The organism is Qaidamihabitans albus (assembly GCF_016464705.1).
GTDB classification, from domain to species: Bacteria; Actinomycetota; Actinomycetes; order Mycobacteriales; family Pseudonocardiaceae; genus Qaidamihabitans; species Qaidamihabitans albus.
The window spans coordinates 166,936-222,619 of sequence record NZ_JAEHOB010000011.1 but is presented as its reverse complement, the minus strand read 5'-3'; the positions used below and the strand labels follow the sequence as shown (position 1 = coordinate 222,619).

At 71.4% G+C, this 55,684-nt stretch carries 50 protein-coding genes (1 of these 50 cut by a window edge); 27 read left to right on the top strand and 23 right to left on the bottom strand.

The features are described 5' to 3' along the window. Nucleotides 1-86 precede the first annotated feature (86 nt). The 4 genes from JAP66_RS21535 to miaB all read right to left on the bottom strand — a co-directional run bounded on the left by JAP66_RS21535 (nt 87) and on the right by miaB (nt 4,410). Nucleotides 87-467: a hypothetical protein gene (locus tag JAP66_RS21535; RefSeq protein ID WP_199433611.1), complete on the bottom strand. Its 381-nt coding sequence runs from the start codon at nt 465-467 to the stop codon at nt 87-89. Between the two features lie 492 nt (nt 468-959). Further along, nucleotides 960-2,330: an MFS transporter gene (locus JAP66_RS21530; protein WP_199433610.1), complete on the bottom strand. Its 1,371-nt coding sequence runs from the start codon at nt 2,328-2,330 to the stop codon at nt 960-962. Nucleotides 2,331-2,434: 104 nt separating this feature from the next. Further along, nucleotides 2,435-2,917: an Rv2732c family membrane protein gene (locus tag JAP66_RS21525; protein WP_199433609.1), complete on the bottom strand. Its 483-nt coding sequence runs from the start codon at nt 2,915-2,917 to the stop codon at nt 2,435-2,437. Further along, complete coding sequence (gene miaB, locus JAP66_RS21520; RefSeq protein WP_199433608.1) at nt 2,914-4,410, bottom strand: tRNA (N6-isopentenyl adenosine(37)-C2)-methylthiotransferase MiaB; 1,497 nt, start codon at nt 4,408-4,410, stop codon at nt 2,914-2,916. The genes JAP66_RS21525 and miaB overlap by 4 nt, the downstream gene beginning before the upstream one ends. A 290-nt stretch (nt 4,411-4,700) precedes the next feature. Between miaB and JAP66_RS21515 the strand changes: the two genes are divergently transcribed. The 4 genes from JAP66_RS21515 to JAP66_RS21500 all read left to right on the top strand — a co-directional run bounded on the left by JAP66_RS21515 (nt 4,701) and on the right by JAP66_RS21500 (nt 7,967). Continuing rightward, a complete protein-coding gene (locus tag JAP66_RS21515) occupies nt 4,701-5,456 on the top strand; it encodes an amino acid ABC transporter ATP-binding protein (RefSeq protein WP_372448997.1) in 756 nt (251 codons plus the stop codon). A gap of 25 nt (nt 5,457-5,481) precedes the next feature. After that, nucleotides 5,482-6,375, top strand: coding sequence for a glutamate ABC transporter substrate-binding protein (locus tag JAP66_RS21510; protein ID WP_199433607.1), 894 nt, complete (start codon nt 5,482-5,484; stop codon nt 6,373-6,375). A gap of 66 nt (nt 6,376-6,441) precedes the next feature. Then, complete coding sequence (locus JAP66_RS21505) at nt 6,442-7,092, top strand: amino acid ABC transporter permease (RefSeq protein WP_199433606.1); 651 nt, start codon at nt 6,442-6,444, stop codon at nt 7,090-7,092. Next, nucleotides 7,089-7,967, top strand: coding sequence for an amino acid ABC transporter permease (locus JAP66_RS21500; RefSeq protein ID WP_199433605.1), 879 nt, complete (start codon nt 7,089-7,091; stop codon nt 7,965-7,967). The genes JAP66_RS21505 and JAP66_RS21500 overlap by 4 nt, the downstream gene beginning before the upstream one ends. Before the next feature lie 75 nt (nt 7,968-8,042). Here JAP66_RS21500 and JAP66_RS21495 read toward each other — a convergent pair whose 3' ends face one another. From JAP66_RS21495 to JAP66_RS21480, 4 genes are read right to left on the bottom strand one after another with little or no spacing between them, the layout of a single operon-like run. Continuing rightward, nucleotides 8,043-8,798 (bottom strand): succinate dehydrogenase/fumarate reductase iron-sulfur subunit, encoded by a 756-nt coding sequence (locus JAP66_RS21495; protein WP_199433604.1) that lies wholly within the window; start codon nt 8,796-8,798, stop codon nt 8,043-8,045. Between the two features lies 1 nt (nt 8,799). Then, complete coding sequence (locus JAP66_RS21490) at nt 8,800-10,725, bottom strand: fumarate reductase/succinate dehydrogenase flavoprotein subunit (RefSeq protein ID WP_199433603.1); 1,926 nt, start codon at nt 10,723-10,725, stop codon at nt 8,800-8,802. A gap of 37 nt (nt 10,726-10,762) precedes the next feature. After that, entirely contained in the window at nt 10,763-11,572 is an 810-nt protein-coding gene (sdhC, locus tag JAP66_RS21485) for a succinate dehydrogenase subunit SdhC (protein ID WP_307849662.1), read from the bottom strand. 17 nt (nt 11,573-11,589) lie between these two features. Then, nucleotides 11,590-11,883, bottom strand: a complete 294-nt coding sequence (locus tag JAP66_RS21480) for an Rv0250c family protein (protein WP_199433601.1) — start codon at nt 11,881-11,883, stop codon at nt 11,590-11,592. A 271-nt stretch (nt 11,884-12,154) separates the two neighbouring features. On the opposite strand from JAP66_RS21480, the gene edd reads away from it, so the two are divergent. From edd to JAP66_RS21465, 3 genes are read left to right on the top strand one after another with little or no spacing between them, the layout of a single operon-like run. Beyond that, nucleotides 12,155-14,041 carry a phosphogluconate dehydratase gene (gene edd, locus JAP66_RS21475; protein ID WP_199433600.1) on the top strand — a complete coding sequence of 629 codons (1,887 nt, stop codon included), beginning with the start codon at nt 12,155-12,157 and terminating at the stop codon, nt 14,039-14,041. Next, the gene (eda, locus tag JAP66_RS21470) at nt 14,038-14,673 is read left to right on the top strand and encodes a bifunctional 4-hydroxy-2-oxoglutarate aldolase/2-dehydro-3-deoxy-phosphogluconate aldolase (RefSeq protein ID WP_199433599.1); all 636 of its coding nucleotides are present in this window, start codon (nt 14,038-14,040) and stop codon (nt 14,671-14,673) included. The genes edd and eda overlap by 4 nt, the downstream gene beginning before the upstream one ends. A gap of 60 nt (nt 14,674-14,733) precedes the next feature. Continuing rightward, nucleotides 14,734-16,182, top strand: coding sequence for a lipase maturation factor family protein (locus JAP66_RS21465; RefSeq protein ID WP_199433598.1), 1,449 nt, complete (start codon nt 14,734-14,736; stop codon nt 16,180-16,182). Between the two features lie 77 nt (nt 16,183-16,259). On the opposite strand, the gene JAP66_RS21460 is transcribed toward JAP66_RS21465, so the two are convergent. Continuing rightward, the gene (locus JAP66_RS21460; RefSeq protein ID WP_235999206.1) at nt 16,260-17,249 is read right to left on the bottom strand and encodes an AraC-like ligand-binding domain-containing protein; all 990 of its coding nucleotides are present in this window, start codon (nt 17,247-17,249) and stop codon (nt 16,260-16,262) included. A gap of 194 nt (nt 17,250-17,443) precedes the next feature. Here JAP66_RS21460 and JAP66_RS21455 point away from each other — a divergent pair, with 194 nt between their 5' ends. From JAP66_RS21455 to JAP66_RS21435, 5 genes are read left to right on the top strand one after another with little or no spacing between them, the layout of a single operon-like run. Beyond that, nucleotides 17,444-18,400 carry a VOC family protein gene (locus JAP66_RS21455; RefSeq protein ID WP_199433597.1) on the top strand — a complete coding sequence of 319 codons (957 nt, stop codon included), beginning with the start codon at nt 17,444-17,446 and terminating at the stop codon, nt 18,398-18,400. 6 nt (nt 18,401-18,406) lie between these two features. Further along, nucleotides 18,407-19,414 (top strand): alpha/beta fold hydrolase, encoded by a 1,008-nt coding sequence (locus JAP66_RS21450; protein ID WP_199433596.1) that lies wholly within the window; start codon nt 18,407-18,409, stop codon nt 19,412-19,414. A 13-nt stretch (nt 19,415-19,427) separates the two neighbouring features. After that, nucleotides 19,428-20,645, top strand: coding sequence for an acyl-CoA dehydrogenase family protein (locus tag JAP66_RS21445; RefSeq protein WP_307849661.1), 1,218 nt, complete (start codon nt 19,428-19,430; stop codon nt 20,643-20,645). Nucleotides 20,646-20,652: 7 nt separating this feature from the next. After that, nucleotides 20,653-21,162 (top strand): flavin reductase family protein, encoded by a 510-nt coding sequence (locus tag JAP66_RS21440; RefSeq protein WP_199433595.1) that lies wholly within the window; start codon nt 20,653-20,655, stop codon nt 21,160-21,162. Further along, complete coding sequence (locus JAP66_RS21435; RefSeq protein ID WP_235999205.1) at nt 21,159-21,797, top strand: alpha/beta hydrolase; 639 nt, start codon at nt 21,159-21,161, stop codon at nt 21,795-21,797. Before JAP66_RS21440 ends, JAP66_RS21435 begins: the two co-directional genes overlap by 4 nt. Nucleotides 21,798-21,851: 54 nt before the next feature. On the opposite strand, the gene JAP66_RS21430 is transcribed toward JAP66_RS21435, so the two are convergent. From JAP66_RS21430 to JAP66_RS21415, 4 genes are all read right to left on the bottom strand, one after another. Then, a complete protein-coding gene (locus JAP66_RS21430; RefSeq protein WP_199433594.1) occupies nt 21,852-22,403 on the bottom strand; it encodes a regulatory protein RecX in 552 nt (183 codons plus the stop codon). A gap of 73 nt (nt 22,404-22,476) precedes the next feature. Beyond that, entirely contained in the window at nt 22,477-23,517 is a 1,041-nt protein-coding gene (recA, locus tag JAP66_RS21425; RefSeq protein WP_199433593.1) for a recombinase RecA, read from the bottom strand. 183 nt (nt 23,518-23,700) lie between these two features. Then, nucleotides 23,701-23,895, bottom strand: coding sequence for a DUF3046 domain-containing protein (locus JAP66_RS21420; RefSeq protein WP_199433592.1), 195 nt, complete (start codon nt 23,893-23,895; stop codon nt 23,701-23,703). 162 nt (nt 23,896-24,057) lie between these two features. Then, complete coding sequence (locus tag JAP66_RS21415; protein WP_199433591.1) at nt 24,058-25,968, bottom strand: Hsp70 family protein; 1,911 nt, start codon at nt 25,966-25,968, stop codon at nt 24,058-24,060. A gap of 130 nt (nt 25,969-26,098) precedes the next feature. Here JAP66_RS21415 and JAP66_RS21410 point away from each other — a divergent pair, with 130 nt between their 5' ends. Then, nucleotides 26,099-30,697 (top strand): ATP-dependent helicase, encoded by a 4,599-nt coding sequence (locus JAP66_RS21410; RefSeq protein WP_235999226.1) that lies wholly within the window; start codon nt 26,099-26,101, stop codon nt 30,695-30,697. A 59-nt stretch (nt 30,698-30,756) separates the two neighbouring features. Here JAP66_RS21410 and JAP66_RS21405 read toward each other — a convergent pair whose 3' ends face one another. Then, the gene (locus JAP66_RS21405) at nt 30,757-31,128 is read right to left on the bottom strand and encodes a hypothetical protein (protein WP_199433590.1); all 372 of its coding nucleotides are present in this window, start codon (nt 31,126-31,128) and stop codon (nt 30,757-30,759) included. A gap of 168 nt (nt 31,129-31,296) precedes the next feature. Between JAP66_RS21405 and def the strand changes: the two genes are divergently transcribed. Then, nucleotides 31,297-31,800 (top strand): peptide deformylase, encoded by a 504-nt coding sequence (gene def, locus JAP66_RS21400; protein ID WP_199433589.1) that lies wholly within the window; start codon nt 31,297-31,299, stop codon nt 31,798-31,800. A 325-nt stretch (nt 31,801-32,125) separates the two neighbouring features. Further along, entirely contained in the window at nt 32,126-32,776 is a 651-nt protein-coding gene (locus JAP66_RS21395; RefSeq protein WP_235999204.1) for a VldE C-terminal domain-containing protein, read from the top strand. Nucleotides 32,777-32,794: 18 nt separating this feature from the next. Here JAP66_RS21395 and JAP66_RS21390 read toward each other — a convergent pair whose 3' ends face one another. Continuing rightward, nucleotides 32,795-33,868: a GNAT family N-acetyltransferase gene (locus JAP66_RS21390; RefSeq protein ID WP_199433587.1), complete on the bottom strand. Its 1,074-nt coding sequence runs from the start codon at nt 33,866-33,868 to the stop codon at nt 32,795-32,797. A 149-nt stretch (nt 33,869-34,017) separates the two neighbouring features. Here JAP66_RS21390 and rraA point away from each other — a divergent pair, with 149 nt between their 5' ends. Further along, a complete protein-coding gene (rraA, locus tag JAP66_RS21385) occupies nt 34,018-34,500 on the top strand; it encodes a ribonuclease E activity regulator RraA (RefSeq protein ID WP_199433586.1) in 483 nt (160 codons plus the stop codon). Nucleotides 34,501-34,776: 276 nt separating this feature from the next. Here rraA and JAP66_RS21380 read toward each other — a convergent pair whose 3' ends face one another. Both JAP66_RS21380 and JAP66_RS21375 read right to left on the bottom strand, forming a co-directional pair. Beyond that, on the bottom strand, nt 34,777-35,541 hold the full coding sequence (locus JAP66_RS21380; protein ID WP_199433585.1) for a maleylpyruvate isomerase family mycothiol-dependent enzyme: 765 nt from the start codon (nt 35,539-35,541) through the stop codon (nt 34,777-34,779). Beyond that, nucleotides 35,541-36,038 carry an SAV_6107 family HEPN domain-containing protein gene (locus JAP66_RS21375; RefSeq protein WP_199433584.1) on the bottom strand — a complete coding sequence of 166 codons (498 nt, stop codon included), beginning with the start codon at nt 36,036-36,038 and terminating at the stop codon, nt 35,541-35,543. The genes JAP66_RS21380 and JAP66_RS21375 overlap by 1 nt, the downstream gene beginning before the upstream one ends. Nucleotides 36,039-36,261: 223 nt before the next feature. Here JAP66_RS21375 and JAP66_RS21370 point away from each other — a divergent pair, with 223 nt between their 5' ends. Genes JAP66_RS21370 through JAP66_RS21360 form a run of 3 tightly spaced genes read left to right on the top strand, consistent with a single transcriptional unit; the run spans nt 36,262 to nt 38,017 of the window. Further along, nucleotides 36,262-36,789 (top strand): YbaK/EbsC family protein, encoded by a 528-nt coding sequence (locus tag JAP66_RS21370; protein ID WP_199433583.1) that lies wholly within the window; start codon nt 36,262-36,264, stop codon nt 36,787-36,789. Continuing rightward, nucleotides 36,786-37,352, top strand: coding sequence for a GNAT family N-acetyltransferase (locus tag JAP66_RS21365; RefSeq protein ID WP_199433582.1), 567 nt, complete (start codon nt 36,786-36,788; stop codon nt 37,350-37,352). The genes JAP66_RS21370 and JAP66_RS21365 overlap by 4 nt, the downstream gene beginning before the upstream one ends. Before the next feature lie 41 nt (nt 37,353-37,393). Further along, nucleotides 37,394-38,017 (top strand): P-loop nucleotide/nucleoside kinase family protein, encoded by a 624-nt coding sequence (locus JAP66_RS21360; protein WP_199433581.1) that lies wholly within the window; start codon nt 37,394-37,396, stop codon nt 38,015-38,017. Here the strand turns inward: JAP66_RS21360 and JAP66_RS21355 are convergent. The 3 genes from JAP66_RS21355 to JAP66_RS21345 all read right to left on the bottom strand — a co-directional run bounded on the left by JAP66_RS21355 (nt 37,996) and on the right by JAP66_RS21345 (nt 41,812). Continuing rightward, entirely contained in the window at nt 37,996-38,898 is a 903-nt protein-coding gene (locus JAP66_RS21355) for a DMT family transporter (RefSeq protein WP_199433580.1), read from the bottom strand. The genes JAP66_RS21360 and JAP66_RS21355 overlap by 22 nt on opposite strands. 316 nt (nt 38,899-39,214) lie before the next feature. Then, a complete protein-coding gene (locus tag JAP66_RS21350) occupies nt 39,215-40,906 on the bottom strand; it encodes a DUF885 domain-containing protein (protein WP_199433579.1) in 1,692 nt (563 codons plus the stop codon). Nucleotides 40,907-40,927: 21 nt separating this feature from the next. Then, nucleotides 40,928-41,812, bottom strand: a complete 885-nt coding sequence (locus JAP66_RS21345; protein ID WP_199433578.1) for a methylenetetrahydrofolate reductase — start codon at nt 41,810-41,812, stop codon at nt 40,928-40,930. 184 nt (nt 41,813-41,996) lie between these two features. Between JAP66_RS21345 and JAP66_RS21340 the strand changes: the two genes are divergently transcribed. From JAP66_RS21340 to bdeA, 4 genes are all read left to right on the top strand, one after another. Continuing rightward, nucleotides 41,997-43,142, top strand: a complete 1,146-nt coding sequence (locus JAP66_RS21340; RefSeq protein ID WP_199433577.1) for a polyprenyl synthetase family protein — start codon at nt 41,997-41,999, stop codon at nt 43,140-43,142. 106 nt (nt 43,143-43,248) lie between these two features. Further along, a complete protein-coding gene (locus JAP66_RS21335) occupies nt 43,249-44,034 on the top strand; it encodes an LLM class F420-dependent oxidoreductase (protein WP_199433576.1) in 786 nt (261 codons plus the stop codon). 82 nt (nt 44,035-44,116) lie between these two features. Beyond that, nucleotides 44,117-46,891, top strand: a complete 2,775-nt coding sequence (locus JAP66_RS21330; RefSeq protein WP_199433575.1) for a helix-turn-helix transcriptional regulator — start codon at nt 44,117-44,119, stop codon at nt 46,889-46,891. A 132-nt stretch (nt 46,892-47,023) separates the two neighbouring features. Further along, a complete protein-coding gene (gene bdeA / locus JAP66_RS21325; protein WP_199433574.1) occupies nt 47,024-47,929 on the top strand; it encodes a bis(hydroxyethyl) terephthalate hydrolase in 906 nt (301 codons plus the stop codon). Nucleotides 47,930-47,983: 54 nt separating this feature from the next. Here bdeA and JAP66_RS21320 read toward each other — a convergent pair whose 3' ends face one another. Then, nucleotides 47,984-48,538, bottom strand: a complete 555-nt coding sequence (locus JAP66_RS21320) for a CGNR zinc finger domain-containing protein (RefSeq protein ID WP_199433573.1) — start codon at nt 48,536-48,538, stop codon at nt 47,984-47,986. 23 nt (nt 48,539-48,561) lie between these two features. On the opposite strand from JAP66_RS21320, the gene JAP66_RS21315 reads away from it, so the two are divergent. After that, nucleotides 48,562-49,734: an MFS transporter gene (locus JAP66_RS21315; protein ID WP_199433572.1), complete on the top strand. Its 1,173-nt coding sequence runs from the start codon at nt 48,562-48,564 to the stop codon at nt 49,732-49,734. On the opposite strand, the gene JAP66_RS32260 is transcribed toward JAP66_RS21315, so the two are convergent. Beyond that, a complete protein-coding gene (locus JAP66_RS32260; protein WP_199433571.1) occupies nt 49,703-50,071 on the bottom strand; it encodes an Rv2175c family DNA-binding protein in 369 nt (122 codons plus the stop codon). The genes JAP66_RS21315 and JAP66_RS32260 overlap by 32 nt on opposite strands. Before the next feature lie 133 nt (nt 50,072-50,204). Here JAP66_RS32260 and JAP66_RS21305 point away from each other — a divergent pair, with 133 nt between their 5' ends. From JAP66_RS21305 to JAP66_RS21295, 3 genes are all read left to right on the top strand, one after another. Next, entirely contained in the window at nt 50,205-52,256 is a 2,052-nt protein-coding gene (locus tag JAP66_RS21305; RefSeq protein WP_199433570.1) for a Stk1 family PASTA domain-containing Ser/Thr kinase, read from the top strand. Then, nucleotides 52,253-52,762: an O-acetyl-ADP-ribose deacetylase gene (locus JAP66_RS21300; RefSeq protein ID WP_199433569.1), complete on the top strand. Its 510-nt coding sequence runs from the start codon at nt 52,253-52,255 to the stop codon at nt 52,760-52,762. The genes JAP66_RS21305 and JAP66_RS21300 overlap by 4 nt, the downstream gene beginning before the upstream one ends. A gap of 166 nt (nt 52,763-52,928) precedes the next feature. Continuing rightward, nucleotides 52,929-54,257, top strand: coding sequence for a wax ester/triacylglycerol synthase family O-acyltransferase (locus tag JAP66_RS21295; protein ID WP_199433568.1), 1,329 nt, complete (start codon nt 52,929-52,931; stop codon nt 54,255-54,257). Nucleotides 54,258-54,328: 71 nt separating this feature from the next. On the opposite strand, the gene JAP66_RS21290 is transcribed toward JAP66_RS21295, so the two are convergent. After that, nucleotides 54,329-55,684 carry the 3' portion of a class II 3-deoxy-7-phosphoheptulonate synthase gene (locus JAP66_RS21290; protein WP_199433567.1) on the bottom strand. Its footprint extends 48 nt past the window's final position, so only the last 1,356 of its 1,404 coding nucleotides appear in the window; its start codon lies beyond the right edge, outside the window; the stop codon is at nt 54,329-54,331.

Below are 55,684 nucleotides of genomic sequence, written 5' to 3'. Positions count from 1 at the left end.
CGGCGTCAAAGTCGGCAAAACACCCACCGAAACCGCCGAACTGGCCCGCAAGGAGATGCCGACCGGGTGAGTGTCCGGCCGCGCCCTCAGCGTCCCGATGCGGCATCGTGTGCGTCCGATGCCGCATCGGGAAACCATTCGCCGATTCTGCGGCGCATCCACTCCGGCCGTGGCGTCCGGTCCTCCACGGGCAGGACGAACGTCGAAGGCACTGCGGGCACCACAGCTCCCGACGGCTCGGCGTAAGCGGCCTTCCGGTGGAACAGCCGCACCGTCGACAGCGCCCAGCGCACCGTCGCCAGATCGCAGTCGTGGAACAGGAAGTACGCCGCGGTCACCGGGTCTTCGGTCGGTGCCTCGCTGAGCGTCGTCCATTCCGGATTGAACATCTCCGCCCGCCGTATGCCGGCCTCGTCGACAGAACTCGCGCCGCCCGCGAAGTCGGGCACGACGGCGGCCAGCCACACCAGGAGGGTTCTGCAGAGGTCCGCGTACGTACCCGGGGCAAGGACTGAACGCGCCCGGCCGAAAGCCGTCGGATGCGCGGCTGCGGGGCCGACGACCGCCGATGGGTGAACATACGCCCGCACAAGTCGCGGGCCCGTAGACGTTCATCGACAGCGCGTTGAACAAGACAAACAGATGCCTCGCACGCACGGCCTCCGCGACGGCCGGCAGGAGCAGCGCTGCGCCCGAATGTGCGACGACAACCCGCTCCACCGCGCCGGGCACCTGCTCCGCGGACGACCGGGCATAGTCGGCGGCGAGCCGGCCCGGCCGGGCCATCCGTGAGGTCAAACCGCCCACGCGCGGTGCCCGCGCCTGCCGAGCGCCTCCCGCAGACGATCCCAGCCTGCCGGTGCCTGCGTGGTGCCGTGCACGAGTACGTAGTCCAAGCGAACAATGCTTCCCCCACGCGAGCAAGGAGGGGGAAGCATCGTTCGTTCCGGGCCGGACCGTCAGCGGCTCAGCGCGGGTTCGGCCACGCCGGGCAGCGTCAGCCGCGGCCTGCCGGGCTGCCGCAACAGCCGGACGAGCCCGGCACCGGTGAGGCTCAGCGCCGCGGCGACGACGAACGCCAGCGCGTAACCCTCGCTGCCGACGACGTGCCCGGCGAGCGCGACGCCGAGCAGGCCACCGACGGCCTTGGCTCCGTAGAACACGCCGAAGTTCGGCAGTCCGGGACGCTCGCCGAAGTGTCCCTCCACGAGGCCGGGCAACAGTCCGTAGCAGGCGCCCGCGCCCGCACCGGCCAGCCCGGCTCCCACGAGCAGCAGTGGCGCGAGGCCGTGCTCCCCCGCCAGCAGCAGGATCACCTGCGCCAGTCCTCCGCCGTAGAGCGCGACCCGGACGACGCGGCGGCGGCCGAACCGGTCCCCCGCCCATCCCTCGGCGGTCCTCGTCACGCCGCTGGCCGCGGCGAGCACCGCCAGCGCCGCCGCACCGAAGCCGGGGCCCCAGCCGTTGCCGGTGACGAAAACCGCCAGGTACGCGATGTCGAACAGGATCACGGCCGCCGCGCACGTCACCGCCAGGTACAGCAGTCCCGACGCGGGGCAGCGGAGCATCTCGGCGGCCGAGTAGCGGCGAATGGCCGGCCGGTTGCCGCGCAGTCCCGGGTTCACCGACTTGTCGAGCGCCCACGCTCGCGGGTCGACGTGAGCCGGCCACCAGAACTCCGGCGGGTCACGCAGCACCAGCGCCGCGGCGCCGACCAGCACGACGACCGCGGCACCGGCCGCCCCGAGGAACAGCTCGAGCGATCCCGGGCCCGCGAAGCGCCCCGCGAGCACCACGAACGGGATCGCGCCGTAGGCGAACGCGCCGCTGACGAACGCGGTACGCGCGGGACGCTCCGGATACCACTTCGCGACGACGCCGAGGCACGTGCCGTAGATCAGCCCGGCGCCGATGCCGCCGAGCACGCCGTGGTTGAGCAGCACCACCATGAAGCCGCTGGATCCGCCGAGCGTGACCAGCCCGGTGGCACAGAGGGCGGCCCCGGCGAGCATCGTAGCTGCGGGGGCGAGCCCGAACCTGCTGCGCAGGCGGGCCGCCGGATAGACGGTGCCGCTCTGGCAGAGAATCCAGACGGCCAGCACCCAGCCGCTCTGGGCGAGCGTCCAGCCGTGCGAGGCGCCGAGCACCGGCATCAGCGCGCCGTAACCGTACTGCCCGACGCTGGCGACGAGCATCGCCGACCAGGCCGCCCAGAGCATCCACGCGCGTGAGCGGCCGAGCAGCTCACGGTCGGTCTCGCCGACGCGGTAGCGCCGGCCGTAGAAATCGCGGATCTCCCTGACCGGGGGAGCAACAGAGGGTCCTGACATACACCCACCCCATTTTGCATACAGTATGGTGTAGCCAGTATGACAGCTTTTCCCTGTGATGTCGAACACAGCAATCGTCCCCAGCCGGGACGGCGCGGGCGGGGTCAGTTCCGCGACCAGGCCACGCGCATCCACTGCACGGCGAGCACCGCCATACCGGCGACGGCGATCACCATGCCCAGGCCGGGACCGCTGCCCGCCGCGCCCGTGGCGGACGACGACTGCTGCGACCAGATGGCCAGCAGGCCGTCGACGAAGGCGAACCAGCCGCCGACCGCGCACACCCATGTCAGCCACCAGCGCCGGGTTGCCAGGGCCAGCACCGAGGCCAGGACCCCGAATCCGGTGGACGTGGCGGCGAACAGTTGCGGGATGGCGTCATCCGCCTGTCCGGCCAGCACCTGCCAGCCCACGTGGCCGTCGACCCAGGGCAGCAGCAGGCTCACCACGAGCACGAACACCACGACCGCGAGCACGAAGCCACGCCTGCCGAGCTCGACCGTCTTGACCGCCTTGGTGACGGCGGCGTCGACGTCGGCCGCGAGCTCGTCGATGTTCGAGCGGTCCCCGTCCTGCGCGTCGCTCACAGCGAACAACCTCCGATCCCGGAAACCGCCGGGGCGGGTGCCGGAGCGCCGAAGGCAGGCAGGCCCAGGCTCACTCCGCTCGTCCTCGGCCGCAGGCCCGCCTCGGCGTTGTCACCAGCTCGCGTCCGCCGGTGCGAGAGCACCTCGCCGTCGGCGACGAGGTGGTGCGGCGCCGCATAGGTCACCACTGCCTCGACGATGTCGCCCGGACGCACCTCCCCGTCCACCGCCCGTCCGCGCGGTGCGAAGTGCACGAGCCTTCCGTCCCGTGCCCGGCCGCTCATCCGGTGCGTCTCGGCGTCCTTGCGGCCCTCGCCGGTGGCGACGAGCAGTTCGACCGTCTTCCCGACCAGCTTCTTGTTCTCCTGCCAGGCGACCTCCTCCTGGACCGCAACCAGGCGTTCGTATCGCTGCTGGACGAGCTCCTTGGGCACCTGGCCGTCCATCTCGGCGGCCGGGGTGCCCGGGCGCTTGGAGTACTGGAAGGTGAACGCGCCGGAGAAGCGAGCCTGGCGCACGACGTCCAGCGTCGCCTCGAAGTCCTCCTCGGTCTCCCCGGGGAAGCCCACGATGATGTCGGTTGTGATCGACGCGTCCGGCATCGCCGTCCGCACCTTGTCCAGGATGGACAGGAACCGGGATGCCCGGTACGAGCGGCGCATCCGCTTCAGAACACGGTCCGAACCGGACTGCAGCGGCATGTGCAGCTGGTGGCACACGTTCGGTGTCTCCGCCATCGCGTCGATCACGTCGTCGGTGAAGGCGGCTGGATGCGGCGAGGTGAACCGCACCCGCTCCAGCCCTTCGACCGAGCCGCAGGAGCGCAGCAGCTTGCCAAAGGCCAGCCGGTCGCCGAACTCCACCCCGTAGGAGTTGACGTTCTGCCCGAGCAGGGTCACCTCCAGCACGCCCTCGGCGACGAGGGCCTCGACCTCGGCGAGCACCTCGCCCGGCCGCCGGTCGCGCTCCTTGCCGCGCAGCGAGGGCACGATGCAGAACGTGCACGTGTTGTTGCAGCCGACCGAGATCGACACCCAGCCCGAGTAGGCGGAGTCACGGCGCGCGGGCAGGGCCGAGGGGAAGGTCTCCAGCGACTCGAGAATCTCGACCTGGGCCTCGGCGTTGTGCCGGGCGCGCTCGAGCAGTACCGGGAGCGAACCGATGTTGTGCGTGCCGAACACGACGTCGACCCACGGCGCGCGTTTGACGATCTCGCCGCGGTCCTTCTGCGCGAGGCAGCCGCCGACGGCGATCTGCATACCCGGGTTGGCCGCCTTGGCCGGGCGGAGGTGCCCGAGGTTGCCGTACAGCTTGTTGTCGGCGTTCTCGCGCACGGCGCACGTGTTGAACACGACGACGTCCGGCGTGTCGTCACCGGCGGGCACGTAGCCCGCGTCCTCCAGCTGCCCGGCGAGACGCTCGGAGTCGTGCACGTTCATCTGGCAGCCGAAGGTGCGGATCTGGAACGTTTTAGGAACGCCTGTACTGCTCATCGCGTACCAGGGTAGCGCCGCGGACACGCGCGCCGGCAGCGCCGTACCTGGTCAAGCCTCGTGAGTGCGCGCACGAGTTGGAACGCCTCTGGGCGCTCACGAGGGGCCAACCGCACCTCATCGGCGGTCGCGGCGGCGGGATGGCTAAGGTTCGGCCACAGTGTGTCACCAGCCCGCGCTCACCCGGCCGGTGACACATAGGGTTGCGGTTTGACCGAAGTGCCGCACAAGGGTCGCCCCGGGGTGTTAAATCTCCCCGACGTCGCCCGAGACGCCGTGATGGAGGTTAGATGAGCACCGCCGAGGCCGCGCCGCCGATGATCAGGGCGAGCGCGGTGAACAAGCACTTCGGCGACCTGCACGTCCTCAAGGACATCAACATCGAGGTCCCGAGGGGCCAGGTCGTGATCGTGCTCGGACCATCGGGATCCGGTAAGTCGACCCTGTGCCGTGCGATCAACCGCCTGGAGCCGATCGACTCCGGCGAGATCGCTATCGACGGCAAGCCACTGCCCGCCGAGGGCAAGGCGCTGGCCGCCCTGCGCGCGGACGTGGGGATGGTGTTCCAGCAGTTCAACCTCTTCGCGCACAAGACCATCCTCGACAACGTGACGCTCGGGCCGGTCAAGGTCCGCAAGCAGTCGCAGGCCGACGCGCGCAAGACGGCGATGGAGCTGCTCGAACGGGTCGGCATCGCGAACCAGGCGGCCAAGTACCCGGCGCAGCTCTCCGGCGGGCAGCAGCAGCGGGCGGCGATCGCCAGGGCACTCGCGATGAAGCCCAAGGTGATGCTGTTCGACGAGCCGACCTCGGCGCTCGACCCGGAAATGGTCCAGGAGGTCCTGGACACCATGATCGGGCTGGCGGACGAGGGCATGACGATGGTCGTGGTGTCGCACGAGATGGGCTTCGCCCGCCGCGCCGCGCACCGGGTCCTGTTCATGTCGGACGGCGAGATCGTCGAGGACGCCGACCCGGACGAGTTCTTCACGGCACCGAAGTCGGAACGGGCGAAGGACTTCCTCAGCAAGATCCTTACGCACTAACCAGTTGGAAGGGATACACAACGAGATGCGGTTGAGCAAAGTCCTGCGCGCAGGCGCAGTCGTGGCCGCGGCAAGCCTCGCGCTCGCCGCGTGCGGTGGGGGCTCGGACGGGGATTCCGGCGCGGCCGAGCCCTCGGTGAACCAGGAGGCCGAGTTCGAGGCCGGTACCACCATGGCCCAGCTGAACGAGGCGGGCACGGTGACGGTCGGCACCAAGTTCGACCAGCCGCTGTTCGGCCTCAAGGGCCTGGACGGCGAGATGGAGGGCTTCGACGTGGAGATCGCCAAGATCATCGCCGGCAAGCTGGGCATCTCGCCTGACCAGATCACGTGGGAGGAGACGCCCTCGGCGACCCGGGAAGAGGTCATCGAGCAGGGCAAGGTCGACTTCGTCGTCGCCACCTACACGATGAACGAGGAGCGCGCGCAGCGTGTGTCGTTCGCCGGCCCCTACTACCAGGCCGGCCAGGATCTCATGGTCAAGAAGGACAACACCGAGATCACCGGGCCGGATTCGCTCAAGCAGACGAACGCGCGGGTGTGCTCGGTGACCGGGTCCACACCGTCGGAAGAGATCCTGAAGTACGTCGACAAGGAGCAGCTCGTCCTGTTCGACGTCTACTCGAAGTGCGCGGACGCGCTGCGCAACAACCAGGTCGACGCGGTCACGACCGACAACGTGATCCTACTCGGCCTGGTCGAGGAGAGCGGCGGCGACTTCAAGCTGGTGGACAAGCCCTTCACCGAGGAGCCCTACGGCATCGGGATCAAGAAGGGCGACACCAAGTTCTGCGAGTTCATCCACGACACGCTCAGGGAAGCCGCCCAGAGCGGCGACTACGAGGAGGCGTGGAAGAACACCGCGGGCAAGGTCTCGGAAAACACTCCCGAGCTGCCTGAGCTCGGCACCTGCGCCTGACGGACTACCTACGCTGGGGCGCCCGCCATCACGGCGGGCGCCCCGGCTTTCAGGTTCGGAGACAACGTGAACGTCATCATCGAGAACTTCCCGCTCTACGTCGATGGCTTGCTGAGGACCCTCCAGATCTGTGCGTACGGCTTCGTCGGTTCGCTCGTACTCGGCACGATCCTCGGCGCGTTCCGGGTTTCACCGGTGGCTCCGCTGCGGTGGGTGGGCACCGCCTGGGTCACGGTGTTCCGCAACTGCCCGTTGACGATCGTGTTGTTCTTCTGCGCCTTCGGACTCCCGGAGGTGGGCATCAACGGCCTCTACTTCTGGTTCGGAGTCACCGGCCTCGTCCTCTACACCTCCGCCTTCGTCTGCGAGGCGGTCCGCAGTGGCATCAACTCGGTATCGCCCGGTCAGGCCGAAGCGGCCAGGGCGGTCGGGCTGAACTTCGGCCAGTCACTGTCCAGCGTGATCATGCCGCAGGCAGTGCGCACCGTGATACCGCCGCTGGGGAGCGTGATCATCGCGATGATCAAGAACTCGGCCATCGTCGGCGCCTTCGGTGTCGGCGGTGATCTGTTCGCGGTCGGCCAGGGACTGGCCTCCGCCCAGGGCAAGGCCGCCCTGCCCGTCCTCACCGGGGTGGCTCTCGGGTATCTCGTGATCACGATTCCGGGCGGCCTGCTGCTCGGGATACTGGAGCGGAAGGTGGCGATCGCCCGATGAGCACCTCGATCCTCTACGACACACCGGGCCCGCGCAGCAGGCGGCGCACCGCCATCGGCAGCGTCGTCGCGGGGGTCGCGATCCTGGCCGCGCTGGCACTGGTCGTACAGCAACTGGCGGAGCAGGGCCAGTTCGACCTGGAACTCTGGTCGCCGTGGATCGACCCCACCGACGAGCAGTTCCCGGCCGTGTGGGACCTGATCACCGAAGCGGCGATCAACACCCTGACCGCGGCCGTACTCGCCATGGCGTTCTCACTGGTCATCGGCACGTTGCTCGCACTGAGCCGGATCACCGCCGCCGCCTGGTACCGGTGGATCATCGTCGGGGTCGTCGAACTGCTCCGTGGCATCCCGGTCGTCATCGCGATCTTCTTCGCCGCACGGGTGCTGCCGCAGTTCGGCCTCGATCTGCCGACCCTGTGGTACCTGGTCATCGGCCTGACCGCGTACAACTCGGTGATCATCGCGGAGATCGTGCGGGCGGGAATCAACTCCCTGCCGCGCGGGCAACGCGAGGCGGCCGAGTCGCTGGGGCTGCGCCGCTCGCAGGTGCTCGCCCAGGTGCTGTTGCCGCAGGCGTTCCGGGTCATGCTCCCCGCGCTGATCAGCCAGCTGGTCGTCGTGCTCAAGGACACGTCGCTCGGCTTCATCATCTCCTACGAGGAGACGGTCAACACGGCGGGCATCATCATCCAGAACCTGCGCAACCCGATTCAGACGTACCTGATCATCGCCGTGCTGTTCATCGTCGTGAACTACGCGCTGAGCCGCCTCGCCGTCTACATCGAGTACCGGCTCAGCCGCGGCAAGAAGAGCGTCTCGAAGAAGGCCGAGGAGGCCACGATGTCCGAGGCGGGCACCGCGGGTGCATAAGCCTCGTGAGTGGCGGGACGAGTTAGAACTCGTCCCGCCACTCACGAGCGGTGACCAGGCAAAAGGCGTTGGCGCTCAGTTCTTGTCGCGCTTGAAGAGCTTGTTGCCGAGCCAGACGATCGGGTCGTACCGGCGGTCGGCGACGCGCTCCTTCATCGGGATCAGCGCGTTGTCGGTGATGTGGATGTTCTCCGGGCAGACCTCGCTGCAACACTTGGTGATGTTGCAGTAGCCGAGGCCGTGCTCGGACTGCGCCGCCTCCCGCCGGTCGGCCACGTCGAGCGGGTGCATCTCCAGCTCCGCGATCCGCATCAGGAAACGCGGTCCCGCGAACGACTCCTTGTTCTCCTCGTGGTCGCGGATCACGTGGCAGGTGTCCTGGCAGAGGAAGCACTCGATGCACTTGCGGAACTCCTGCGAGCGCTCCACGTCGACCTGCTGCATGCGGTAGTCGCCGGGTTTCAGGTCCGCGGGCGGGGTGAACGCCGGGATCTCCCGCGCCTTCGTGTAGTTGTACGACACGTCGTTGACGAGATCGCGGATCACCGGGAACGTCCGCATCGGCGTGACCGTGATGACCTCGTCCTCGTCGAAGATCGACATCCGGGTCATGCAGAGCAGCCGGGGCCTGCCGTTGACCTCCGCCGAGCAGGAACCGCACTTGCCTGCCTTGCAGTTCCACCGGACCGCGAGGTCCGGCGTCTGCGTCGCCTGCAGGCGGTGGATGAGGTCGAGAACGACCTCACCCTCGTTGGCCTCGACAGTGAAGTCCTGCAACCCGCCGGAACCGTCGTCGCCGCGCCAGACCCGAAGCTGTGCCTGGTAACTCATGTCAGGCCGTCCTTCCCGGGTGGTCGGTGAGCTCTTCGGAGGTGTAGTACTTCTCCAGTTCTCCGAACTCGAACTGCTCCAGCAGGTCGGGGCGCATGGGCTCCTGTTCCTTGGCGACGACCTCCACATCGGGAACCGGACCGTCGCCCGCGGTGCGGCAGACCAGCAACGTGTTGCGCCACTTGGCGTCCATCTGCGGATGGTCGTCGCGGGTGTGCCCGCCCCTGCTCTCCGTCCGGCGCAGCGCCGCCCGCGCGACGCACTCGCTGACCAGCAGCATGTTGCGCAGGTCGAGCGCGAGGTGCCAGCCCGGGTTGTACTGCCGGTGCCCCTCGACCGTCACGCCGGCGATCCGCCGCCGGATGTCGGCGAGCTTGTCGAGCGCCTCCTCGATTTCGTCGGCCTTGCGGATGATGCCGACGAGGTCGTTCATCGACTGCTGCAGCTCCATGTGCAGGGTGTAGGGGTTCTCCGGGGTGGTCCCCTCCGGCGGCGGGTCGAAGGAGGCGACGGCCGTCTTCGCCGCCGCGTCAACGGTGGTGTCGGTGACCTTCGGCCGCTGCCCGAGCGACTCCACATAGGACGAGGCGCCGAGTCCCGCGCGCCTGCCGAACACGAGCAGGTCGGAGAGCGAGTTGCCGCCCAGCCGGTTGGAGCCGTGCATCCCACCGGAGCACTCCCCCGCGGCGAACAGCCCCGGCACGCTCGACGATCCGGTGTCCGGATCGACCTCGATCCCGCCCATCACGTAGTGACAGGTGGGGCCGACCTCCATCGGTTCCCTTGTGATGTCGACGTCGGCAAGCTCCTTGAACTGGTGGTACATCGAGGGCAGCCGCTTCTTGATCTCCTCGGCGGGCAGCCGGCTGGCGATGTCGAGGAACACGCCGCCGTGCGGGGAGCCGCGTCCCGCCTTGACCTCGGCGTTGATCGCCCTGGCGACCTCGTCGCGGGGCAGCAGGTCCGGGGTGCGGCGGTTGTTGTCCGCGTCGTCGTACCAGCGGTCGGCCTCTTCCTCGCTGTCCGCGTACTGTCCTTTGAAGACGTCCGGGATGTAGCGGAACATGAACCGCTCGCCCTGCGAGTTCTTCAGCACGCCGCCGTCGCCGCGCACCCCTTCGGTCACGAGGATGCCCTTGACGCTGGGCGGCCACACCATGCCGGTGGGGTGGAACTGGACGAACTCCATGTTGATCAGGTCGGCCCCGGCCCGCAGCGCCAGCGCGTGGCCGTCACCGGTGTACTCCCAGGAGTTGGAGGTGACCTGGAACGACTTGCCGATCCCTCCGGTCGCCAGCACCACCGCGGGCGTATCGAACAGGATGAAGCGGCCGCTCTCCCGCCAGTAGCCGAAGGCGCCCGCGATCCGGCCCTGCTCGCCCGATCCCTCCTTGAGCAGCTCCGTGATGGTGCACTCGCCGAAGACCTTGAGCTTGGCCTCGTAGTCGCCGTACTGCTTGAAGTCCTCCTGCTGCAGCGAGACGATCTTCTGCTGCATGGTGCGGATCAGCTCGAGCCCGGTGCGGTCGCCGACGTGCGCCAGCCGGGGGTAGGTGTGCCCGCCGAAGTTGCGCTGGCTGATCCGGCCGTCCTTCGTGCGGTCGAAGAGGGCGCCGTAGGTCTCCAGCTCCCAGACGCGGTCCGGGGCCTCCTTGGCGTGCAGCTCGGCCATCCGCCAGTTGTTCAGGAACTTCCCGCCGCGCATCGTGTCGCGGAAGTGCACCTGCCAGTTGTCGTTCGAGTTCGCGTTGCCCATGGAGGCGGCGCAGCCGCCCTCGGCCATCACGGTGTGCGCCTTGCCGAACAAGGACTTGCACACGACCGCAACACTCAGCCCCCGCTGCCGTGCCTCGATCACCGCACGCAGGCCCGCGCCGCCGGCACCGATCACCACGACGTCGTAGCTGTGCCGTTCGACCTCGGTCATGTAGTAGCCACCTCGGTAATTCCGTTGTCTCGGAGAGTCAGTTGAAGAATCGCGGATCCACGATCGTGCCACTGGCGACCAGCCACACGTACAGGTCGGTGAGGGCCAGGGTGGCGAGGGTGATCCAGGCCAGCTGCATGTGCCGGACGTTCAGCCTGGTGACCTGTGTCCAGATCCAGTATCGCACCGGGTTCTTGGAGAAGTGCTTGAGCCTGCCGCCGGTGACGTGCCTGCACGAGTGACAGGACAGCGTGTAACCCCAGAGCAGGACGACGTTGACCAGCAGGACGACGTTGCCGAGCCCGATCCCGAACCCGTTCTCGCCGCCGAAGGCGAGTATCGCGTCGTAACTGTTGATCACGGCGATCAGCACGGCGGCGTAGAAGAAGTACCGGTGGGAGTTCTGCACGATCAGCGGCAGCCGGGTCTCGCCGGTGTACTTCGAGTGCGGCTCCCCGACCGCGCAGGCCGGCGGCGACATCCAGATCGACCGGTAGTACGCCTTGCGGTAGTAGTAGCACGTCAGCCGGAAGAGCAGCAGGAACGGCAGGGACAGGAACGCCAGCGGGATGAATCCCGGCAACTCGCCCACCGGCGTGCCGAGATGGCTGGACCCCGGCACGCAGGAGTCACTCAGGCACGGTGAGTAGAACGGCGTCAGGTAGTGGTGCTCGGCGGCCCAGTAGCCCTCGCGCATGAACGAGCGGACGGTCGCGTAGATGACGAACGCCGCGAGCCCGAGTGTGGTGAGCAGTGGCGGGAGCCACCATCGATCGGTGCGCAGGGTGCGCGCCGTGATCCGCGCTCGGGAACGGGCAGGGACACCGGTGTCTGCTGGGCTGGCCACGCTGCGAGCCGGGCGGTTCACCGCTGGTGACGCTGGTAGCCGCCGACGCCCTCGTCGTCGGCACCCTGCCAGAGCGCCGGGTCGTACGGCGTGTCGGGCACCGGAACGACGTTGGCGCGGTCCGCCGAGGTCGGCTGCACCGGCACCGGAGGCGCCTGGTCGAGGTCGACCGCGTCGATGTCCAGGCGCTCGACGTCGTTGACCAGCCTGCGCACCGCGGGGGCCTCGCCGTAGCGCGCTCGCAGTGCCCCCACGCACTGCCGTAGCTGGCCTATCGTGCGGCGAAGCTCGCTCATCTCGGTGGTGGACATCTCGGGTACCTCCGAATCAGTTCGGTCGGCCGTGCCGCGGTCTGGATGGGGCGCGGTCTCGGCGCCGCTTACCGCTGACTGTGCCTTGCTGTGTGTGGTGTGACAAGTAGCACAACCCGCGTTTCGGGGGTGATCGGGGTCACTAATCGTGATCTTCTTAATCGATTTTGATACCAGGTCGGGCACCTGTACTGTGTCGGCTGTCACCAAGCCGCGACGTCAGCGTTGCCGTCCGCCGCATCGACCAGCCCGCGAAGCGACGGAGACATCTGTGAGCACAGCCCCTGACCGCATCCACCCCGTCATCGAGGACGTCACCGCCCGCATCACCGAGCGCAGCCGGGAGACCCGCCGGGCCTATCTCGACCGGATGTCCGCCGCCGCGGCCGAGGGGCCGGTCAGGGCCGGTATGGCCTGCAGCAACCTCGCGCACGGCTTCGCCGCGTGCTCCGGCTCCGACCGGCTCGCCATCCGCGGGCTGACCAAGCCGGCCATCGCGATCGTCTCCGCCTACAACGACCTGCTCTCGGCGCACCAGCCGCTGCACGAGTTCCCCGCCTGGCTCAAGGACGCCGCGCGGGAGGCCGGTGGCGTCGCCCAGTTCGCGGGCGGCGTGCCGGCCATGTGCGACGGGATCACCCAGGGCCGGGCCGGCATGGAGCTCTCCCTCTACAGCCGGGACGTGATCGCGATGGCCACCGCCATCGCGCTCTCGCACGAGATGTTCGACGGTGCCCTGCTGCTCGGCGTCTGCGACAAGATCGTGCCCGGCCTGCTGATCGGGGCACTGTCGTTCGGGCACCTGCCCGCGATCCTGGTGCCCGCGGGTCCGATGAGCTCCGGACTGCCGAACAAGGAGAAGGCCCGCATCCGCCAGCTGTACGCCGAGGGCCGCGCCACCAGGGAGGACCTGCTCGACGCCGAGTCCGCGTCGTACCACTCGGCGGGCACCTGCACCTTCTACGGCACCGCGAACTCCAACCAGCTCGTGGTCGAGGCGATGGGCCTGCACCTGCCCGGGGCGAGCTTCGTGCATCCCGGCACCCCGCTGCGGCGCGCGCTGACCGAGGAGGCTGCACGGCGGGTCGTCACGCTGTCGCGCGGTGAGGAGTACACGCCGATCGCCGAGGTGGTGGACGAGCGCTCGGTGGTGAACGCGGTCGTCGCGCTGCTCGCGACCGGAGGATCCACGAACCACACGCTGCACCTCGTCGCCGTCGCCGCGGCCGCGGGCATCCAGCTGACCTGGGACGACTTCGCCGATCTCTCCGCGATCGTGCCACTGCTCGCCCGCGTGTACCCGAACGGGAGCGCGGACATCAACCACTTCCACGCCGCGGGCGGCGTCCAGTTCCTGGTGGGAACACTGCTGGAAGCCGGCCTGCTGCACGAGGACGTGCGCACGGTCGCCGGGCGCGGCCTGCACCGCTACCGGCAGGAGCCGATCCTCGACGGCGACACCCTGACGTGGCGTGAGGTACCCGTGCGCAGCCTCGACGAGGACGTGCTGCGGCCCGCGGACCGGCCGTTCGCCCCCGACGGCGGGCTGCGCATGGTGTCGGGCAACCTCGGCCGCGCGGTGATCAAGGTCTCGGCCGTCGAGCCGGAGAACCGGGTGGTGCGGGCTCCCGCCCGCGTGTTCACCACGCAGGCCCAGTTCGACGACGCGTTCCGGGCCGGGCAGCTGGACCGCGACGTCGTGGTGGTCATCCGCAACCAGGGGCCGCGGGCGAACGGCATGCCGGAGCTGCACGGCCTCACGCCGGCGCTCGGCGTGCTGATGGACCGCGGCCACCGCGTCGCGCTGCTCACCGACGGCCGGATGTCCGGCGCGTCCGGCAAGGTCCCCGCGGCCATCCAGGTGACGCCGGAGGCCGCGGCGGGCGGGCCACTCGCGCGGGTGGCCGACGGGGACATCGTTAGGGTGGACGCGGAAGCCGGCGAGCTCGACGTACTCGTGGACACGGCTGAACTGGCCGGGCGGCCACTCGTCGACGCCCCGCCGGACGAGGCCGCCTGGAGCGGCACCGGCCGGGAACTGTTCGGCGCGCTGCGCCTTGCGGCCGGCCCCGCCGACCAGGGCGCGAGCGTGTTCGGCCCGATGACGCCGGGCCACTTCGGTGTGCCTGCCGGAACGAGTGCTGGAGGTAGCAGGTGACGACCGGGTCCGATCTGCTCGAACTGTCCCCGGTGTTGCCGGTGGTGGTGCTCGACGATGCCGAGCACGCCGTTCCGGTGGCGCGGGCGCTGCTCGCCGGTGGCATCCGCGCGGTCGAGCTGACCCTGCGCACGCCCGTCGCGCTCGAGGCCATCCGGCGGGTCGCCGCCGAGGTGCCGGATGTCGTGGTCGGCGCGGGCACCGTGACCAGCCCGGCGCAGGCGCGGCAGGCCGCCGGGGCCGGCGCGGCCTTCCTCGTCACGCCCGGGGTCACCGACGCGGTGCTCGGCGCGGCGTTCGACTCGGGCCTGCCCTTCCTGCCCGGCGTCGCCACCGTGTCGGAGGCGATGCGGCTGGCCGAGCGCCGCCTGGACGCGCTGAAGTTCTTCCCCGCCGAGGCCAGCGGTGGTGTCGACGCCCTCCGCTCGATCGCAGGTCCCCTGCCGGGGCTGCGGTTCTGCCCGACCGGGGGCATCACCGTGGAGAGCGCACCGCGCTACCTTGCGCTGGCGAACGTCGGGTGTGTGGGGGGATCCTGGTTGACGCCGAAGGATGTGCTGACCGCCCGGGACTTCGGCCGGGTGGAGGCGCTGGCGAAGGAGGCGGCGGCTCTCGGGCCGCCCGGCCGGTAGCTCCGGAGCCCGGAGCCCCGGAGCACAGCCGCCCCGACAGGTACAGGAGCAGGCTGCAGGGTGAGCTGGGACTGGTTCACGGATCCGGACTACTGGGCGTCGCGGCTGGTCTTCCAGCGGATGCTGGCCGCGGTCTACCTGGTCGCGTTCGTCGCGGCGGCGAACCAGTTCCGCGCGCTGCTCGGGGAACGCGGCCTGCTGCCGGTCCCCCGTTTCCTGAAGCACGTGTCGTTCCGCGAGTCGCCGAGCCTGTTCCACTGGCACTACTCGGACCGGTTCTTCGCGGGCGTGGCGTGGACCGGCGCAGCGGTTTCGGCCGCGCTGCTGCTCGGCGCGGCCGACCCGCTGCCCGTCTGGGCGCACCTGCTGGTGTGGACGCTGCCGTGGGTGCTGTACCTGTCGATCGTCAACGTCGGCCAGGTCTGGTACTCCTACGGCTGGGAGTCGCTGCTGCTCGAAGCCGGGTTCCTGGCGATCTTCCTCGGCCCCGCGCACGTCGCTCCACCGGTGCCGGTGCTGTGGCTGCTGCTGTGGCTGCTGTTCCGGGTCGAGTTCGGCGCGGGGCTGATCAAGATGCGCGGCGACCCGTGCTGGCGGAACCTGACCTGCCTGTACTACCACCACGAGACCCAGCCGATGCCCGGTCCGCTGAGCTGGCACTTCCACCACCTGCCCCGGCGCCTGCACAAGGTCGAGGTGCTCGCGAACCACTTCGCGCAACTCGTGGTGCCGTTCGCGCTGTTCGCTCCGCAGCCGGCCGCCACCGTCGCCGCGGGTGTCGTCATCGTCACCCAGGGTTGGCTGATGCTCAGCGGCAACTTCGCCTGGCTGAACGCCGTCACGATCACGCTCGCGGTACCCGCGATCGACGGTGAGCTGCTGCCGCTGCCGCGTCCCCAGCTCACCGGGCCACCCGAGTGGTACGTCGGCGCCGTCCTCGCGATGGCCGTGGCGATGGTGATCCTCAGCTACTGGCCGGTGCGCAACCTGCTCGGCCGCCGCCAGCTGATGAACTACAGCTTCAACCGGCTGCACCTGTCCAACAGCTACGGCGCCTTCGGCAGCGTCACGCGCGAGCGGCACGAGGTGGTCATCGAGGGCACCGACGAGCCCGCCATCACCCCTGAAACGGTGTGGCGGGAGTACGAGCTCAAGGGCAAGCCAGGTGACCCGCGGCGGCGGCCACCGCAGGTCGCGCCTTATCACCTGCGGCTCGACTGGCAGCTGTGGTTCACCGCCCTTTCCTCCCGCTACGCGGCGGGTTGGCTGCCCGCGCTCGTGACGAAGCTGCTCAGCGGCGACCCGCAGGTCCGCAAGCTCTTCCGCCACGACCCGTTCTCCGGATCACGGCCGACCTTCGTGCGGGCCCGCCTGTTCCGTTACCGCTACACGACGCGGCAGGAGCGCAGGGAGACCGGCAGGTGGTGGGTGCGTGAGCCCACCGGCACGGTGGTGCGCACCTGCCGCCTGTCCCCCGAGGGCACACCGGAGCCGGTCGGCGTGGACTGACGCGTGTCCGCGCCCCACGCGCACGTGTCCGCGCCGCACGGCGCCGGCACGCGTGCACAGACCGCGGACACGCCGCCTCAGCCGCCGGTCCGCGCCAGGGCCTCGCGACGGAACTCGGCCGGGGTCCGGCCCGTCTCGCGCTTGAAGACGTCCCCGAAGTGCGACGCGCCCTTGAAGCCGCGTCGCATCGCGATCGCGGAGACCGGGACGTCGGCCAGCAGCGGATCGCCGAGGTCACGCCGGCACAGCTCGATACGGCGCGCCCTGATCCACGCCGCGACGGTGTAGCCGGTGTCCTCGAACAGGTGGTGGAGGAAGCGGGGAGAGACGTAGTGCGCGGCGGCGATGCCCGCCGGGCTCAGCGAGGCATCGGACAACCGGGCGTCGATGTAGTCGCATACCCGCTGCAGCAACACCTCCCGGCGTTCGGCCGCGGGCGGAGTGCGCCGCCCGAGCTCCGTACGCAGCATCGCCGTCGCCAGTTCCATCATGTTGCGCACGGCGAGCGGGCCGTCGTGGCCGAGCGAGTCGAGGTTGCGGCACAGGCCGAGGATCATCGTCCAGACCGCCGACGGCAGGCCGGTGTCGGCGTCGAGCGCCGTCGCGGTCAGGTCCGCGAGCAACCCGTCGCAGCGCGCACCCAACCAGTCCTTCGAGAACTTGATGCACACCGACCGGTAGTCGTCGCTGGACACCAGTGTGGTCGGTACCGACGAGTCGTAGAGCGCGAACAGACCGGGCTTGAGCACGGTCGTCCGGCCGTGCTGCGACATCCGGAACTCACCCGACATCTGGAGGGTCATCACGTAGAAGCCCGCATCCGTGGACGAGATCGTGTCCTCGGTGCGATAGGCACCGTGCCGCTCCGACGTCATGGCCACGAAGTCGACCCCCGCGAGCGATCGGCGGTGAACCGTGCCCTTGAACGCGCGGGGCCGTTCGCAGTCGAACCGGAAACGCAGAACGTTGCGCTCGACCACGTCCTTCCACGCGTCGAAGGCGATCTCGCGGCCGCGTTCCGGAGCCGCCAGCCCGGAGGTCAGCAGGTCGTTCACGAGCGACGTCATCGTCATCTCCACGAGGCCGAAGGTGCGACCGGACCGTCACGGCGCCGCAAACACCGTGACGGTGACTCGCATCACATCGCACAGAATAACAGTGCACGCATCCGACAGGCGTGTGCGCTCATCCGGGATGTGCCGCCCGGAGGGGTTTTCTAGCGTTTCTCTCGGAAGCTCAGTCCTCACCGTGGAGGCACGCAATGGCTTACGTCGAGGGTTCGCACCACGTGACGCTGTCGGTGGCAGGAGCGCAGGAGGATGTGGACTTCCACGTCAAGGTCCTCGGCATGCGGTTCATCAAGCGCACCGTCCTGTTCGACGGCGCGTTGCCGATCTATCACCTCTACTACTCCAACGCGAACGGTGATCCGTCCAGCGTCGTGACCTCGTTTCCGTGGGCGCAGGCCGGCTTCTTCGGCAAGCGTGGCACCAACCAGGCCCGGGAGCTGCTGCTCTCCGTCCCGCACGAGTCGATGGACTACTGGCACCGGCGGTTGACCGAGCACGGAATCGACGTCCAGAACGTCGAGGTGTTCGGCGAGCGCAGGCTGGCATTCCGGCACCCGTGCGGCGTCGAGTACATGTTCGTGGGCAACACCGGCGACGAGCGCGTGGGACACCCGGGCCACGGGGTCCCGCCGGAACACGCGGTTCGTGGCCTGCACGGCGTCGGCGTACACGTCGCGACGCCCGATCGCATGGTGGAGTTCGCGAGCGAGACGTTCTACTCACAGGGCAAGCTGCTGGAGGAGGGCGACCGGGCCGCGCTCCAGATCGGCGAGCAGAAGTACGGCAACCAGCTGGAGCTGACGGTCAACCGCAGCGACGAGCAGGGCACCTGGGGCTACGGCGCGGGCACCTTCCATCACTTCGCGTGGAACGTCAGCACGCTGGAGAACCAGCAAGAGCTGCGGTTCGAGATCGAGGGCCGCGGCTACACCGACATCTCGGAGGTCAAGGACCGCAAGTACTTCAAGAGCGTCTACGTCCGGACACCCGGCGGAGCGCTGTTCGAGCTTGCGGTCACGCACGCCGACGGCGGGTGGGACTGCGACGAGTCGCCGAAGGAGCTCGGCACCCGGTTCCAGCTGCCGGAACAGTTCGAGCACCGGCGCGAGGAGATCCTGAGCAGGCTCGAGCCGATCCACGCGGACTAGGCCGCCATGACGGCACAACCGACGCGAACGGCACCGCACCAGGCGGGTGGCTACGAGCTGCGGAGCAGGCGCGGCCAGTTCTGGATCCCCGGTGAACGCGTGACCACCGGGCAGGGCACCGTGCAGCGTGCGCCGATGTTCGTGCAGTGGGAGGCCCCGCCGACCGTGACCCGCCGCCACCCGCTCGTGCTGGTACACGGCGGTGGCGGGCAGGGCACCGACTGGACCGGCACCCCGGACGGGCGGCCCGGCTGGGCGACCCGGTTCGTCGAGGCGGGCTTCGCCGTCTACGTGGTGGACCGGTGCGGGCACGGCCGTTCCCCCTACCACCCGGATGTGGTCGGGGCGATGGGCGGGCCGTTCCCGTACGAGGCGGCGCAAGCGCTGTTCCTGCCGGAGGACTCGCGAGAAGCGCAGACGCAGTGGACCTACGGGCGCGAGATCGGCTCCGGCGACCTCGACCAGCTGGTCTGTGGAATGGGCCCGCTGCCCGCCGATCTCGCCGAGTCGCAGCGGATGGATGCCGACCGGCTCGCCCGGCTGCTCGACCTCGTCGGCCCGGCAGTGCTGGTCACGCACTCCGCCGGCGGGCCGGTCGGGTGGCTGGCCGCCGACGCCCGCCCGGACGGGGTCGCCGCGATCGCCGCCATCGAACCGATCGGCCCTGCGTTCGCGGACTTCCCCGGCCTCGGCAGGCTCGCGTGGGGCCTCACCGCACACCGGATCACCTATGCGCCCGACCGGAGCACGCCCGAGGAGGCGGAGCAGGCAGACCGGGCGAGCCTGCGCATCCCCGCGCTCGCCGGCACGCCGGTCGCGGTGTTCAGCGGTGGAGCGTCGGCGTTCGCGTCGTTCGCACCGGAGGTCGCGAACTTCCTGCGCACGGCGGGTGCCGACGCCGAGCACGTCCACCTTCCCGACCACGGCATCACCGGCAACGGGCACGGGCTGATCCTCGAGGCGAACTCCGACCGAACCATCCAGCCGGTACTGGCCTGGATCATCGACCACTGAGGAGCGATCGACTGTGACGGCGACAGAACCCGCGGCGCCCGCGCGAACGGACACTCCCGGCCTTCATGTCAGCGACGAGTTCGACGGGCTCATGAAACGGCTCGACGGCATCAGCCAGGTACTCGAGGACAACGCCGAGGAGGGCGAGGAACTCGGCCGGCTCACCGAGGAGGCCGCGCGGGCGCTCTGGGACACCGGCGCGTTCCGCGTGGGCATCCCCCGAGAACTCGGTGGGTACGAGTTCTCCCCGCGCCAGGTGATCGAGACCATCGCGCGCATCTCCTACGCCGACGCCTCGGCGGGGTGGACGTTCATGGCACTGCAGATGGTCACCGGTACGACGGCGGCCTATCTGGGGCAGGCCGCGGTCCGCGACCTCTACCCAGACGTGGCGAGCGGGCGCCATGCGTTGATCGCGGGCCAGGGCACCAAGCTCGGCAAGGCCGTCCGGGTGGACGGGGGCTACCGCATCACCGGGCACTGGCACTTCGCGTCCGGCATCGCCCACGCCACGCACGTCCACACCGCCGCGCTCTGCGAGGAGACCGGGCAGGCGCTGGTGTTCACCCTGCCCAAGGAGCAGACGGAGCTGATCGACAACTGGGACGTGCTGGGGCTGCGGGCCACCGGCAGCATCGACTACACCTGTGACGAGCGGTTCGTCCCCGACAGCCACGTCTACGAGATAGCGACGATGGACGCCCGCCTCGGTGGCGCCATCTACCGCATGGGGCTGGCGAACATGGCAGGGGTCTGCCACACCGGCTGGGCGCTCGGCGTCGGCCGCAGGCTGCTCGACGAACTGAAGGCGCTCGCCGCGAAGAAGACCGGCACCCCGAACGCCACCGTGGACACGCAACAGTTCTACGCCGAGTACGCGGAGGCGGAGAGCAGGCTGCGCTCGGCGCGGGCATGGGCCATGGAGATCTGGGCAGACAACGAGGCTGCGCTGGACAGCGGACGGCTCCTCGACACCGAGCAGGAGACGCTCACCAGGCTGATGCTCAACAACACGACCTGGTCCGTGGACGCGGTCGGCCGGTCGGTCCACCGGTGGGCGGCGACGGCGGCCGTGCGCCGGGGCCCGCTGCAGCGGTTCGTCCGGGACCTCCACACGGGCACTCAGCACGTCACCTCGGGCCCGGTGGTGCTGCAGAACTGCGGCAAATGGCTGAGCGGGCTGGCTCCGCGATGCCACTGGGTGTTCCTTGACCTCCAGGAGCAGGAGTGAGGCCGCGGTGCGGGTCCAGGACGACAGGTTGACCGAGGACTTCAAGACCGCCTTCCGCGATCACCCCGCAGGCGTCGCGATCATCACCGCCGACGACGGCGGGGGCCCGGCCGGGCTGACCGCCACCTCGGTCGTCTCGGTCTCCGCCGAACCCGCGCTTCTCGCGTTCTCCCTGTCCGTGCGTTCCTCGGCGACCCCGCGGCTCGCGCGGGCCCGGACCGTTGTCGTCCACCTGCTGGGCACCGCGCAGCTGGACCTGGCGAAGCGGTTCGCGACCGGTGGGATCGACCGGTTCGGCGGACCGGTCGGCTGGACGCGGCTGCCCACCGGGGAACCGCTGCTGCTCGGCGTCGACCGCTGGCTGCGCGGCGGCATCGTGCACCAGGTGGCGGCAGGCGACGCCACCGTGATGATCGCGCGGGTTCAGCAGGTACGGACCGGCCACCGGAACGACGCGCCGCTCGTGTACCGCGACCGGTCCTGGTACGCACTCGGTGACGCGGCGGTGCTGGCATGAGCACGGACCCGGCGGCCCGGCCAGGTGGCCTGCCGATGGTGCAGTGGGGCACGGCGGCCGAGGAGGCAGCGGTCGCGGTGCTCGCGGTCCACGGACGGTCGCAGGATCCATCGTTCATGCGGCAGGTGGCGCAGCGGTTCGGTCCGTCGCCTGCCCGCTTCTACGCGCCCGAGGCGCCGGGCAACAGCTGGTACCCACGGCCGTTCCTGGAGCCCCTCGCGGCCAACCAGCCGGACCTCGACGAGTCCCTCCGCATTCTCGACGGATGCCTGGCCGGGCTCGCCGGGGCAGGTTTCGCACCCGGCCGCGTGGTGCTGTGGGGGTTCTCGCAGGGTGCCTGCCTGCTCTCCCACTACGTGCTGACGTCGCCGCGGCCGTTCGCCGGGTTGATTCTCTTCACCGGCGGCTACATCGGTCCCGAAGCATTGCCCGCGCCTGCCGGGAAGCCGCTGCGGGCGGTACCAGCGGTCGTGCGCAGCGTCGATCAGGATCCCTGGGTGCCGAGCCACCGTGTCCGTGAAACGGCGGCCGTGCTGAGCCGGGCGGGAGCCGAGGTCGATGTGCGCATCGATCCGGGCACCGAGCACATCGTCACCGACGAGGCCTGCGCGGCGGCGACCCGCCTGCTGGCCTGACCCGTGTCCGCGCGCTATGCACGCGTATCTGCGTCGCAGGGCGCGGACAAACCGCTAGTCGGGTGCGACATCGTCGAGCAGCGTCGGCGCCGAACCGGCCTCCCGTAGCTCGTCCTTGATCACCGTGTACGCGAGGCCCTGCGGATACCCTTTACGGCCGAGCATGCCGAGCAGCCGCCGGATCGCGGTCTGCTCGTCGATGCCGTTCATGGTCCGCAACCGCTTGCGGACGAGGTCCCGGGCGCGTTCCTCCTCGGCGTCACGGTCGACCTCGCCGACCGCCTGCTCGGCGATCGCGCCGTCGACGCCCTTGCGTTTCAGCTCGGTGACGAGCGCACGCCTCGCCAGCCCCTGATGGTGGTGCCGGGAACGCACCCAAGACTCGGCGAACGCGGCATCGTCGACCAGCCCGGCCTCGTCCAGCTTGCCCAGCAGGGTCTCGCGAGTCTCCTCGTCGAACCCCTTGCGGCGCAGGGCCTGCCGAAGTTCGTCCTTGGTGCGCGGGCGCGCGGCGAGGAGATCGAAGCAGATCTCCTTCGCCTTCTTCCGCGCTTCCTCGGGCGCCATGTCCGCGGGCTGCCTCCGGCGTGTCCCACGCTCACTCATCGGTGGTCAGCGCCCGTCCGAGAACGCGCCGCCTCACCCGCACCACGCACGTCACCGTTCTCGGCCGCCCTTGTCAGAAGTCGACCGGTGCCGGCACGGTCTCGTCGGCGTCCAGCTGCGCACCGACGCCGAGCTTCTCCTTGATGCGCTTCTCGACCTCGTTGGCGATGTCGGGGTTGTCGCGCAGGAACTTCCTGGCGTTCTCCTTGCCCTGGCCGAGCTGGTCGCCCTCGTAGGTGTACCAGGCCCCCGACTTGCGCAGGATGCCCTGGTCGACACCCATGTCGATGAGCGAACCCTCGCGGGAGATCCCGATGCCGTAGAGGATGTCGAACTCGGCCTGCTTGAACGGCGGCGCGACCTTGTTCTTCACGACCTTCACCCGCGTGCGGTTGCCGACCGGCTCACCGCCGTCCTTCAGCGTCTCGATACGGCGGACGTCCAGCCGGACCGAGGCGTAGAACTTGAGCGCCTTACCACCGGTGGTGGTCTCCGGTGAGCCGAACATGACGCCCACTTTCTCGCGCAGCTGGTTGATGAACATCGCGGTGGTACCGGAGTTGTGCAGCGCACCGGTGATCTTCCGCAGTGCCTGGCTCATCAGGCGCGCCTGGAGCCCGACGTGGGAGTCACCCATTTCGCCCTCGATCTCGGCACGGGGCACGAGCGCGGCGACCGAGTCGATCACCAGGATGTCGAGCGCACCGGAGCGGATGAGCATGTCCGCGATCTCCAGGGCCTGCTCACCGGTGTCCGGCTGGGAGACCAGCAGCGCGTCGGTGTCCACGCCGAGCGCCTTGGCGTACTCGGGGTCCAGCGCGTGCTCGGCGTCGATGAAGGCCGCGATGCCGCCGCCCTTCTGCGCGTTGGCCACGGCGTGCAGGGCGACCGTCGTCTTACCCGAGGATTCCGGACCGTAGATCTCCACGACACGCCCGCGCGGCAGGCCCCCGATGCCCAGTGCGATGTCGAGCGCGATGGCCCCGGTGGGAATGACCTCGATCGGCGCCCGGGTCTCCTCGCCGAGCCGCATGACCGAGCCCTTGCCGTACTGCTTGTCGATCTGGGCAAGGGCCAGATCGAGCGCTTTGCCCTTGTCCGGTGCTGCTGGCATGGAATCCACCTCATTGGCTGTAGCGGTCGTGAACTGCTGGGTCCGACGTTAGGGGCGGGGTCCGACAATTCCCCGGGTTCTTTCGAATCTGTGGATGGCGGCCCCGGTTGTGGACAACCGTGCCGACACGGTAGCCGAACACCTGTTCGAGGTCGAGCCGACACGCCGGGACGGCAGCACTTGTCAGCGACGCTCGACGGGTACCTGGAACTCGGCGCAGACCTGCTCCCAGATTCGTTTGGCGGGCACGCCCGCGGCCAGCGCCTCGTCGACGGTACGGCCGTCCAGCCCGCTCAGCACATGGTCTTTCGCCAGTGTCTCGGCCCGGGTCTCCCCGAACTCCTCCGCCATCAACCGTCGAAAAACCGTGATCCGCATCGAAGCCAGCGTAGCCCCGCCGATCGCCGTACCGTGAGGGCATGTTGCTCGCACAGGAACTGTCCGGGCTCGGCTCGACGCTGCTGTCACTCGCCTCCATCGCCGCGGTCACCGCCGCGCTGGTCGTGCTGGTGGTCGGCATCCGCAAGCGAAGGAAGTGAGCTACTCCCCCGGCTGGACGTGCTGCTCGAAGTAGTCGGCCAGCTCGGACGGCGTGGCCGACTCGTCCTGGCCGGTGACGTTGACCTGGTAGACGAACCCGGCGAGCGGGCGGTCGTCGACCGTGAAGACCAGCGCCGACGAGTTGCGCCCCGCGGCCGCCGAGTACCGGCCCTCCAGTGCGTTGCCCTTCCACCGGGCCTGCACCTGGTCGCCACCACCGGTGCGGTTCAGCAACCCGTCGGTGTACTGGTCGAGGGTGCCGGCGGAGCTGCCGTGCAGGTAGGTGATCTGCGCCCCGGCCAGGCCCGGCGCCGAGCAGGTCACGGCGACGCCCAGCTCCTCCTCGTTCGCGGCGGCCGCCGGGCCGGTGCCCATGCCGGGCCCGCACTGGTTGTTCTCGGCGACACCGCCCGCGAGCTGGCGCAGGCAGCCGGTGAATCCCTCGGCGTCGGCCGCGCCCGGTTCCCGGCACTCCTCGGCCGTGTAGGTGGTGGCCGACGAGGACGAGGACATGAGCACGAATGCCGTACCCGCCGCGAGCAGTGCGACCACCGCCACCGCGGCGCCGATGAGCAGCGTCCTGCGCTTCTTCCCGCCCTTGTCCCCTTTGTTCCCTTTGCTCCCGGCCGCCTGCGGGTAGGTCGGAAAGCTCGCCGGGGCCGCCTGCTGTCCGGCGGGCGGCTGCTGCGGCCCGCCGTGCGGGTACGGCGGCGGCTGCCGGTACGGCCCTGGCTGCGGGTAGCCGGCCGGAACACCGTGCGGACCGGTCGGCACGGGCCCGGCCGGGGCGGCACCGGTCGCGGCGACCTGGTTGTCGACGTTCTGCGTGCGCATGCTGATGCCGTCGGCCGCGACGTGGTGCGCGCCGAGCGCGACGGCCGTCTCCGGCTGGTCCAGGCTCGCGGGCACCACGCCGAGCTTCTCGGCGATCATCGTGCCGACGAGCGGCAGCCTGCTGGATCCGCCGACGAGGTAGATCCCGGCGAGCCGGTCCGGCGTGAGGCCGGCCGAGCGCACGGTCCTCGACAGCAGCTCCACGCTGCGCAGCATCGCCGGCCGCACCAGCGCCTCGAGCTCGGCCCTGGTGACCAGCACGTCGGAGAACGGCTCGGGCATCGGCACCTCGGTCTGCGGATGCCGGGACAGTGCCTCCTTGGCCGCCTTGACGTCCTCCTGCAGTGAGCGCCGCGTGCGCCGGTCGGCGGTCGACTCGGGACGGAGCAGCCGCTGCCAGCGCTGCGGGTCGCTGTGCGAGACCTCGCGGCCGACGTGCACCAGCAGCGCCTGGTCCACGTCCAGCCCGCCGAGGTCGGGCAGGCCGTCCTCGGCCAGCACCGTGAACCCGTTCTGCGCGGCGCCGACCACGGCCACGTCGAAGGTGCCCGCACCCAGGTCGTAGACGGCGAGGGCCTGCCCCTGGGCCAGCGCCTTGCCGGGGAACGACGCGAAGTGCGCCGCCGCCGCGACGGGCTCGGGCACCAGCGAGATCGCGTTGCCCATCCCGGCGAGCCGGGCCGCCGAGAGCAGCACGTTGCGGCGGACGGGGCCCCACTGCGCGGGATGGGTGAGCCTGACCTCGTCGGGCGGCTCCCCGCCGAGCTGGCGGGAGGTCTCCTCCAGCACGCGGCGCAGCACCGCGGCGAGGGCCTCGTTCACCGGGACGACGTCGTCGCCGAGCAGCAGCGTCTGCTCGTCCACCCTGCGTTTGGGGTTGGGTTCGAACCGGGTCGGGTCGAGCCGGGCCCGCCGCTCGGCGTCGCGGCCGATCATCAGCGTGCCGTCCTCGTCCGCGAACACGGCGGAGGGCATGGTGGCGGACCCGTCGACCTCGACGACCCGCGGGGGACGACCGTGTGCGGACAGGACGGCGACGGTGTTGGACGTACCGAGATCCACGGACAGAATCCGCACTGTGCTCCCCTTGTCGAGTACCCGAAGCTCGCGGTGATGCTCCCACGCGCGCGCCTCGCGCGCGGACGGACCCGGCGGATCACCTGCTCAGCACGGGTCCGTGCGGGGAATGTCGGTGCCGGGCCGCATCATGGTGGACGTGGGCAAGGACGTGCTCGACCTGTTCTCCCCCGCCACCAGGGACTGGTTCGCGGGGGCCTTCGCCGCGCCCACCGGCGCACAGGAGGGCGCGTGGCGGGCGGCACACGCCGGGGAGCACGCGCTCGTCGTCGCACCGACCGGCTCGGGCAAGACCCTCGCCGCGTTCCTCTGGGCACTCGACCGGCTGGCGGTCGCGCCCGCCACCGAGCCTGCGCGGCGCTGCCGCGTGCTGTACGTGTCACCGCTTAAGGCCCTCGCGGTGGACGTCCAGCGCAACCTGCGCGCACCACTGGCCGGCATCTCCCAGGCAGCACGGCGGCTCGGCCTGCCCGCGCCGGAGATCTCGGTCGGTATGCGCACCGGCGACACCACACCCGCCGAGCGCAGGTCGTTCGCCCGCACGCCGCCGGACGTGCTGGTGACCACCCCGGAGTCCCTGTTCCTGCTGCTCACCTCCTCGGCGCGGGAGTCGTTGCGCGGCGTCGAGACGGTGATCGTCGACGAGGTGCACGCCGTCGCGGGCGGCAAGCGCGGCGCGCATCTGGCGCTGTCGCTGGAGCGGCTCGACGAGCTGCTGCCCCGGCCCGCGCAGCGCATCGGCCTGTCCGCCACGGTGCGGCCCGTCGACGAGGTGAGCGCCTTCCTCGCCGGCGGCAGGCCGGTCCGGGTGGTGCAGCCGGAGCTCGCCAAGACGATCGAGGTCCGCGTCGAGGTCCCGGTCGAGGACATGGCCGACCTCGACGGGCCGCGCGTCACCGCGTCGCCGTTCGACGCGCCGTCGCCGGGCGAGGACGGTGCCGGCCAGGACGTCGCCCGCAGGCCGTCCATCTGGCCCGCGGTCGAGGAGCGGGTGCTCGAGCTCATCCGGGCGCATCGCTCGACGATCGTGTTCGCCAACTCACGGCGGCTCACCGAACGGCTCACCTCGCGGCTGAACGAGCTCGCGGCCGAGCACACCGAGCTGGAACCGGGTCAGCGGTTCCCGGCCGAGGCCATCGGCGAGTCGGGGCACACGACCGGCGCCGAGGCCACCGTCGCGAAGGCGCACCACGGCTCGATGTCGCGGGAGCAGCGCACCCGCGTCGAGGAGGAGCTCAAGTCGGGCCGGTTGCCGTGCGTGGTCGCCACGTCGTCCCTCGAACTCGGCATCGACATGGGCGCGGTGGACCTCGTCGTACAGATCGAGGCGCCGCCCACCGTGGCGTCGGGCCTGCAGCGGGTCGGCCGCGCCGGCCACCACGTCGGTGCCGTTTCCAGCGGCGTCATGTTCCCGAAGTTCCGGGGCGATCTGGTGTCGTGCGCCGTGGTGGCCGAGCGGATGGCGAACGGCGCGATCGAAGCGGTCCACTACCCGCGCAACCCGCTGGACGTGCTGGCCCAGCAGATCGTGGCGATGGTCGCGCTCGAAGCTCGTACGGTCGCCGACCTCGCGGCCACCGTACGCAGGGCCGCGCCGTTCACCGCGTTGCCCGACGACGCGCTGCACGCGGTGCTCGACATGCTCGCCGGCCGCTACCCGAGTGAGGACTTCGGCGAGCTGCGCGCCCGCATCACCTGGGACCGGGTCACCGGTGAGCTGCGCGGACGGCCGGGCGCCCAGCGGCTGGCCGTCACCTCCGGCGGGACGATCCCCGATCGCGGGCTGTTCACGGTGATGACTCCCGGAGCCGAGGACAAGCCCGGCTCGCGGGTGGGCGAGCTCGACGAGGAGATGGTCTACGAGTCCCGCGTCGGTGACACCGTGCTGCTCGGCACGTCGTCGTGGCGGGTCACCGACATCACGCACGACCGCGTGATCGTCGTTCCGGCACCCGGCGAGCCCGCGCGGATGCCGTTCTGGAAGGGCGACGCGCCGGGACGGCCACTCGAGCTCGGCAGGGCGCTCGGCGCCTTCCTTCGCGAGCTATCCACTTCGGACAGTGCAACGGCACGCTCCCGCGCGGCGGCGGCCGGCCTCGACGAACGCGCCTGCGACAACCTGCTCGGCTACCTCGAGGAGCAGCGGACCGCCACCCGGCACGTGCCGAACGACCGCACGATGCTGCTCGAACGGTTCCGCGACGAGCTCGGCGACTGGCGTGTGGTGCTGCACTCACCCTTCGGTGCGCAGGTGAACGCGCCGTGGGCACTGGCGATCGCGGCGCGGCTGCGCGAGAACCGCGGGGTGGACGCACAGGTGGCGCACTCCGACGACGGGATCGTGCTGCGGCTGCCCGACGCGCTCGACGCCGAAGGCGGCGAGGTCGTCATCGGGGCCGACGACGTGCTGCTCGACCCGGACGAGGTGGAGCAGCTGATCGTCGCCGAGGTCGGTGGCTCGGCGCTGTTCGCCGCCCGATTCCGGGAGTGCGCGGCCCGGTCGCTGCTGCTGCCCCGGCGCGATCCACGCCGCCGCACGCCGTTGTGGCAGCAGCGGCAGCGCGCGTCGCAGCTGCTCACGGTGGCCGCCAAGTACGAGCGGTTCCCCGTGGTGCTGGAGGCCATGCGCGAGTGCCTGCAGGACGTGTACGACGTGGGCGGGCTGCGCGAGCTGATGTCCGACGTGCGGGCGCGCCGGGTGCGGCTCGTCGAGGTGGAGACGCAGTCGGCCTCGCCGTTCGCGAGCAGCCTGCTGTTCGGCTACGTCGGCATGTTCCTGTACGAGACGGACGCGCCGCTGGCCGAGCGCCGGGCCGCCGCGCTGTCGCTGGACTCCGCCCTGCTCGCCGAACTGCTCGGCACGGAGGCGATCCGCGAACTGCTGGACGCGGACGTGGTCGCCTCCGTGGAGCGCTCGCTGCAACGGCTGGAACCCGACCGGCGCGCGCGTGGCATCGAGGACACCGCGGACCTGCTGAAGTTCCTCGGCGATCTCACGACGGCCGAGGCCGCCGAGCGCGGCGTCGCGCCGGAGTGGCTCGGCGAGCTGGTCGCCCAGCGCCGTGCGATCTCGGTGCGGATCGCCGGTGAGGACCGCTACCTCGCCATCGAGGACGCCGGCCGGGTCCGCGACTCGCTCGGGGTCGCCCTGCCCGTCGGCGTGCCGGAGACCTTCACCGAACCCGTCGCCGACCCGCTGGGGGACCTGCTGATCCGCTACGCCCGCTGCCGGGGCCCCTTCCCGGCGAAGCAGGCCGCCGGGCGCTTCGGCCTCGGCACCGCGGTGGTCACGGGGATACTCGACCGGCTCACCTCGGAGGGCCGGCTGGTCCGGGGCGAGCTGGCCCCGGAGCCGCACGAACCGGGCGTGGAGTACTGCGATGCCGGCGTGCTGCGCAGGCTGCGCCGTGCCTCGCTGGCGCGGCTGCGCGCCGAGGTCGAGCCGGTGGAGCCCGCGGCGCTGGGCCGGTTCCTGCCCGGCTGGCACGGCATCGGCGGCCGGGTCCGGTCGGCGCCGACGGCTGACGACGTGCTCTCGGTCGTCGAGCAGCTCGCCGGGGCTCCGCTGCCGGCGAGTGCGCTGGAGTCGCTGATCCTGCCGAGCCGGCTGCCCGGCTACTACCCCGCGCTGCTCGACGAGCTCACCACGGCGGGTGAGGTGACGTGGTGCGGTTGCGGCGCGCTCTCCGGAGGAGACGGCTGGATCGCGCTCGCCCCCGCGGACGTCGCGGACCTCCTCCTGCCCGACCTCGAGGAAACGGCTCCCGCGGGGCCGCTGCACGAGGCGATCCTGTCCATGCTGGAGGGTGGCGCGCTGTTTTTCCGCCAGCTCGTCGACCGGGTCACGCCGCTCGTCGACGCGGCGCCCGAGGACGCGGAGGTGGTAGCGGCGCTGTGGGATCTGGTGTGGGCGGGCCGGGTCAGCGGGGACACGCTCGGGCCGCTGCGGGCGCAGGTCTCCGGACGCGGCGCCGCACACAAACCGCGGCGCTCGGCCCCGCGCGGGCGCTATGCCCGGCTCCGCGCCGGGCGGCCTGCCATGCCGTCCCGGACGGGGCCGCCGACGGTGGCCGGCCGGTGGGGACTGACACCCGAGCGCGAACCCGACCCGACCCGGCGCACGCACGCCCGGACCGAGTCGTTCCTCGAGCGGCACGGCGTGCTCACTCGCGGCGCGCTCGATACCGAACGGATCTCGGGCGGCTTCTCGGGGGTCTACAAGGTGCTGCGCAGCATGGAGGACTCCGGGCAGGTCATCCGCGGCTACGTGGTCGAGGGGCTGGGGGCCGCCCAGTTCGCGGCACGCGGCGCGGTCGACCGGCTGCGGGCGCTGTCCGACACCGGCAGAGCACGTACGGAGCAGCGGGCCGTGGTGCTGGCCGCGAGCGATCCGGCACAGCCGTACGGCGCCGCGCTGGCATGGCCGCCACCGGTCGGCGGCGGCAGGCACCGGCCTGCCCGCAAGGCGGGCGCGCTGGCGGTGCTGGTCGACGGCGTGCCCGCGCTGTACGTGGAGCGGGGCGGACGATCACTGCTGTCGTTTACCGAGGACGAGCCGGCCCTGCGGGCGGCGGCGCAGGCGCTGTCGACCGCGGTGCGGGAGGGCTGGCTCGGCCAGTTGCAGGTGCAGCGGACCGACGGGGAGCAGGCGCTCACGTCCGAACTGGCGGAGATCCTGCGTGAGGTCGGGTTCCGCGCCACGCCGAAGGGGCTCCGGCTGCGGGCCTAGCTGGTCCGGGCTGGTCCGGCCTCGTGAGTGCGCACCCGAGTTGGAACTCGTGTGCGCACTCACGAGCGTTGGCGGCGGAGGCGCTGGATCCCGAAGGCGATCAGGCCGAGCACGGCGCCCCAGATCGCGTTGGTGAACAGCATGCCCATCACGCCCGGCACGCCGACGGGCTGGGCATCGGGGAAGAACGGCTGGGCGAGGAGGTTCAGCAGCGCCGCCAGTATCGCGTAGGCCACACCGGCGAGTGTGAGCGTGAGCACGGGCTGATCGGTCCTGGTCCACACGGCGACGACCACCCACACGACGGCGATCAACGCCGTCGCCGCCAGCGGGCTCCACGGCTTGCCCAGCGCGTCCAGTACGCCGAACATGCTCAGCACCGGGCGGACGAGGCCCACCGCTCCGAGTGCGACGGCCAGCTTCCATTGCATGGCACCGACGCTATTCACCGGCGACCGCGCTGCCATCCGCCCACGGTCGACACCTGTGGTCGCCCGGCGCCAACCCACGGTGTACGGGTCCTCGGGGCGATGCACCCACGGGGGCGGTCGGACGCGGTCGGCTAAGCTGCGCCGCGAGCGGCGAAAGGATCTCCGACGATGGCCATGCGCGCCCTGCGCTACTTCGGCGACCCGGTGCTGAAAACCGTCGCCGACCCGGTGACACGGTTCGACAAGTCGCTGGAGTCGCTGGTCACCGACCTGCTGGACACCGTCGACGCCCCTGGTCGGGCCGGTCTCGCCGCACCGCAGATCGGCGTGAGCCTGCGGGCCTTCAGCTACAACGTCGAGGGCAAGATCGGTTACGTCCTCAATCCGGAGATCGTAGAACTGTCCGAGGAGACGCACGAGATCGACGAGGGCTGCCTGTCCGTGCCGGAACTCTGGTTCCCGACGAGGCGGGCCGTACACGCCGCCGTCCGTGGCGTCGACACGCGCAACGAGCCCGTCACCGTGGAGGGTGACGACGTGCTGGCGCAGTGCCTGCAACACGAGACCGACCATCTGGACGGGATTCTCTACCTCGACCGCCTCGACCCCGACCGCAAGCGCCGCGCCATGCGCGAGGCACGGGAGAGGGACTGGTTCTGGTCCCGCCGCTAGCGGCCCGGCGTGTCCGCGCTCCGCGCACAGGTGTCCGCGCTCCGCGGCACCGTAAGGTCCAGCTCCTCGACTACAGGCAGGCTCGCCTGGCTTCCAGCGGCCATTCGGCCTAATCGGCTCACGGCATTCGGCGGCAATGTTCCGATGATCTGTGTCCGAAGCCACTCGGCCGTGACACGCCTGTTGCCGGTTCGTAATCTGTCCGAGCCTTCCGGTTGACCGGCGTTCCCCCGGAAAGACAACGCGCCGGAAAACCCTACCCCGAGGAACGGTGCGAACAAGTATGTCCGGTCGACATCGCCTGAAAAAATCACCATCGTGGAGAATGCCGACGGCGGTCGGAACTTCCGCCGCCGCACTTCTGGCATTCACCGCCTGGATCACCGGCGGATTGTGGCAAAGCGACGACAACCACGGCGCGGCCCTTGCGTTCGCCGCCAGGGAGCCGACGACCTCCGCGCCGACGACCACGCGATCCACCACCACCAGCAAGGCCCCCACCAGCACGACCACGACGCCACCCCCGACGACCACGACGACGGAGGAACCGGTCGAGAAGCCGGAGCCCGAGCCGGAACCGGAACCCGAACCGGTCGCGCCACCGCCGCCACCACCCGAATCCTGCCCGACCTCGCTGGAAGGTACGCAACCTCACGTAGCGCAAGTGGGCAATCACATTCTGAATAAGTTCGCCGTCGATTCCGTCGGTGGCCAGGCCGGCCGTTCCGGAACCAGCGACCACCCGTCGGGTTTGGCTCTCGATTTCATGGTGGGCACGGAAACCGGTGACGCGATAGCGGACTACCTGTTGGCGCACCAGTCGGATTTCGCGGTGAAGTACGTGATCTGGCGCCAGCGGTACAACGACGGCGGCGGCTGGTCGACGATGGAGGACCGGGGCAGCGCCACGGCCAACCACTACGACCACGTGCACGTGTCGTTCGAGGCCGGCGGCGACGTCTCCGTCACCTGCTGACCGGCGGCGCACCGGGAGTCACAGACGGATCCGGAGCAGGCCGCCCGGCTCCGCGGGCGCGGGTGCCAGACCCGCACGCAATGCGGTGCGGCGCATGCCCTCCTGGCCGGGCAGGTACGTCGCCACCAGCTCGTGGCGGCCACGCGCGGCGGCGAGCACGGCGAGCCGCTTCAGCAGCGCCGTGCCGAGCCCGTTGCGCTGCCACGCGTCCTCGACCAGGAGGGAGACCTCCGCGATGTCGCCGTGGCCGGGGATCAGCTGACCGAGCGCGAGCACGTCCCGCCCGCACACCGCCAGCACGCTGAGCCCACCGTCCGGCGCGAGGAGGCGATGTGACCAGCGGCGGGGGATCGTGCGCAGGCCCGCGTGGTAACGCCGGAACAGGGTTTCCGCCGAGCACCGGCCGTGCAGGGCGAGCACCGCGTCCGCGTCGGCGGGCACGCCTTCGCGCAGCACCACGGTGGCGCCATCCGCGCAGGTGACGACCGCGGGCCCGCTGACGTTCGCCCGTACCGTGCGGAGCAGGCCGAGCAGGGCCTCCGCCCGCGCCAGCTCCAGCTGGGCGAACGGCGCCCAGGATCGCCGGGCGACCAGCGCCCGGGCGCCGTCGAGCCAGAGGACAGCCCGGTGGCCGCCCTCGCCGCGGCCGGGGTTCGCCTCGCCGGTGGGCACGACTGTCACCAGATCCGCGGCCAGCACCTCCCGCACCGCCTCCGCGCAGGCAGCCGGATCGGCGACCGCGCGACCGGCTGCCGTCAGGCTCGCGGCAGCGGTGTCGACGAGCTCGCGCACATCGGCGTCCGTGCTGCCGAAACACTCGCCGTCCTCCTCGCGGATGGCACTGATCAGCTGCGCCCGGGTGAGTCCGGCGGCCGGGCGCACGACGATCTCGTCGAGTACGCCGCCGGGTACCGGCAGCACGCTGAGTGCGAGGATGTTGCAGTCGAGGTCCGCGAGCCGGACCGCGACCCGCGCGAGGGTGCCGGGACGGTCGTCCATCCGGATGCGCAGCCGCCAGGTGACCGAGGGCGTGGCGGCCTCCGGCCCGGCCACGCCGGGACGCGCTGCGGAACGAGCGTGACCAGTATCCATGAACCCACAGTCGTGGACCGTTGTTGCTGGTCGGCGGCGCGGGCGTTTCCTGAAGGTCAGCATTGCCCCGGCCGTGCAACGCCGCCGAAACACCGCGGTCGTTACCCTGGTCGCTCCCGAGCAACGGCGAGCACAGAAGGGCCCCGCCCGTGAACGACTCCCCCAGCACCGCCGATCTGGTCGACGAGCACGGGGCGCTGCTGCGCGTCTGCGATGTCCAGTTCCAGCAGTTCGGCAAGGTGCGTGCCTTTTCCGGCCCGGTTCGCACGGTGTCCTGCTACGAGGACAACGGACTCGTCCGGGAACTGCTCAACACGCCGGGAGAGGGCAGCGTTCTGGTGGTGGACGGCCGGGGCTCCCTGCGAAGCGCGCTCACCGGTGACCTGATCGCGAAGGCGGCAGTGGACAACGGCTGGGCCGGCCTCGTGCTGTACGGCGCGGTCCGGGACAGCGCCGTGCTGGGCACGCTGCCGCTGGGCATCAAGGCGCTCGGCACGAATCCCCGCAAGAGCTCCAAGGCGGGTGCGGGAGCGGTGGACGTTCCGGTGGGCTTCGGCGGCGTCACGTTCTCCCCCGGCGACGTGCTGCACGCCGACGACGACGGTGTGGTGCTGCTACCGCCCGCCGCGTGAGCCCGAGACGCGGAAGTCGGCGTCCTCGGGCCGGTGAGTGTCCGCCACGGCACGTCGCCGGCAGCCGCCGCCGGGCGGGCGCCCCGCGCCAGCTCTGTCCACTATGGAGCACTGTCGCTCCTGGCTGCCGCTGGCCAGGGCGGTCACCGCATCGGAACCTGGCGCGGCACACCCGAACGCAGCACTCGCGGGTTCCAGCGGGGGACTCGCGGGCTGAAGGTGAGACCGGGGCGGACGGCGTTGCTTCCCCACAAGCCGTACTGCCACGGCCCCACCTCAGCGGGTCGCGAGCCTCATCAGCGCCCACAGCTGCCCGGCGGCGTCGTCATCACCGTCGACGATCACCGAACCCGGCCAGCCCCGCCCCCACAACCACAGGTAGATTTCCTGCGGAGCACCGGAGACGGTCGCGTCCGCCTGGTCCGCCTCGGTACCGGAACATCGCCAGGCGACCGTCTCCGCCGGGCCGGCGCGAGCGATCCAGGTGTGCCCGCCGGAGCGAACCGCGACGAGCCCCGGCCTGGTGCCGGTGAGCCCCAGCATCGGCAGCCGCTGGCCGAACCACAGGGTCAGCGCCTCGTCGACCCCGTCGATCGCGATGTCGTCGGTGATCGCGGCGACCTCGACCCCGGCCGCATCCTGCACGTCGACCCGGTGGATGGTCGTCTCGTGCGCCATCCGCCTGCGCCAGAACCCGTAGGTCGGGTCGGCCGGCCACCACGTCGCCGCGCGATCTCCGGGATCATGTCTCGCCAGCTCGCCGGTCAGTTCGGCGAGCCCTTCCCGCAGATAGTCCTCCACCGACTGGCCGGGAGCCGGATCGCGCTGCCATTCCCGCGGCCGCCGACCGTGTGCCAGCCACGACAGCACGACCCGGTACACGCTCCCCACGTGCCGGACCACCTCGCCGACGGTCCAGCCGGGACACATGCGCACCGGCGTGCCGGAAGCGGTGCGCCGCGCGGCCTCGGTGAGCAGTTCGACCTCCACCTCCATGGCTTCGAGGAACCGGCCGTGATCGGCAAGAGCCTGCCCGCGCATCACCTTTCCCGGCGTTTCCGCGCGCGTGGCCGTACATCACAGCGGCTGACCCGGGCGGCCGACGTGCCGTGCACCACCCTGCGGGCGAGCGCCACGAATTCACTCGCCCGCAGGAACAGCTCGTCGGCGGAGTCGACGGTGACCGCGCGCGTGATCCCCGCCTGCGCGGCCGCCCGCTTCGCCGAGTTGGCGGCGAAGAACGCCGCCCACTCCGCCAGCTCGGGCGCGGCCGACTCCAGCAGCGTCCACACACTTTCCGGGCGGGCCCGGCCGCGGTGCGGACGGCCCCTGGCGGCGAGCACGGCGGCCGCGGCCCGCAGCGCCGAAAGGTACGAGCCGACGAACCGTGAGACCGGATCGGCCTCCCGGCGGGCTTCGGCGAGACCGTGCCCGGCCTGCGCGAGCAGCGAAACGGCCGCGGGCACCGCCGGTGGCCGCAGCTCGATCGGCAGCGCGGGCTGGACTGAGCCATTGCGCGACGCGAACACGACCGACATGGCCCACCTCCTCATCTAGAGCTCGAGATGAAGCCCTCAGCGGTGGTGCCCGGAGCGGAGGTGCTTCCCCCACCTGCGCTCCGGGCACCGGGCCGGTGAGCGCTCCACCGGGTGTCGAACGTATGTTCGACAAGTCCAGATTAGCTGGCGACGGACGGGGGCTCAAGCCCGGGCGGCGCGATGTCCGTCGCACCCGGTGGCCGTTCCGTGATCTCATAGCGGAATGAGCAACCTCGACCATCCCGCGATCGCGAAGGTCGCCGCGGCCCTCGTCGAAGCCGGTCAGCACCCGGCGGCCGAGGGAATCCGCATCCTCCCCGCCGAGGTCCGCACCGCGCAGCAGGCGGCCGACGCCCTGGGGGTCGAGGTGGGCGCGATCGCGAACAGCCTGGTCTTTCGCGCGTCGTTCGAGGGCCGGGCCGACCAGCCGCTGCTCGCGCTGACCTCGGGGGCGCATCGCGCCGACACCGGCGTCCTCGCCACGCTCGCCGGCGCCGCCCGGGTCGGCAAGGCCGACCCCGCGTTCGTCAAGGAGCACACCGGCCAGGTGATCGGCGGGGTCGCGCCGGTCGGGCACCCGAGCAGGCTGATCACGCTCGTCGACACCGCTCTGCGCCGGTACGACGTGGTGTGGGCCGCCGCGGGACATGCCAAGTCGGTCTTCCCGACCACCTTCGAGGACCTGCTTGCCCTCACCGGCGGCCGCGCCGCCGACGTCGCCGCACCGCAGAACCAGGGAGCGCCGCCATGACCGCGATGTCCTCCGCCTACAAGCGCTTCACCCGGCTGAGCGGGGCCGAGTTCCGGGCGCGGCTGCCCGAGGCTCTCTCGCTCTACGTCGCCGCGATGAACTACCCCGCGGGCACGGCGGAGCAGCGCGCGCCGATGTGGCTCACCCACGCGCTGCGGGAGGGCTGGCGGTGCGTCGCCGCGCTCGACGCCGACGACGCCTTGCTCGGCCTCGCCTACGGTTACCGGGGCGGAGCCGGCCAGTGGTGGCGCGAACAGGTCCGGCGCGGCCTCGCGACCGCAGGCGGTGACGAGGCGGTCGAGCACTGGCTCAGCGACTACTTCGAGCTCACCGAGATCCATGTCCGGCCGGAGCGGCAGAGCCGCGGGATCGGTGAGGACCTGCTGCGCCGGCTCGTCGCCGACGTACCTCAGCGGCACGTGCTGCTCTCCACCCCCGAGGGACCGAGCAAGGCGTGGCGGCTCTACCGCAGGCTGGGTTTCGCCGACGTGCTGCGCGACTACCGTTTCGCGGGCGACCCGCGCCCCTTCGCGATCCTGGGCCGCTCCCTGCCACTCGACTGACGCGCACGGAACACCGGGTACCGTCCGCGCGTTCGGGATGCATGGACATCGCAGGGCGGGATCGGCTCCAGGTTCGGATCGAACACCGCGCGCTGCTGGTGGTCGCCGGCCTGCCCGGAGCGGGCAAGAGCACCCTGCTCCGGAACGTGGTGGCGACCGCCCCGATCACCGTGCTGGACACCGACCAGATCCGCGCGCGGCTCAGAGCGCTGTTCCCGCCCGGCATGCCGTACGCCTGGTACCGCCCGCTCGTTCACCTGCTGCAGACGCTGCGGCTGGTGCTCACCGCGGTTCGCGCCACGGGACCGCTCGTCGTACACGACCCGGCCACGGGCGGCGCCACGCGGGCGGCGTTCGTCGCGCTCGGCATGCTCACCGGCCGGACCCGGCACCTGCTCTGGATCGACTGCACCGTGGCCGAGGCGCTCGCCGGGCAGCATCAGCGCGGGCGGGTACTGCTCGGCTGGTCCTTCTCCCGCCACGCCCGCAACGCCCCCCGGATCCGCGACCGCCTGCTCACCGGCAAGGCCCCGCGCGGCTGGGCCGCCGCCACGGCGACCGGCCGCGCGGACGCTCGGCACGGCCTGCGGATCGTGGTGGCGGCACCGGGTGGCGTCCCCGGCGGGGGACGCCACCCGGCGGTTCACCGCTCCGAGCGCCGGTAGCTCACCGCGAGGGCACCGATGAGCAGCCCCGCACCGCACCAGCCCGGCACGCCCAGCCGGTCACCGAGCAGCACGGCCGCGAGAACGGCCGCGGTCAGCGGCTCCAGCAGCGCCGCCAGCGCCGCCACCACCGGATGTGCGGTACGCAGGCCCCGGAAGTACGACAGGTAGGCCAGCGCGGTCGGTACCGCACCGAGGTAGGCCGCGACGCCGAGCACATCCACCCGCAGCGGTAGTGCCATCCCCAGCCACACCGCGACCGGCAGCAGGGCCAGGCCACCGACCAGGCAGCCGAACGCCGTGGTGCGCAAGGGATCGAGCCCCGCCACCTGGCGGCGGGTGGCCAGGGTCAGCGCCGCGAAACCGGCCCCGGCTGCGAGGGCGCAGGCGAGGCCGCCGAGCAACCGCCACCGGTCCTGCGTGCCCCCCGGCGACCAGGTCAGCAAGGCGAGCCCGAGCAGCGCGGCGAGGATCGACAGGACCGTCGGCAGGCTGGGCAGCCGGCGTTCGGCGACCGCACTCGCCACCGCGACGAGCACGGGCACGCTGCCGATCGTGGTCATCGTCGCGACGCTCACCGACGTGAGCACCACGGCGGCGAAGTAACACGACTGGAAGACCGCGAGCAGCCCGCCGGCGAGCAGCAGCCGACGGGCCACCGGCCGGGTACGCGGAATCGCGCGCAGACCGCCGCTGGACCAGAGGAACAACACGGCGAGGACGCCGCCGAGCAGCAGCCGGTACGCGGCGACCGACAGCGGATGCAGGCTCGCCCTGGTGACGAGGATCGAGCCGGCGAGGCCGCCGGTGCCCCACAGGACACCGGCCAGCAGCAGGCTCGCGGAGCCGTCGCGCACGCGCACGGCAACGGAAGTGGACATATCGGAACGCTCCAACGTCGAAGTGGGAAGAGAAGAGACGACGACGCGGGGCGTTGGTGCGTGGCTTTACGGACCAGGGCGCATTGTTTCCGCAGGTCACCAGTCGCGAGTGAGGAACCGTGTGCTAACTCGGCCGAACACTCACGAGAGGTGACCAGGCACAACGCCGCGCCCTCCTGAGATCAAGGACAGGCTCTCAGGAGTCCACGAAGGGGCCGTGCGGCGCACAGCCGCACGGCGGGCACGCCCCGCTCAGGAGCGTGGCGGCGGGGTGCTGCGGAAGACCCGGTGCATGCCGGTCAGCCTAGCTCAGCGATCACGCCATGGCGGAGAGTTGTTCGCGCAGTGTGTCCAGGCCCATGCCGCCCATCCTGAGCGCACGGGTGTGGAAGTCCTTGAGGTCGAACGCATCGCCCTGCCTGCGCCGGACGTCCTCCCGCGCCGCGAGCCACAGCCGCTCGCCGAGCTTGTAGGCCGGCGCCTGCCCCGGCCAGCCGAGGTAGCGGTCGATCTCGTCGTGCACGTGGTCGGCGTCGGTGATCGTGCGGGTCAGCATGAACTCCAGCCCCAGCTCCGGGGTCCAGCGTTCCCCCTCGTGGAAGCCCGTGCCCGCCGGGATCTCCAGCTCCAGGTGCATACCGATGTCCACGACCACGCGGGCCGCGCGGAACAGGTGCGCGTCGAGCATCCCGAGCAGGTCGCCGTCGTCACCGAGGAACCCGAGATCCTGCATCAGCCGCTCGGCGTAGAGCGCCCAGCCCTCGGCGTGCCCGGAGGTGAACGCCATGAGCCGCTGGAAACGGTTCAGCTTCCTCGCCTGGTACACCGCCGTCGCGATCTGCAGATGATGCCCCGGCACACCCTCGTGGTAGACCGTGCTGACCTCGCGCCAGGTGGAGAACTCCTCGCGGTCCGCGGGCAGCGACCACCACATCCGGCCGGGCCGGGAGAAGTCCTCGCTCGGACCGCTGTAGTAGGCACCGACACCACCGCCGGGCGGGGCGATCCGGCACTCCAGGGCCATGAGCTCGTCCGGGATCTCGAAGTGCGTACCGCGCAGCGAGCGCAGCGCGTCGTCGGACAGCCGCTGCATCCATTCCTCGAGCGCGCGGCGGCCGTGCAACCGGTAACGTTCGTCGGCGTCGAGTGCCGCGGCCACCTCGGCCAGGCTCGCACCGGGCTTGATCCGCTCGGCGACCTCCTTCGCCTCCCGCTCCACGCGGGCGAACTCCGCCCAACCCCATTCGTAAGCCTCGCGCAGGTCGAGCTCCGCGCCGACGAAGTAGCGCGACCACAACCGGTAGACGTCCTCACCGACCGCGTCCTTGGTCGGGGCTTCGGGCGCCAGCTCGGCCCTGAGGAAGCCGGCGAGCTCGGCATAGGCCTCCTGTGCCGCGTCGGCGGCGTGGCGCAGCTCGCTCCGCAGGCTGTCCGGCACTCCGTGCGCCCGCTCGGCGAGATCCGCGAAGTACCCGCGATCGCCGGACAGCCCCGCCCAGACCTCGGCCTGCTCCGCGACCCTGCCGATCTGCCGCAGCGCCGGGGCGCGTCCCGCCTCGGCGGCGGCCAGCAGCGACGCGCGCACACCGTCGAGCGCTCCGGGCACCTTCGCCATCCGCGTCGCGATCGTCCGCCAGTGCTCGGCCGACTCGGCCGGCATGAGGTCGAACGCCATGCGCAGCTCGTGCACCGGACTTGCGATCGTGTTGAGCACACCGACATCGAGGCCGGCCTCGTGCAGCTCCACCGACAGCCCGACGCGCTCGGTGAAGACCGCCTTCGCCACCTGCTCACCCTCGTCGGCGGGGGTGGCCGCCCCCATCTCCCGCAGCGCCCGCTTCGCCAGCGCCGCGCGCGCGGCGTACCCCTCCGGGGAGTAGTCCGTGACCTGGTCGTCGTAGCCGGCGATGCCGACCTCGGTCGCCGTCACGGGATCGGCGGCGGCGTAGTCGTCGACGAACCGGTCGCAGATCTGATGGACGCCGTACTGCCCAGCCTCGGAAACCATGGCCGCACGCTACCGTTTCCGCTAGACGCGCGCGGGCACCAGGCCAAGCCTGCCGACCACCTCGCGAGTGGCCTTGGCGCGGTTGAACGTGTAGAAGTGCAGATCCGCGACGCCCTCCGCGAGCAGCCGTTGCCCGAGCTCGGTGACGACGTCCAGCCCCTCGGCGCGGAACGCCTTCGCGTCACCGGCCAGCGGTTCGAGCCGGTCCAGCAGCCGGCGCGGCGCCTCGGCGCCGGAGAGCTCGATCGTCTTGTGCAGCGTCCGGGGCGTGGTCAGCGGCATGATGCCCGGAATCAGCGGCTTGTCGCAGCCCGCCGCCGCCACGCGGTCCCGCAGCCGCAGGAAGTCCTCCGCCTCGAAGAAAAGCTGGGCGATGCCGAAGTCCGCGCCCGCGCGGAACTTGCGCACGAGGTGCACCGTGTCGGTCGCCAGGTCCGGCGAGCGGGGGTGCCCGTAGGGGAACGCGGAGACACCGACACAGAAGTCGCCGAGCGAGCGCACCAGCTCGACGAGTTCCTCCGCGTAGTTCAGACCACGCGGATGCGGGACCCATTCGCCGTAGGGATCGCCGGGCGGATCGCCGCGCAGCGCGAGGATGTTGCGCACACCGGCCGAGGCATACCAGCCGATCACGTTGCGCAGCTCGGCCACCGAGTGGTTCACCGCCGTCAGGTGCGCCATGGGAACGAGCGTCGTCTCGGCGGCGACCCTGGCGATGCTGCGGATCGTGCCGTCGCGGCTCGTGCCGCCCGCGCCGTACGTGATCGACAGGTACGCCGGGTCGTCCCGCTCCAGCTCGCGGATCGAGCGCCACAGGATCGCCTCGTCGGCCGCGTCGCGGGGCGGGAAGAACTCCACGGAGAACGCCGGTGCGCCACCCCGCAGCCGCTCCACCACCGACGTCATGCCGGACATGCTACTGGCGTGTCCGGAGACTGGGACATGCTCTCACTTGCTGAGAGTCGCCGGGCTGGACGTGTTGCGTCCCGCCCGGCCAGAGGAGCTCGCGCTGCACGGTGACAACGAGCTCCACTCGGCGGCGTGCCGCCCCGAGATACCGCGCGGGCACGCCGACCCGCAGGATAGAGGCATGAGTGAGCCGGGAGCCGCCAGTGCCGACGACCGGGACGATCCGGCACGCACGCGGCCGGACGCGTCCTACGACGCGGACCTGCCCGCGCACATCGAGCACGCGCTGGCCGGTTTCCTGCAGCGGGCCGGCGAGGCCATCCGGCGCACCGAGCCGACGTTCGCCCCGGCGACGGACGCACTCGGCGACTTCGTTCTCGGCGGCGGCAAGCGGTTGCGCCCGACGTTCGCCTGGTGGAGCTGGCGCGGCGCGGGCGGTGACGCGGCCGGCCCGCACGCCGAGGGAGTGCTGCAGGCGGTGGCGAGCCTGGAACTGATCCAGGCGTGCGCGCTGATCCACGACGACGTGCTGGACTCGTCCGACTCCCGGCGCGGCTCCCCGACGGTGCACGTGGCGTTCGCCGGGCAGCATGCCGAGAGCGGCTGGCTCGGCTCGTCCAGCCGGTTCGGCCTCGCCGCCGCGGTACTGATCGGTGACCTCGCACTCGCCTGGGCGGACGACATGTTCGCCGAGGCCGCGCTGCCGCCGGAGACGCTCGCCGCGGCCCGGCCCGCCTGGCGGGCCATGCGCACCGAGGTGCTGGCCGGGCAGTACCTCGACATGCACACGCAGGCGACCGGAGACGACTCCGTTGAGGCCGCCCTGCGGATCGACCGGCTGAAGACGGCCGCGTACACCGTGCAGCGGCCGCTGCACCTCGGGGCGGCGCTCGCCGGCACGGGCCCCGGCGTCATCGAGCCGTTGATGACGTTCGGCCGTGACCTCGGGGTCGCCTTCCAGCTCCGCGACGACCTGCTCGGCGTGTTCGGCGACCCTTCCGTGACCGGCAAGCCAGCGGGGGACGACCTGCGCGAGGGGAAGCGGACACTGCTGCTCGCGCTCGGCCTGCGGCTGGCCCGCGAGCAGCGGCGTCCCGCCGAGCGCGACGTGCTCGCCGCGGCGATCGGCGACACCGGGCTCACCGAATCCGGTGTGGACACTGTGCGGCGGGTTCTCACGGAACTCGGCGCCGTCGCGGAGATCGAGCGGCGCATCACCGAGCTGACCCGTACCGCGCTGTCGTCCCTGCGTGCCGCGCGACTCACCGGACCGGCAACCGAGCGGCTCACCGAGCTCGCGACAAAGGCGACACAACGGAAGTTCTGAGCGCGCGTTTGCTCCGTCGGTGGTGCCGCCGGTGCGGAACTCGCGGGCCCGGGTGGGGGACTCGCGGGTTCCAGCGGGGGACTCGCGGGCTCGTTATCCTGCGAGCATGACGACAGCGAACAGGCCGGTCCGGATCGGACTCCAGCTCCAGCCCCAGCACGCCGACTACGCGACAATCCGCCGCACCGCCGCCGAGGCCGAGGAACTCGGCGTGGACATCGTCTTCAACTGGGATCACTTCTACCCGCTCTACGGTGATCCCGACGGCAAGCACTTCGAGTGCTGGACCATGCTCGGCGCGTGGGCCGAGTCGACGTCGCGAGTCGAGATCGGCGCGCTGGTGACCTGCAACAGCTACCGCAACCCGGACCTGCTGGCCGACATGGCCCGCACAGTCGACCACATCAGCGGCGGCAGGCTGATCCTGGGGATCGGTGCGGGCTGGTTCGAGCGGGACTACGTCGAGTACGGCTACGAGTTCGGCACGGCGGGCAGCAGGCTCGCCGACCTCGCCGATGCGCTGCCGCGGATCGAGAACCGCCTTGCCAAGCTGAACCCGCCGCCGACGCGCAAGATCCCGGTGCTGATCGGCGGCGGCGGGGAGAAGAAGACCCTGCGCATGGTCGCCCGGCACGCCGACATCTGGCACGGCTTCGGTGACGTCGAGGTCGCCGCGCGCAAGATCGAGATCCTCGACCGGCACTGCGCCGACGTGGGCCGCGACCCCGCGGAGATCGAGCGGTCGGTGGGCGTGCAGAGCGACCCGGAGGACTCGGCGGCGAAGCTGCACGACCTGGGCATCACCCTGTTCACCGTCGGCGTCGGCGGCCCCGACTACGACCTCGGCATGCTGCGCAAGTGGATCGCCTGGCGGGACGCGCAGAACGGCTGACGGAACACTCAGCGCCCCGCAGCCTGCACTGCGGGTGAACATGGGTCTTCTCCTGGCGTGGCCCACACGCAACACTGACCGGATGGCCGCTGGAACGGACATCACGCCCGCACGGCTGTATCCGGTACGAGGTCGCGAGCGCGAGCTCGCCGCGCTGACCGAGTTGCTGGACGGCGCGGCCCGGGGACGTGGCGGCGGGCTCGTCGTGCTCGGGCAGCCCGGTGTGGGCAAGACGACGCTGCTCGGCGCGGCAGGCCGCGCCGCGGCCCGGTTCCGCGTACTGCGCGCGTGCGGAACCGAATCCGAGACCGGGCTGCCGCTGGCCGGGCTGCATCAGCTGCTCCGCCCGCTGAGCGGCTTCCTCTCCCGGCTCTCCGCCGAGCACCGCGAGCCGCTGCACCGGGCTCTCGGGCTCGGCGGCCGGACGCCGTGTGAACCGTTCGCCCTGCACACCGCCGTGCACCGGCTGCTGACCGTGGCGGCCGCCGCGAAGCCGACGGTGTGCTGCGTGGACTCGGCGCACCACCTGGACGCCGAGTCGCTGGCGGCGCTCGTGTTCACCGCTCACAGGGCCGATCCGGCCCGGATCGCGCTGCTGTTCGCCGCCGACCGCGGCGGCCTCCTCGAGCACGGCGATCTGCTGGCCGAGCTGCCGTCGTTGCGGCTCGGCAGGCTCGACGACGACGCCGCGGCGCGGCTGCTCGCCGACCGGCTCGGCAACGACGTGCCCGGCGACGTCTCCGACAGCGTGCTTGAGCTCGCGCGCGGGAACCCGCTGGCGCTCACCGAGCTGGCCACCACGATCACGGTGGACCAGCTGGCAGGGCGCGCGGAACCGCCTGCGGCGCTGCCCGCGGAGAGCAGGCTGCGCCGTACCGTCCGCGCGCGGCTCACGGCGTTGCCCGCCGACGCCAGGCTCGTGGTCCTGCTGGCGGCGGTCGACGAGCGGCTGAGCCCGGACACCGTGACCCGTGTCGCGGAACGGTCCGGCCTCGCGCTCTCCGCGCTGGGGGAGGCCGAACGGGCTGGACTGCTTGTCGTGACCGCCGATGTCGTGCGACTGCCCGAGGACCTGCTGCCCTGCACCGTGCGGGCCGGCGCGGCACCCGACGAGCTGCGAGAGGCCCATCGGCTCCTCGCCGCCGCGGCCGATCCGGTCGCCGAAGAGTATCGCTGGACATGGCATCGCGCGGCGATCGCGACGGCACCCTGTCCGAGGCTGGCCGGCGCGCTGGACCGGCTGGCCGCGACGGCACGGCGGGCGCACAGCTATCCGGAGGCCGCCGCCGCGAGCGAGCGCGCCGCCGCCCTTTCGCCGGCGGGCGACGACCGGGCCCTGCGCCTGGTCTCGGCCGCGGCTGACCACTGGATCGCCGGTGAGCCGCGCCGAGCGCGATCGAACCTGCGTACCGCGGCGCCGCTGGCCCGGGGTGGCCTCGCGGGTCTCGCCGGGATACTGAACGGGGAGATCGAGCTGCGCCGCGGCCGTCCGTCCGTCGCGGCCGTCGACCTCCTCGACACCGCGCGGCGGTTCGCGCACACGCACCGGGGCGTCGCGATCACCACACTGATGCTCGCGGGCGAGGCCACCCTCGTCGCCGGAGACGACTCGCGCTACTGCGTGATGGCCGGTGACGCGGCCCGCCTGCGCAGCGTCGACGAGCAGCCCACGACCCGGCTGGTGCTCGATCATTTCGCCGCGATGGGTGCCACGTTCAGCGGCAGGCACTGGGAGGCGGCCGCGCCGCTGCGCCGGGTGGTGGCTCTCGCCGACTCGGCGGGCGACCCGACGGCCAAGATCCTCGCCAGCCAGGCCGCCTACACGCTCGGCGACGCCCAGGCCGCCCGGGAACTCGCGTTGCAGGCCGTGGTGCGCGCCCGTGCGCAGGGCAACCCCGCCCGGGTGCCGTGGGCGCTGATCTACGCTTCGGTCGCCGCCCTGCTCACCGATCAGCACGAGGCGGCGCTGAGCAGCTCGCTGGAAGGTCTGCGCCTCGCGGAGTCGCTTGGGCAGTCCAACTGCGTGGTCGATCACCTCACGATCCTCGGGATGCACGCGGCGCTGCAGGGCGACGGAGAGACCGCCATGCTGCGGCTCGACGCCGCGGCGTCCGGGCTCGCGGAGCGAGGGCTCGGCAGGCCCGGCGCGTTCGCCACCTGGGCGGCGGCCTGTGCCGACCTCGCCGACGACCGGCCCGCCGAGGCCTTCGGCCGGTTCCGCCGGATCGCCGGCAGCCGGGCGAGCCGGTACTCCACGGTGCGCGTGCTGGCCGTTCCCCACTTCGTCGAGGCGGCGGTCCGGTGCGGCGAGCGGGAGCAGGCGGTCCGCGCGCTCGACACGTTCGAACGCTGGGCGAACGCCACCGGAGGCGAGGCGCGCAGGGCCCTCGCGCATCGTTGCCAGGGGCTGCTGGCCGAGGAGAAGGGCGCCGCGGGAGAGCATTTCGCCGAGGCGATCCGGCTCCATCGCTCGGCGGGCGCCGCCTACGACCTGGCGAGCACGGAGCTGCTGTACGCGAACCGCCTGCGGCGCGAGCGCAAGCACCGGGAGGCACAGGACCTGCTGCGCGAGGCGGTGCAGATCTTCGAGGACATGGACGCGCGGCACTGGGTCCGGCGAGCGCAACAGGAGCTGCGGGCCTGCGGGCACCCGGTGCGCGGCATGTCCCGCGGCGCGACCGGCGAACTGGCCCCGCGGCAGCTCCAGATCGCGGCGCTCGTCGCCGACGGGGCCACGAACCGCGAGGTGGCCGCGCAGCTGTTCATCAGCCCCCGCACGGTCGACCACCACCTGCGCAACATCTTCGCCAAGCTGGACATCCGGTCGCGGGTAGAGCTCGCCAAGTTGTTCCGGTAAGCGGGCGGAAACCGGCGATTTCACCGATGCGCGGGGGCAGGGTCACAGCAACAATCAGTGACCGTCCGTGAGCGAACGGATGCCGTCCGGCAGTGTCCGGCCGGCGCCCCCGACGAACAGGAGTACAACGACGTGACTCCCCGCAACTCCCCACCTGACAACGCTCCCCGTCACCGGGTCAGACACGTGCTCGGCACGTTCGCCGCGGCGCTGGCGCTGATCGGCGGCGCCGCCGGCGCGCCGGCGGCGGTGGCGCAGGAGAACCCCTACGAGCGCGGCCCCGACCCGACCGAGCGCAGCATCGAGGCCTCTCGCGGATCGTTCTCCGTCGCGCAGACGTCGGTGTCCGGCTTCGTCTCGGGCTTCGGCGGCGGCACGATCTACTACCCCACCACCACCAGCGAGGGCACGTTCGGCGCGGTGGCCATCGCGCCGGGCTACACCGCCAGCCAGTCCACCATGAGCTGGTACGGCCCGCGGCTCGCCTCGCAGGGGTTCGTGGTGTTCACCATCGACACCAACAGCCGTTTCGACCAGCCGTCGAGCCGGGGTGACCAGCTGCTGGCCGCGCTGGACTACCTGGTGCAGCGGAGCTCCGTCCGCGACCGGATCGACCCCAGCAGGCTCGGCGTGATGGGCCACTCGATGGGTGGTGGCGGCGCACTCGAGGCGGCCTCGGACCGGCCGTCGCTGCAGGCCGCGATCCCGCTCACCGCCTGGAACATGGACAAGACCTGGTCCGAGGTCCAGGTGCCGACGTTCATCATCGGCGCGGAGAACGACAGCGTCGCGTCGGTGCGCTCGCACTCGGAGCCGTTCTACGAGAGCCTGCCTCGCAGCCTGGACAAGGCCTACATGGAGCTGGACGGCGCCTCGCACTTCGCGCCGAACACGTCGAACACGACGATCGCCAAGTACAGCATCTCGTGGCTCAAGCGGTTCATCGACAACGACACCCGCTACGAGCAGTTCCTCTGCCCCGCACCCGACGACCGGACGATCTCCGAGTACCGGGACACCTGCCCGCACTCCGGCTGACCGGCCGCGTTCCGATCGAACGGCCGCCCCACGGCACCTCCGTGGGGCGGCCGTTCACCGTGGCCGCGCCCGGCGGTGCGCGGCCACGCGTTCCCGGGTCGCACACCGGGTCGAGCAGTAGCGGCGCGGGCTTCCACCGCCGGCATCGGCGAACGGCCTGCGGCACGCCGGGGAGGCGCACACCCCACCCGGTGGACGTTGCCGGTCGGCAAGCAGGACCGCCAGCGCGAGGCAGGACGAGGTCAGCAGCCACTCGCCCCACGGCGCGTCGTCCCGGCTGTCGACGTGCAGGTGCCAGGCATGCTCCCCACCGTGCGTGGTCAGCCGGGGCGGATGCGCGTGCCGGGCGAGCAACTCGTTCAGCCGATCCGCCGCGGCGCCGGTCGTCGCCGCGGCGAACACGTCGTACAGCGCACCCGCGACCTCCCGCATCTCCGGCACGTCAGCCGCGGTCAGACCGAGCGGCTCATTCTCGCCATGCGCAAGCAACACCCTGGCGATGTCGGCTGTATCCGCCGACTCCCGCAGCAGCACTTCCACCAGGTCGGCGGCCCGCTCCGCGGCGGCACGCGCCGACCGGCCGGGCAGGAATTCGTTCGCATACGACATGCCCACAGTGTAACGTCTCATGGGTGACAAACCGTTACAGCCTGGGCCGCTACCTCACGGGCGCGGCCTTCGCCCGTACCGGCGACGAGATGTCCGGACCGGCCCTGCTGGTACTGGGGCTGGCGGCGACGGGCTCGGTGGAGACCGGCGCCGCGCTGCTGACCGGGCTGACGATCTCGTCCGCGCTCGGCGGACCTGCGCTCGGCGCGCTGCTCGACCGCAGCCCACGGCCCGGCGGGTGGCTCGCCGTGGCACTCGCGGGCTACGCGGCCGGGCTGTGCGTGCTCGTGGTGACGACCGGCCGTGCCGCCACGGCGCCGGTGCTGGCCGTGGCCGCGTTGACCGGTCTGCTGAACCCCGCGCTGTCCGGGGGCTGGACGGCTCAGCTGCCGCAGGTCGTGCGAGGCGCCCGGTTCGCCAGAGCCAGCGGCCTTGACGCGGTGACCTTCGGCGCCGCGAGTCTCACCGGTCCCGCCCTGGCAGGCCTGCTGGCCGCGGCGCTCGGCGCCCCGGCCGCCGTGCTCGGGTCCGCCGTACTGGTCGCCGCCGCCGTGCCGGTCGCGTGGCGGCTGCCCGCCCGGCCGCCCGCCGGGGCGAAACGCGGCCTGCTGGCGGGGTTCCGCGCGATCGCGGCGAGCCGGTCGCTGTTACGGGCCACGACGGCGACGGTGGTGTCGTACGTGGGCGTCGGCATGCTGACGGTGTGCTGCCCGCTGCTCGGCCTGCGGCACTTCGGCGACGCGGGCACCGGGGCACTGCTGCTGTCGGTGCTCGCGGGAGCATCACTGCTGGCGAACGCCGCACTGGCCCGCAAGCCGTCGCTGCTGCGCCCGGACGCGACAGTGCTGGCCAGCACGCTGGTACTCGGCGCGGCAATGCTGACCGCTGCGCTGGTGCAGACTCCCGCGTCGGCCATCGCGGCGGTCGCCCTCGCCGGGCTCGGCGACGGACCTCAGCTCACCGCGCTGTTCGCGATCCGGCACCGGGAGGCTCCCGAGGGCGCACGCGCGCAGGTGTTCACCACCGGTACCAGCCTGAAGATCACCGGGTTCGCGGCGGGCACCGCCCTGGCGGGACCGCTGGCGGCGTGGTCGGTGCCGGGCTGCCTGCTCGTGGCGGCCGGAACCGAAGGGCTGGCCGCGCTGGCCTACCTCGCCGTGCGGTCTAGAAGGCCATCGCCTGCGCGCGCCGCTTGACCTCCGTGCCGTGGCTGGTACGCAGCGCGTTGATGGGCGTGACACCGGGCAGCGACTCGTCCTTGGAGAAGAGCCACCGCAACATCTCCGTGCGGGTGAACCCGGAGTCCGCCAGCACCGTGATCGTGCCGCCGAGCCCCTTGATCACCGCCCCGTTGGCCAGGAAATCGGCGGGAACGTGCAGATCGCCGTCTCGGCGGACCGCGATCAGCTGACCGTCCCGCAGCATCTGTCGCACTTTGTTGGCCGACAGCCCGAGCACACGCGCCACCTCCGCGAGCGGGAGCACAGCGACGTCCGCGTCAAGCACGTCGTCAGCGACTGGGATCGCACTCACGCCCCTCACCTTGCCACAAACAGGGAGTTTCCGAGCAGAACCGCTCCAATGGCGTAACGGTGACACTCTCGGTACCCGTGCGGTGGCCAGGTCGGGTCCACCGAGCGGGCCCGCGTCCGTACTATCGAGTGCTGTGACACGCACGGACCACAGTCTGGTTGGCGCGCTGCTCGACCGCCGGTACCGGGTCGACCGGCTGCTCGCCAGGGGCGGCATGTCCTCGGTGTACCGGGGCGTCGACACCAGGCTGGACCGGCCGGTCGCCATCAAGATCATGGACCCCCGCTTCGCCGACGACCGCTCGTTCGTCGACCGGTTCGAATGGGAGGCCCGCTCCGCCGCCCGGCTGCACCATCCGCATGTGGTGGCCGTGCACGACCAGGGCTTCGACACCTCGGCGGGCCCGGACGGCGGCCGCGCGTTCCTCGTGCTCGAGCTCGTCGACGGCGGCACCCTGCGGGACCTGATCGACCAGCGCGGCGCGCTGGACCTCCCGGTGGCGCTCACCATCGCCGGGCACGTGCTGTCCGCGCTGGCCGCCGCACACGCCGAGGGCCTGGTGCACCGCGATGTCAAACCGGAGAACGTGCTCATCGGCCGCGGCGGCAACGCCGCGGGTGGCGTCGTCAAGGTCGGCGACTTCGGCCTGGTGCGGGCGGTCGCGAGCGCGAGCACCACGAGCGCGAACATCATCCTCGGCACCGTCGCCTACCTCTCGCCCGAGCAGGTGACCACCGGCTCGGCCAGCGAGCGCGGTGACGTCTACTCGGCCGGGATCCTGCTCTACGAGATGCTCACCGGCCAGGTGCCCTACACCGGCGACACCGCACTGTCCGTGGCGTACCGGCACGTGAACGACGACGTGCCCGCGCCGAGCGAGGCCAGGCGTGACCTGCCGCCCGCGCTCGACGAGCTGGCGCTCCGCGCGACCCGGCGGGCCCCGGAGGCCAGGCCCGCCAACGCGGGCGAGTTCCTCGCCGAGCTCGACGAGGTCCGCACGCGGCTCGGCATCGCACCGGCGGCCGTGCCCGTGCCCGCCGTGCCGGCCGAAGACGCCGCGGGCAGTGGTTCCGGTCCCACGGTGCTCGCCGGGGCCGCCGGGATCGGCGAGCTGACCGATGCCGAGCGGACCGTGCCCGCCATGCAGGCGGTGACCGCCGTGCAGCATGCGCCTGCGGGGCCCCGCGGTACGCAGGCACTGCCGCGCACCGCCATGGGCGAGCCCCCTGCGGCGGCACCCGGACCCACTGATCCACCCACCCCGCCGCACGGCCGGCCGGCCGGCGCAGCGCGGCCACCCCGCCGGCGCCTCCGGATCGCCGCCCTGGCGCTGGTCGGGCTGCTCGTCGCCGGCGCCATCGGCACCGCGGCGTGGTGGTTCTCGGGCGGCCGCTGGGTGACCGTTCCGCAGGTCACGGGCATGGACCGGACAACGGCCGAGCAGACGATAAGCGACGTCGAGCTGGTGCCGGAGTTCGTCCAGGAACGGCACAACACCGCGCCGTCGGGCACCGTGATCAGGACCGATCCGGTCAGCGGCTCCGACGCGCTGGTCGGCGGGGTGGTACGGGTGGTGCTCTCGCTCGGGAAGCCCGTCGTCCCGGACATCTCGCCCGGCGTCTCCGTCGCACAGGCCGAGGCGGCGATCCGCGATGTCGAGCTGGAGCCGGTACGTGACCCGGGGGCCGACGAGTTCAGCAACGAGGTCGCGGAGGGCGCGGTGGTCACGGTGACGCCGCAGCCCGGCAGTGAGGCGAACGTCGGGGACCGGGTGACGATCGTGGTGTCCAAGGGGCCGCCGCCGACGCCGGTCCCCTCGCTCAAGGGCAAGAGCCGCGACGAGGCGTTCCAGGCGCTCAGCGACGCCGGGTTCGAACCTTTCGACGCCGGGGAGGAGTTCGCCGCCGACGTCCCCGCGGGCAGCGTGACCCGCACCGAGCCGGACGCGGGTGCGACGCCCGAGGCGGGCAGCCGGGTCGGCGTCTACATCTCCAACGCGGTCGAGGTGCCCTCGGTCATCGGCAGGCCGCTCCAGGACGCGGTGCAGCTGCTGTCCGACGCGGGCCTTTCGGCGCAGGGCACCGAGAACCAGCGCGGGCGTTTCAGCTTCGTCGTCGGCCAGGATCCGGGGCCGGGCGAGCGCGTGCAGCGCGGCAGCGCGGTGAACCTGACAATCGTGCCATGACCGATATCCGGCTGGTCCAGGGCGACATCACCGAACAGCGGGTCGACGCGGTCGTCAACGCGGCCAACTCCAGGTTGCTCGGCGGCGGCGGTGTCGACGGCGCGATCCACCGGGCCGGCGGACCGGACATCCTCGCCGAATGTCGCAGGCTGCGCGAGACGACGTATCCGGACGGCCTGCCGGTCGGGCAGGCGGTGCCGACCACCGCGGGGCGCCTCCCGGCGCGCTGGGTGATCCACACGGTCGGCCCCTTGTACGCGAAGTCCGAGGACCGCTCGCACCTGCTCGCGTCCTGCTACCGCGAGTCCCTGCGCGTCGCCGACGAGCTCGGCGCGGGCACCGTCGCGTTCCCCGCGGTGTCCGCCGGGGTGTACGGGTGGCCACTCGACAGTGCGGCGGAGATCGCCGTAACGTCGGTCCGGGAGACCGCCTCCACCGTGAACGACGTCTGGTTCGTTCTGCTCGGCTCCGAGGTGTACCAGGCGTTCGCCAGAGCCGTCCGCTGAGGGTGCTGACGGCTCGATCGGATGAATCCCTGTCTCCGCTGTTCGGCATCGAGGCGGGGCCGGGAAGGATTAGCGGGGCGGTAACACCCCGACCACGCGTGTGTCATGTCTGACTGCTGCAGTGGAGATCGCCGCCGACGACGCAATCAGCACCTGGAGGCCGCCGATGCCACTGGATTCCCTCAGCGCGCTGGACGTCGCCTTCCTCTGCCTGGAAGGAGAGACGACGCCCATGCACATGGGCGCCGTGGTGACCTTCCGGCCGAGCGAACCGGTGCGGCCCGAACGGCTCGCCACACTGCTCGCCGACCGCGCCGCCCGGATTCCCAAGCTGCGCATGCGGGTCCGGTCGAGCTGGCACCCGCTCGGCGGCGCGCAGTGGGAGGAGGATCCCGGCTTCGCGGTGCACCGGCACATCGGCGTGCACCGCCTTCCCGACCTCTACCAGGCCGATCCGCTCGCCGAGTTCGCGTCGGACTGGATCGCCCAGCCCCTCGACGTCCGTGCCCCACTCTGGAACATGCAGCTCGTCACCGGCCTGCCCGGTGGCGAGTTCGCGCTGTTGCTGAAGTTCCATCACGCGCTCACCGACGGCCAGGGCGCCGTGGAGATCGCGTTCGGGCTGCTGGACGACGTCTCGGTGCCCGCCCAGCGCGCATCCACGCGGCACGAGGCCGCCGGGCCCACGAGATCGCCGTTCGACGCGCTCTGTCACGGGGCGAGCGCCGCGATCGGGCAGGCCACCCAGTCCGCCGGTATCGCGAGCGCGGTGCTGCGGGCGGCCCGGCCGTACCCGGTGTCGCCGACCGCCACGGTCAACTCACCCAGCAGGCGGCTCGGCTTCGTCCGGATGGACGCCGCCGACGTCCGGTGGATCCGCAGGTCACTCGGCGGCACGAACAACGACGTGGTGCTCGCGGTGCTGGCCGGCGCGCTGCGCGAATGGATGATCAACCGTGGCCGGCGGGCCGACGCGCGGCCGCTGCGCGCGCTGGTGCCGGTGAGCATGCGCGGGCGCGAGGCAGGGCGAGACGGCAACGTGCTCTCCGGCTACCTGTGCGATCTGCCCGTCGAGCTGGACGATCCGGCCGCGCGGCTGCACTCGGTGCGGCGGGGCATGGACCGCAACAAGAAGGCCGGGCCCGCGCGCGGCCCGGGGGCCCTGCCCATCCTGGCCAATCGCGTGCCGAGCGGGGTGCACCGGCTGGCCACGAAGGCCGCGGGCCGGGCCGCGACGCTGCTGTTCGACACCGTCGTGACGAACGTGCCACTGCCGGGCGTCCCGATGTCCTTCGGCGGCGCGCGGCTTGGCGAGGTGTACCCGTTCGTGCCACTGGCCGCGCACCAGGCGGTTGGCATCGCGGTGTCGAGCTACCGCGGCTCGCTGCACGTTGGCCTGCAGGCCAACGGCGAGGCGGTGCCCGACATCGGATCGCTCTCCGATGCGGTCACCAAGTCATTGGCCGCCCTGCTCTTGAGTGCGCAGCGGAGTTAGAACTCGTGTAGCCACTCACGACGGTCGTGAGTGACCAGGCGAGTTGGAACTCGCGTTCGCACTCACGAGGGTCAGGCACGCAACATCTCGGCGACGAGGAACGCCAGCTCAAGCGACTGCTGGGTGTTGAGCCGCGGGTCGCACGCGGTCTCGTACCGGCCGGTGAGGTCCAGATCCGAGATGTCCTGGGCGCCGCCGAGGCACTCGGTGACGTCCTCGCCGGTCAGCTCCACGTGGATGCCGCCGGGGTAGCTGCCGAGCTTGCGGTGCACCTCGAAGAAGCCCTGCACCTCGTCCACCACCCGGTCGAAGTGCCGGGTCTTGTAGCCGTTGGACGACTCGTGGGTGTTGCCGTGCATCGGGTCGCACTGCCAGATCACCTTGTGCCCCGAGCTCTCCACCTTCTCCACGATAGCGGGCAGGACCTCCCGGACCTTGCCGTTGCCCATCCGGGAGATGATCGTGAGCCGGCCGGGCTCGTGGTGCGGGTCGAGCCGTTCCACGTACTCCACGGCCTGCTCGGGCGTGATCGTCGGGCCGATCTTGAGCCCGATCGGGTTCGCCAGCAGCTCGGCGAACGCGATGTGGGCGCCGTCGAGCTGCCGCGTGCGCTCCCCGATCCACAGGAAGTGCGAGGACAGGTTGTAGAGGTTCGGGTTGTCCGCGCCGGGCTCGTCCAGCCGCAACATCGCCCGCTCGTAGTCGAGCAGCAGCGCCTCGTGGCTGGCGAAGATCTCCGTCGAGTGCAGCGAGGTGTCGGTGACCCCGCAGGCCGACATGAACCGCAGCCCGCGGTCGATCTCGGAGGCCAGCGCCTCGTAACGCTCGCCCGCGGGCGAGTTCAGCACGAAGTCCTTGTTCCAGTCGTGCACCTGGGCGAGATCGGCCATCCCGGCACCGGTGAGCGCGCGGACCAGGTTCATGGCGGCGCCGGAGTTGGCGTAGGCGCGGATCATCCGGGCCGGATCCGGCACCCGCAGCTCCGGCTCGGCGGCCAGCGAGTTGACGATGTCACCGCGATACACCGGCAGGCCGAGCGCGTCGGTGGTGCTGGACCGTGGCTTGGCGTACTGCCCCGCGATGCGCGAGACCTTCACCACCGGCAGGCTGGCACCGTAGGTGAGCACGACCGCCATCTGCAGCAGCGTGCGCAGGTTCGCCCTGATGTGCGGCTCGGTGTTGGACTCGAAGGTCTCCGCGCAGTCCCCACCCTGCAGCAGGAACGCCTCGCCGCGGGCCACCATCGCCAGCCGCTTGCGCAGCCGGTCGATCTCGGCGGGCACGGTGATCGGCGGGACGCTCTCCAGCACGCCCCGTACCCGCCTGGTCACCTCGGGGTCGGGCCACTCCGGCTGCTGGGCGGCCGGGCGGGTCAGCGCGTCGTCGAGCCGGGCACGCAGGTCGGCGGGCAGCGGCGGCAGCTCGGG

Excerpts from the sequence above, each read along its gene's own strand:
- JAP66_RS21430 (WP_199433594.1), bottom strand. The coding sequence starts at position 22,403 with ATGAGTGAGCGTGGGACACGCCGGAGGCAGCCCGCGGACATGGCGCCC.
- JAP66_RS21450 (WP_199433596.1), top strand. The coding sequence starts at position 18,407 with ATGACGGCACAACCGACGCGAACGGCACCGCACCAGGCGGGTGGCTAC.
- JAP66_RS21420 (WP_199433592.1), bottom strand. The coding sequence starts at position 23,895 with ATGCGGATCACGGTTTTTCGACGGTTGATGGCGGAGGAGTTCGGGGAG.
- JAP66_RS21295 (WP_199433568.1), top strand. The coding sequence starts at position 52,929 with ATGCCACTGGATTCCCTCAGCGCGCTGGACGTCGCCTTCCTCTGCCTG.
- JAP66_RS21360 (WP_199433581.1), top strand. The coding sequence starts at position 37,394 with ATGGACATCGCAGGGCGGGATCGGCTCCAGGTTCGGATCGAACACCGC.
- JAP66_RS21345 (WP_199433578.1), bottom strand. The coding sequence starts at position 41,812 with ATGACGTCGGTGGTGGAGCGGCTGCGGGGTGGCGCACCGGCGTTCTCC.
- JAP66_RS21495 (WP_199433604.1), bottom strand. The coding sequence starts at position 8,798 with ATGAGTTACCAGGCACAGCTTCGGGTCTGGCGCGGCGACGACGGTTCC.
- JAP66_RS21510 (WP_199433607.1), top strand. The coding sequence starts at position 5,482 with ATGCGGTTGAGCAAAGTCCTGCGCGCAGGCGCAGTCGTGGCCGCGGCA.
- recA (WP_199433593.1), bottom strand. The coding sequence starts at position 23,517 with ATGCCAGCAGCACCGGACAAGGGCAAAGCGCTCGATCTGGCCCTTGCC.
- JAP66_RS21330 (WP_199433575.1), top strand. The coding sequence starts at position 44,117 with ATGGCCGCTGGAACGGACATCACGCCCGCACGGCTGTATCCGGTACGA.
- JAP66_RS21375 (WP_199433584.1), bottom strand. The coding sequence starts at position 36,038 with ATGTCGGTCGTGTTCGCGTCGCGCAATGGCTCAGTCCAGCCCGCGCTG.
- JAP66_RS21500 (WP_199433605.1), top strand. The coding sequence starts at position 7,089 with ATGAGCACCTCGATCCTCTACGACACACCGGGCCCGCGCAGCAGGCGG.
- JAP66_RS21395 (WP_235999204.1), top strand. The coding sequence starts at position 32,126 with ATGCCGACGGCGGTCGGAACTTCCGCCGCCGCACTTCTGGCATTCACC.
- JAP66_RS21390 (WP_199433587.1), bottom strand. The coding sequence starts at position 33,868 with ATGGATACTGGTCACGCTCGTTCCGCAGCGCGTCCCGGCGTGGCCGGG.
- JAP66_RS21405 (WP_199433590.1), bottom strand. The coding sequence starts at position 31,128 with ATGCAATGGAAGCTGGCCGTCGCACTCGGAGCGGTGGGCCTCGTCCGC.
- JAP66_RS21370 (WP_199433583.1), top strand. The coding sequence starts at position 36,262 with ATGAGCAACCTCGACCATCCCGCGATCGCGAAGGTCGCCGCGGCCCTC.
- miaB (WP_199433608.1), bottom strand. The coding sequence starts at position 4,410 with ATGAGCAGTACAGGCGTTCCTAAAACGTTCCAGATCCGCACCTTCGGC.
- JAP66_RS21355 (WP_199433580.1), bottom strand. The coding sequence starts at position 38,898 with ATGTCCACTTCCGTTGCCGTGCGCGTGCGCGACGGCTCCGCGAGCCTG.
- JAP66_RS21480 (WP_199433601.1), bottom strand. The coding sequence starts at position 11,883 with ATGTCCACCACCGAGATGAGCGAGCTTCGCCGCACGATAGGCCAGCTA.
- JAP66_RS21365 (WP_199433582.1), top strand. The coding sequence starts at position 36,786 with ATGACCGCGATGTCCTCCGCCTACAAGCGCTTCACCCGGCTGAGCGGG.
- JAP66_RS21435 (WP_235999205.1), top strand. The coding sequence starts at position 21,159 with ATGAGCACGGACCCGGCGGCCCGGCCAGGTGGCCTGCCGATGGTGCAG.
- JAP66_RS21515 (WP_372448997.1), top strand. The coding sequence starts at position 4,701 with ATGAGCACCGCCGAGGCCGCGCCGCCGATGATCAGGGCGAGCGCGGTG.
- JAP66_RS21530 (WP_199433610.1), bottom strand. The coding sequence starts at position 2,330 with ATGTCAGGACCCTCTGTTGCTCCCCCGGTCAGGGAGATCCGCGATTTC.
- JAP66_RS21455 (WP_199433597.1), top strand. The coding sequence starts at position 17,444 with ATGGCTTACGTCGAGGGTTCGCACCACGTGACGCTGTCGGTGGCAGGA.
- JAP66_RS21320 (WP_199433573.1), bottom strand. The coding sequence starts at position 48,538 with ATGTCGTATGCGAACGAATTCCTGCCCGGCCGGTCGGCGCGTGCCGCC.
- JAP66_RS21380 (WP_199433585.1), bottom strand. The coding sequence starts at position 35,541 with ATGCGCGGGCAGGCTCTTGCCGATCACGGCCGGTTCCTCGAAGCCATG.
- JAP66_RS21340 (WP_199433577.1), top strand. The coding sequence starts at position 41,997 with ATGAGTGAGCCGGGAGCCGCCAGTGCCGACGACCGGGACGATCCGGCA.
- JAP66_RS21410 (WP_235999226.1), top strand. The coding sequence starts at position 26,099 with ATGGTGGACGTGGGCAAGGACGTGCTCGACCTGTTCTCCCCCGCCACC.
- JAP66_RS21335 (WP_199433576.1), top strand. The coding sequence starts at position 43,249 with ATGACGACAGCGAACAGGCCGGTCCGGATCGGACTCCAGCTCCAGCCC.
- JAP66_RS21350 (WP_199433579.1), bottom strand. The coding sequence starts at position 40,906 with ATGGTTTCCGAGGCTGGGCAGTACGGCGTCCATCAGATCTGCGACCGG.
- def (WP_199433589.1), top strand. The coding sequence starts at position 31,297 with ATGGCCATGCGCGCCCTGCGCTACTTCGGCGACCCGGTGCTGAAAACC.
- JAP66_RS21460 (WP_235999206.1), bottom strand. The coding sequence starts at position 17,249 with ATGACGTCGCTCGTGAACGACCTGCTGACCTCCGGGCTGGCGGCTCCG.
- JAP66_RS21490 (WP_199433603.1), bottom strand. The coding sequence starts at position 10,725 with ATGACCGAGGTCGAACGGCACAGCTACGACGTCGTGGTGATCGGTGCC.
- JAP66_RS21300 (WP_199433569.1), top strand. The coding sequence starts at position 52,253 with ATGACCGATATCCGGCTGGTCCAGGGCGACATCACCGAACAGCGGGTC.